The organism is Streptomyces sp. NPDC055189, assembly GCF_053606765.1.
The window spans coordinates 1-57,342 of the sequence record NZ_JBSGSG010000053.1 but is presented as its reverse complement, the minus strand read 5'-3'; the positions used below and the strand labels follow the sequence as shown (position 1 = coordinate 57,342).

Genomic DNA, 57,342 nt, shown 5'->3' with positions numbered 1-57,342 from the left:
CGCGAGCGGCGGGGACGACCGCGCGGACCAGAACGGCTGAGTCGGCGTGAGCTCTGCCGGTGCCCCCGCATACGATGGCCCGGAAGTCTTTGTCCCGCCCACCTCCGGATAGGTCCTGCCGACGATGAGCCTCCACAGCACCGCCTCCCAGCTGGTCACTCTCGCCTCCGAGGGCGGCGAGCACGGTGGCAACCACGAAAGCCTCAGTCCTCTCCTCACCGGTGGTGGCGCGTTCGTCGTGCTCATGCTGCTTCTGTGGCTCACCACGCGCTTCAACCGGGACCGCTGAGTCCGTCCACCGAACGGACGCTGAAACAGAGCCCGTCCACCGGGCCGGTAGGGTCTGCACGCATGGGAGAGCAGGACATGCCTACCGGTCCCGGTACCGGCCCGGCCAGCAAGGGCAAACGCCGCCTGGGCGTCATGGGCGGAACGTTTGACCCGATCCACCACGGACACCTGGTGGCGGCCCAGGAGGTCGCCGCGCAGTTCCACCTCGACGAGGTGGTGTTCGTGCCGACCGGGCAGCCGTGGCAGAAGAGCGACAAGACGGTGTCCCCGGCCGAGGACCGCTATCTGATGACGGTCATCGCGACGGCCGAGAACCCGCAGTTCTCGGTGAGCCGCATCGACATCGACCGCGGCGGCCCGACCTACACGACGGACACGCTGCGCGATCTGCGCACGCTCAACCCCGACACGGACCTCTTCTTCATCACGGGCGCCGACGCCCTCGGCCAGATCCTCACCTGGCGCTACACCGATGAACTGTTCTCCCTTGCGCACTTCATCGGGGTCACCCGGCCCGGCCACACGCTGACCGACCCGGGGCTTCCCGAAGGCGGCGTCTCCCTCGTGGAGGTCCCCGCCCTCGCCATCTCGTCCACGGACTGCCGTGCGCGGGTCGCCAAGGGGGATCCCGTCTGGTACCTGGTGCCGGACGGTGTGGTGCGTTATATCGACAAGCGCGAGCTGTACCGCGGCGATTGAGCCGAGAGGGGCACCGGTGAACGACCGACAGTACGACCCGTATGCGGGCGGCGACCCGTACGCGGGCGAGTACGCGGCTGATCAGTACCAGGTCGTCGGGTACGACGAGTACGGCCAGCCGGTGTACCAGCAGGTGCAGCCCTCGGCTTCGTACGACCAGTACGGGGCGCAGGCCCAGCAGCAGCAACCGCAGTCGCCACAGCACCAGCAGCAACAGCCGCAGGGTTACGGATACGACCCGTACGCGACCGGGCAGCAGCCTCCTGTCCCGCCGTACGACTCCTCGTACGACTCGGCCTCTTACGGCTCGACTCCGTACGACTCCGGTTCGTACGGGACGTACGACCAGCAGCAGGGCCAGCACCAGCAGGGTCAGCACCAGGGCCAGCAGCAGGCCGCCGCCCAGCAGACGCAGACCGGCTGGATCCCGCAGCAGTCGCGGCAGCCGGAACCGGAACCCGAGCGCGAGCCGGAGCCCGGGCCCCGGAACCAGCAGGAGCGCGAGCGCGATCCCGCCTACGAGACCCAGCAGTTCTCCTTCATCGAGGAGCCGGACGAAGAGTCCGAAGACGTCATCGACTGGCTGAAGTTCACCGAGAGCCGCACCGAGCGGCGCGAGGAGGCCAAGCGGCGCGGGCGTTCCAGGGTGGTCGCCCTCGTCGTCGTGCTCGCGCTCGTGATCGCGGGCGGCGTCGGCTACCTCTGGTACGCGGGCAAGCTGCCCGGCCTCTCGGACGACGCGTCCGGCGACGGAGCCGCGGCGGCGGGCCCGCAGAACCGCGACGTGATCGTCGTCCACCTGCACAACACCAAGGGCGGCGGCACCTCCACGGCGCTCCTGGTGAACAACACCACGGCCAAGCGCGGCACCACCGTCCTGCTGCCCAACTCCCTCTCCGTGACGAACGACGAGGGCGCGGGGACCACGCTCGGCAAGTCCGTCGACGACGACGGTTCGACCGGCACCCGCGAATCGATCGACAGCCTGCTCGGCACGCAGGTCGAGGGCACCTGGCGGCTCGACACCCCGTACCTGAACAACCTCGTCGAGCTGGTCGGCAACATCGACGTCGACACGGACGCGAACGTGCCGGACCCCAAGGCCAAGAAGGGGCAGGCGCCGCTCGTGAAGAAGGGCGAGCAGCAGACGCTCAGCGGCCCGATGGCCGTCGCGTACGCCACCTACCGCGCGTCCGGCGAGTCCGAGACGGCGCAGCTGGACCGGTTCGGGCAGGTCATGCAGGGCGTCCTGCGCAAGCTCTCGTCCGACCCGCAGGCCGCGACGACCACCGTCCAGTCCCTCGCCCAGATCCTGGACCCCTCGCTCAAGGAGCAGGACCTCGGCGCCTTCCTCGCCAAGCTCGCCGACCGCGCCAAGGGCGGCGACTACGCCACCCAGCTGCTCCCGGTGCAGCAGGACGGGACGCTCTCGGAGAAGACCGGCGCGAGCGTCGTCAAGAACGTCCTGGGCGGCGCGGTCAAGAACCCGGACAAGGGCGCGGCCGTACGGGTCGGCGTCAAGAACGCCTCGGGGACCAAGGGCGCCGGGCAGGAGGCGCGGATCTCGCTCGTCAACGGCGGCTACACCTTCGTCGACAGCGGCGCGGGTACGTCGGCCCAGGCCGCGTCGCAGGTCACCTACGCCGACGCGGACAAGAAGAAGCAGGCCGTCGAGGTCGCCAAGACCCTCGACCTGCCGGACAGCGCGGTCCGCAAGGGCAAGACCGCACCGAACGCGGACGTCTCGGTCGTCCTCGGGCAGGACTACAAGACGGGATGAGCCGCAGACCCCCGGCCGGGCGCTTCCGCGCGGCCGGGGGCTCTGGGCCGGGGGCTTCCCGGCCGGGGTGACGCAGCAGACAGGGCCATCGGGCGATCGTCGGGAGTGCTGTCGGCGGTCCGTGAGACCCTTGGTGTGTCTTGACCACCTGAAGGAAGCTCAACTGTGACCGCCACGGACCGCTCCATCGAGCTCATCAAGGTCGCCGCTCAGTCGGCCGCCGACAAGCTCGCGCACGACATCATCGCGTACGACGTCAGCGACGTGCTGTCGATCACGGACGCCTTCCTGCTCGCCTCCGCGCCCAACGACCGCCAGGTCAAGTCGATCGTCGACGAGATCGAGGAGCGGCTCAGCAAGGACCTCGGCGTCAAGCCGGTGCGCCGCGAGGGCGACCGCGAAGCCCGCTGGGTCCTCCTGGACTACGTGGACATCGTGGTGCACGTCCAGCACAGCGAGGAGCGTGTTTTCTACGCTCTTGAGCGCCTCTGGAAGGACTGCCCCGAGATCGACCTCCCTGCGGACGCCGTCGCGACCCGCGGCAAGGCCGCCGAGCACGCCGAGCAGCGCGCCGCGGAGGAGGCAGCCGACCTGGACGGTGAGCTTCGGTGACCAGCCGCGGCTGCCGGATCATCCTGTGGCGGCACGGCCAGACGTCCTGGAACCTGGAGCGCCGCTTCCAGGGCTCCACGGACATCGAGCTGACCGACACCGGCGTCTCGCAGGCCAGGCGCGCCGCCCGGCTGCTCGCCTCGCTGAAGCCGGACGCCATCGTCGCGTCCGACCTCAAGCGGGCGGCGGCCACCGCGGGTGAGCTCGCCGCCCTCACCGGCCTGGACGTCACGTACGAACAGGGCCTCCAGGAGACGTACGCCGGTGAGTGGCAGGGCCTGACGCACGACGAGATCATCACGCGCTTCGGCGACCAGTACACCGCGTGGAAGCGCGGCGAATCGGTGCGCCGCGGCGGCGGCGAGCTCGAGACCGAGGTCGCCGACCGGGCGGCGCCGATCGTGCTCCGCCATGCCGAGAAGCTGCCGGAGAACGGCACGCTCGTGGTGGTCAGCCACGGCGGCACGATCCGCACCACCATCGGCCGTCTCCTCGGCCTGGAGTCCCACCACTGGGAGGGCCTCGGCGGGCTCTCCAACTGCTGCTGGTCCGTGCTCGGCCAGGGCGCGCGGGGCTGGCGCCTGCTCGAGCACAACGCCGGCACGCTGCCGGAGCCGGTGCTCGGCGACGACGATTAGCCCTGCACCGGGCGGGTGCGGGAGCGAGTGCCGGACCGGGTGACAGAGCCGCTGGTCGGAGGGCCCGGGAGGGCCCGTCACCCGGATTTCACATTCCGGCCCGGCGCAGGCTAAAGTTCTTCTTGTTCGCCCGCCGAGCGGGACAGAACACGGGGCTATAGCTCAGTTGGTAGAGCGCCTGCATGGCATGCAGGAGGTCAGGAGTTCAATTCTCCTTAGCTCCACATTCAGGATCCCGTCCTCATCAGAGGGCGGGATTCTTCCGTTTCCGGCGGCCTGAGCGCGCGAAGCTCGGCCGCCCGCCCGCGGCTCTCCTCGTCGTCCGGTGTGTACGCGACGATCCGGCACTCCGGCATGCCGTTGATGGACAGCGAGACCGAGGTCATCCGCAGCTCACCGACCGCCTCGTGCCGGAACGTCTTCACACGCGGTCCGGGCGGCGCCACGTCCCCGCTCTCCCACAGCTCGGCGAAGTGCGCGCTCGAGGCCGACAGGCGGCGTATGAAGTCCTCCCAGGCGGGCTCGCCCACGTGCCGGCCGTACGAACTGCGCAGCGTCGCCACCATCACCGGCAGCTCCTCGTCGCGGAAGACCAGCGGACAGACGGGGTCGGGCGCTATGAACAGCGTCCACAGCACGTTCGGCGTCCCGAAGGCCTCCAGCTGGGGGACGAAGAAGAGATCGCGATAGGCGGGGTTGGTGGCGAGGATGTCGTACCGCGCGTTGTAGACCACGGCCGGATGCGGGTCGAGGGCGTCGATGATGCCCTGGATCTCCGGTCCGACGGCCGCGGGGGACGCGGTCCTGCGGACGGGCTCGTAGGGAACCTCGGCCAGGTGGTACAGATGCTCGCGCTCGGCCCTGTCGAGGCGCAGCGTGCGTGCCACGGCGTCCAGGACCTGCGCGGAGGCGTTGATCGGGCGGCCCTGCTCCAACCACGTGTACCAGGTGACGCCGACTCCGGAGAGCTGCGCGACCTCCTCGCGGCGCAGGCCGGGTGTGCGGCGGCGCAGGCCGGGCGGCATGCCCACGTCCGCCGGTGTCACCCTGGCCCTGCGGCCCCGCAGGAAGGCGGCGAGCTCCGGCCTCCGCCGCTGAGCCGTCGTCCCCGTCCGCGTCGCATCCGCCGTCCGCGTCGCATCGCTCATCCGCGTCGCATCCCCCATCACCGTCACGTCCCCCATCGTCGGTCCATGGCTCCGGCTTTGCCAGGTGCTGCCAGTACCAGCATCGGCGGGCTCTCGTTACCCGTACCAACTCGCCGTCACGCTCGGCCTCATGACAACGACCACCCCGTCCACCGCTACGGATCCCACTGGTTCAGGTCCCGCATTCAGTAAAGCCCCCGGCACTGACAATCGCCCGGGGCGGCTGCTCGCGGTCGTCGTCGCGGCGCAGTTCATGGCGCTGCTCGACACCTTCATCGTCAACGTCGCCGCGCCCACCATCCGCAGCGAACTGGGCGCTTCGGGCGCCGGGTTGCAGCTGGTGATCGCCGGTTACACCATCACGTACGCCGTGCTCCTGATCACCGGCGCGCGGCTCGGCGACCGGCTCGGCCATCGTCGCCTCTATCTCGTCGGCCTCACGGTCTTCACCGTCGCCTCGCTCGCCTGCGGACTCAGCCGCGGCACCGGCGAGTTGATCGCCTTCCGGCTCCTTCAGGGCACCGGCTCCGCGCTGCTCATCCCACAGGTGCTCAGCCTGATCCAGCGCAACTTCACCGGCGAGGCGCGGACGAGGGCGCTCGGTGCGTACGCGGCCGTGCTCGCCGTCGGGGCCGCCGCGGGGCAGGTGCTCGGCGGAATCCTGGTCAGCGCGGACCTGTTCGGCACGGGATGGCGGCCGGTGTTCCTGGTGAACGTGCCGGTCGGCGTGGTCCTGCTGATCATGGCAGGGCGGGTGCTGCCGCGTGACGCCTCCCGGAAGCCGGGGGAGTCCGGGAAACCGGGGCGGCGGGCGCGTGGGCTCGATCTGCCGGGGCTCGTGCTGCTGGGTGCGGCCGTCGCGCTGCTCACCGTGCCGCTGGTGCTCGGCCAGCAGGAGGGCTGGCCGCTGTGGTCCTGGCTCTCGCTGGGCTCGGCAGCGGTGCTCTTCGCGCTCTTCTGCCGCTACGAGTCCCGGCTCGCCCGCAGGGGCGGCGCGCCGCTGATCGCACCGCGGGTCCTGCGCATCCCCGGCATGGGCCTGGCGGTCTTCCGGATCACCGCGGTGATGGCGGTCAACGCGGGCTTCATGTTCGTGCTCACGCTGCACGTCCAGGGCGGCCTCGGCTACAGCGCGCTGCGTGCCGGTCTGACCTTCGGGCCGACCGCCGTGGTCTTCGGCGCGGTCGGGCTCACCTGGCGGCGCTGGCCGGCGGCGGCCCAACGGGCACTGATCCCCGGCGGGTTCGCGCTCACCGCGGTGTCGGCGGTCGCGGTGGGTCTCGTGCTGCGGGACGGCGGGGAGGGCGGACTGTGGCTGTACGCGGCCTTCGTGGGCATCGGTGCGGGGCTCTCCCTCGGGTTCAGCCCGACGCTCACCCGGGCGCTCTCCACGGTGCGGTCCGAGGACGCCGCGGACGCCAGCGGCCTCCTTTCGACGGTCGCTCAGCTCGGCCAGTTGATCGGCGTCGCGTGTTTTGGCGCACTTTTCCTCAACCGGCTTGAGTCACAGGGGGCTCCGGGGGCGTATTCATCCGCGGACGCGCTTCTGGTGTGTGCATATGCCCTGGCCGGGGCCGCCGCGCTGGGTGCCGTGTCCGGACTGGTACGACTGCGTCGCTGACCGGGTCGCTCGGGCCATGGCAGAATCGGACAGCCGGAAGGGGACCGCACCAGACCACCGAATGTGACCCGACGGGAGGGAGAGCGATGCCTGCGAGCATCCTCGATGAGGCCGCCGGCCCCATCGAAGTGGCCGCGCCACGTCGCGCTGCCGCTCCCTCCGCGGCGATCGCACCCCATCTCACCTGTCCGTCCTGCGGTTCGTCCCATGTCGCCCAAGTGCTCGGCGACAACGGCGGTGTCTCGTACGTGTGCACGGCCTGCGGCCGCAGCTGGAGCTGATCGATGGGTGCACACAGGCGGAAGTGCGACTGGTGCGGCAGTGGTACGCCCATCGTCCGCGACATGGAACCGGTCAACCCGGACTACCAGTACTGGTGCGAGGAGTGCGCGCGGGCGCTGATCATAAAGGGCGACCCCATCGAGACGTACCGCGAGCTCGAGGGGGAGCCGATCTATGGCCGGCTGCTCGACGAGCACTGCACGCTCAAGCGCTTCTACTCCTTCGCCACGGCTTGATCCCCGGGTGGGTCCGGCGTCCGATCTCCTGCAGCAGGAACGCGAAAGCGGTCCCTACGTAGAGGGCGGACAGTGTCATCTCGCCAAAGTTCTGGTCGAGTTCAAGCCGCCCCTCGCCATGGGGAACCCACCACAGGGCGTATGAACAGAAGACGAGCACCACGGCGCCGGTGGCCGTCCACCGTGCCCGGCCATCCCGGCGCAATGCCGCCGTCCACAGGAGCAGCGCCATCGGCACGCACCACACCCAGTGGTGCGACCACGACACCGGGCTGACCAGGAGAGCGGTCGCCGCGCAGGCCACCGCGGCCCGTGCATGCTCCCCGCGCAGCGCCGCGCGCACCGCCGCCGTGAGCCCGAGCACGCCGGCCGCCGCGGCGGCCGCCACCCACAGGGCGCCGGGGTCGTCGGTGTGCAGGAGCCGCGCGAGGACCCCGCGCAGCGACTGGTTTGCGGTGTCCTCGGCGAGCCCGACCCGGCCCGCCTCGAAGACCATCCGGGTCCAGAAGCGCCGGGAGTCGTAGGGGAGGACCGCGGCAGCGAGCAGCGTCACACCGGCGAACGAGGCGGCAGCCACGCACGCGCGGCGGACGGGCGGGCGCCACTGCCCGCGCCGCACGGCCTCGGCGGCACCGGTGAGCAGCAGGAAAACCGCGAAGAGGGCAGGCGTGAGCTTGATCGCCGCCGCGATGCCGATGCCCAGGCCCGCCCAGCGGTGGTCCGGTCGCCGTGACAGGTCCCACAGGACCAGGACGGCGAGCAGCAGATTGATCTGGCCGTACCGCAGGGTCGTCCACACCGGCTCCGCCCAGACGGCGAGCGCGGACACCCACAGAGCGGCCTCCACGCGCGCGTGCCCGGTGCTCGTGGCGGGTCCGGTGCCGCCGGCCGGCCCGATGAGCCGGAAGGCGAGGTGGACGAACGCCACCAGGAGGAGCAGATTCCCGAGCGTCGCCAGCGTGCGCATGTCCGCCGTCTCCAGGAGCGTCAGCGGGGTGAACAGCAGGGCCGCGAACGGTGGGTAGGTGGTGGGCAGATGGGCCTCGGTGGTGCGCAGTGCGTAAAGGTCGCCGCCCGCGCGCACGGTCTCGCCCTCGGCCCGGTAGACCATCAGATCGATCATGGAGACGTCCGCGGCGCGCTGCGCGAGCCAGAAGGCCGTGAAGGAGAGCAGGCATGCCCCGGCGGCGAAGGGCACACGGTGGCGGGCGCCGACAAGCGCGATCACGGTCACGAAGGCTGACAGTACCGGCCGTATCCGTACAGACCGGAAACGATTTGGTAGAGCACGGGGAGGACCGTGTAATGTTTACGAAGTCGCCGGGGGAACCGGGCGGACAAGCAAGGGGCTATAGCTCAGTTGGTAGAGCGCCTGCATGGCATGCAGGAGGTCAGGAGTTCAATTCTCCTTAGCTCCACAGGAAATGAGAGCGGGCCACCCGGATCGGGTGGCCCGCTTTCGTGTGTCTTCCGGCGCTTCGAGCGTCTTCTAACGGGTGACCCGGTGGGTCACTGCCGTCCGCTGCCGAGCGCCCTGCGGCCACGGCCACCACGGCCCGGCGGGAGCGCGAGCGGCAGCGCCGTGCGCGGCGCGGGCCGGGACGGGTCCTCCTCGATGCGCAGCGCGAGCGCGGGGCAGCGCCGTACGGCACGTGTGGCGCGGGCTTCGGAGTACCGCGGCACGGACGCTTCCGCCACCGAGGGGAAGCCGTCGGGGCCCAGCTGGATCAGCTCGGGGACGATGTCCGCGCAGAGCCCGTGGCCCTGGCAGAGCGTCCAGTCGACGGCGAGCCTGCGGCCGCTGGGCGCCTCGGCCTGCGGGACCTCCTCCTGGAGCGGCAGGACGCCCTCCACGGGACGGCCGCAGCCGCCGCCCAGGACGTGTGCGGCGAGGTCGTCCGTGAAGGCCGAGATGCTCGACTCGATGAAGGCCGCGGTGCCGTCCGGGTGCTTGCAGGCGCCGCGTCGCTTCACGGCCCGCGTCACCTCGCGCAGCGCCTCCAGGGCGGTGGGGCCGCCGCCGTCCAGGACGTCCGCCAGGCCGCGGGCCGCCGCTGGAAGGCCCAGGTAGCAGGGTCCGCACTGGCCCGCGCTCTCGGAGGCCAGCCAGTTCGCCACGTGCAGCGACTCCCCGAGCGGGCAGGTCGCCGGACCGATCGGCAGGATCGCGCCCGCGCCGAGCGCGCCGCCGCAGGCCTCCAGGGAGGCGCGCGAGACGACCGCGTCATGAGCGGTGACCGCGTCGAGCCACTTGCCGTGATAGCCGCCCGTCAGGACGCCCTGGGGGAGCGGCGGGGCGCCGGCCAGCTGCAGGACGTACCGCAGGGGCACTCCCGTGGGGACCTCGACCACCATGGGCCGGGCGACGGCTCCGGAGACGGTGAGCAGCACCGTGCCGGGCTCCTCCCGCAGGCCGGTGCGGCAGTAGCGGTCGGGGCCGATCCGGGCGGCAACCGCGAGCTGGGCGAAGGTCTCCGCGTTGGACAGCAGGGTGGGCGCGCCGCCCACTCCGGAGTCGGAGGTACGCACCTTGCGCCCCGGCGGCATCGGGGGGCCGCCGTCCGCGGAGCGCACCAGGGCCGAGGACTCGCCGGTCACCATGCGCACCGGATTGCGCTGCACGCGCGCGCGGATGGTCGATCCGCGCCGGTTGGTGAGGCCGCGCTCGGCGAGCGCCGCGAGCATCGAGGACTCGGTGGAGTCCCGGGTCACGCCCACGACCAGCGTGCGGGCGCCCAGGGCCTCGGCGGCAAGGAGAGCGCCGTCGAGGATGAGGTGCGGGGCGCGGTTGATCAGGACGGTGTCCTTGCGGCAGGCGGGTTCGTCCTCGCTGCCGTTGACGACGACCACGGGGCGCACGCCCCGGCGTATCGCCGCGTCGGCGACCGAGCGCAGCTTCTTGGCGAAGGGGAAGCCCGCGCCGCCCCTGCCGCGCAGCGAGATCGCCTCGGAGAGGGTGGCGAGGGACTCGCCCGCCATGGGTTCGAGCGGGCCGTGCACCTTCAGGTGCATCGCCAGATCGAGGCGCTCGACCAGATCGAAGCCCGAGGTCAGGAGCGGAAGCCCGACGACGCGGACTTCGGGGACGTCGGGCAGCGACGCGTTCACTTGGGTCCTCCGGTGGCGGCGTTCCAGGGCTCGCCCGAGCTGGGTGCCTGGAAGGTGTGGGGCAGCGGTTCAGTGGCGGGTCCGCTGTCGTACGGGGCTTGGTACGGGGCCTCGTACGGCGGGTTGTACGGGGGGTTGTGGGCCGCGTCGTACTGCGGGTCGTACGCGGTGTCGTGGGAGCGGTAGGAGGTGGGCTCGGAGTCGTACGCCGTGGCGTGGGTGTCGTACGAGGTGGTGTCGTACGAGGTGGTGTCGTACGGGATGTGCGGAGCCTCGGCCGGGGGAGGCGGGGACGGGGACGGCCAGCGGGGCGGGGGGTCGGTGCTCTGCACGACCTGCGTGGGCTGGTCGGTGGAGGCCAGGACGCGGTAGGCCGCGGCGATGCCGACCACCGGGGGTTCGGTCGTGGCGTCCGGGGAGCGGCCGGGAGCGGCTGCCGTGCCGGGCAGCGGGGACTCGGTGGTGTCCCGGCGGACGGGCTCCCTGCTGCCCGCCCTGCCCTCCGGTTCGAGAAGGGCCAGGATCCGGGCGGCCACCTTCCGTTTGAGCGGAAGCGGCGCCGCGCGCAACGCGACCGCACCCGCGACGGCGACCAGGCAGAGGCAGTACATGACGAGCACCCACGGCTTGGGCGCGCGTCCCGCGTACAGACCGTGGACCAGCGCCGAACACCAGGCGGGGTAGGCCAGCATGTGCAGCGCACGCCAGCGCGAGGCGACCTGGGCCGGCGACGCGAAGGCGCTGCGCAGGGCCCCGGTGACGCCCGTGACCACCATCAGAAGCCCGGCGAGCGAGCCGAGGCCGATGAGGCCGTCGCTGCCCGAGAAGCCGAGCCCGAAGGGGATGAGGGCGCCGACGGGCGACACGTGGTCGAGCGCGAGTTTGACGGTGACGTGCAGCAGCAGGAACCCGATGGAGGCGACGGCGGTGGCCCGGTGCACGGCCTGGGCGAGCAGTCGCTGACGGGAGTGCAGGAAGAGGCGGTCGGTGGCGACCAGGCCCCAGACGACGGCGGCGGTCAGGGAGACCAGGGACAGGACGCCGGTGGTGAAGTCGAGGGCGGCGCGGAAGGCGTCGCTCCCGATGATGACTATCAGCGGTATCAGCAGAAGTGCGGCGGTGGTCAGGACTCCGCGCGTGGTTCTGCTCGGTTCGGGGAAGGCTGCGAACGTACGGCTCTTGCGGTTGGTGCGGTTGGAGCTGTCGGTGCGGCTCTTGCGATGAGGATTCAGAGGGTTCATGGGGGCGACTCCGAAATGGCTCGATCGCCGCATGCTAAGTGGACGCATACCAGTGAGTACGAGGTTTGAGTTATTGCGTTGTTATCTAAACGCGACTCGATCTTGGTGTTGCCCCGATAGGGGTCGGTACGCGGAGTAACCTTTGGCCAAAGGTGGGGTTCCGGGCCTCCTGCGGGCCGGTGAGCGGTGCCGGGCTCCGGGGTGGAACCTCGTCGCGGGCCGCACGAGCGCTGCGGTACCCTGACGCCATGCGTGCCGTACGCCTTCTGCTTAGCGGGCCGCGCTGATCAGTCCCGACCGCCGGAAAATCGCGGTCGGCATCGGCGCGGCGTCCCCTCCTGTGTGAGGGGCTTTTTCATTTGGCCGGGACGGCCATTTCCGCAGGCAGAGACGATCGATGGAGCTTTGAGGATCATGAGCGAGACGAATTCTGCTGCCGCCTCCGAGGTGGCCGCACCGCACCGCTACACGGCCGCCCTGGCCGCCGACATCGAGGCACGCTGGCAGGACTTCTGGGACGCCGACGGCACGTACGAGGCGCCCAACCCGAGCGGCGACCTGGCGCCGGTGGACGAAGCGCAGGCGGCGCTGGTCGCCAAGCCCAAGCAGTTCATCATGGACATGTTCCCCTACCCCTCCGGCGCCGGCCTGCACGTCGGCCACCCGCTGGGGTACATCGCCACCGACGTCTACGCCCGCTTCCAGCGCATGACGGGCCACAACGTCCTGCACACCCTGGGCTTCGACGCCTTCGGCCTGCCCGCCGAGCAGTACGCCGTCCAGACGGGCACCCACCCGCGGGCCTCCACCGAGGCCAACATGGAGAACATGAAGTCGCAGCTGCGGGCCCTGGGCCTGGGCCACGACAAGCGCCGCTCCTTCGCGACGATCGACCCGGACTACTACAAGTGGACCCAGTGGATCTTCGTACAGATCTTCAACTCCTGGTACGACGCCAACGCGCAGAAGGCCCGCCCGATCGCCGACCTGGTCGCGCAGTTCGACAGCGGTGAGCGTGCCGTACCGGGCACCACGCGCGCGTGGAGCGAGCTGGACGCGTCGGAGCGCGCGGAGGTCCTGGGCGAGTACCGCCTGGCGTACGCCTCAGACGCGCCCGTCAACTGGTGTCCCGGCCTGGGCACCGTCCTGGCGAACGAGGAGGTCACCGCCGACGGCCGGTCCGAGCGCGGCAACTTCCCCGTCTTCAAGGCCAAGCTGCGCCAGTGGAACATGCGCATCACCGCGTACGCCGACCGCCTGCTGGACGACCTGGACGGCCTGGACTGGCCCGAGGCCATCAAGCTGCAGCAGCGCAACTGGATCGGCCGCTCCGAAGGCGCCCGCGTCGACTTCCCCGCCGGTTCCGAGGGCGACGCGATCACCGTCTTCACCACCCGCCAGGACACCCTGTTCGGCGCCACCTACATGGTCCTGGCGCCCGAGCACGAGCTGGTCGAGAAGCTGATCCCGGACGCCTGGCCCGAGGGCACCCACGAGGTGTGGACCGGCGGGCACGCCACCCCGGCCGAGGCGGTCGCCAAGTACCGCGCGTTCGCCGCCTCCAAGTCCGACGTGGAGCGCCAGGCCGACGCCAAGGAGAAGACCGGCGTCTTCACCGGCGTCTACGCCACCAACCCGGTCAGCGGCGAGCAGGTCCCCGTCTTCATCGCCGACTACGTCCTGATGGGCTACGGCACCGGCGCGATCATGGCCGTCCCCGCCCACGACAGCCGCGACTTCGCTTTCGCGCGGGCCTTCAACCTGCCGATGCGGTGTGTGGTCGAGCCGTCCGACGGCCGCGGCACCGACACCTCGACGTGGGACGACGCCTTCTCCTCCTACGAGGCGAAGCTGGTCAATTCCGCGAACCCGGAGATCTCGCTGGACGGCCTGGACGTCGCCGGCGCCAAGGCGCGCATCACCGGCTGGCTGGCCACCCGCGGCATCGGCGAGGGCACCGTCAACTTCCGCCTGCGCGACTGGCTGTTCAGCCGCCAGCGCTACTGGGGCGAGCCCTTCCCGATCGTCTACGACGAGGACGGCATCGCGCACTCGCTGCCCGAGTCGATGCTGCCCCTGGAGCTGCCGGAGGTCGACGACTACTCCCCGCGCACCTTCGACCCGAACGACGCGCAGACCTCTCCGGAGACGCCGCTGTCCCGCAACGAGGACTGGGTCAACGTCACCCTGGACCTGGGCGACGGACCGAAGAAGTACCGCCGCGAGACCAACACGATGCCCAACTGGGCCGGTTCCTGCTGGTACGAGCTGCGCTACGTGGACCCGCACAACGACCAGAAGCTGGTCGACCCGGCCATCGAGCAGTACTGGATGGGCCCGCGCGAGGGCCAGCCGACCGGCGGCGTCGACCTGTACGTGGGCGGCGCCGAGCACGCCGTGCTGCACCTGCTGTACGCGCGCTTCTGGTCGAAGATGCTGTTCGACCTGGGGCACATCTCGTCCAGCGAGCCGTTCCACAAGCTGTTCAACCAGGGCATGATCCAGGCCTACGTCTACCGCGACAGCCGTGGCTTCCCGGTCCAGGCCACCGAGGTCGAGGAGCGTGACGGCCAGTACTTCTTCGAGGGCGAGCCGGTCAAGCGCGAGCTGGGCAAGATGGGCAAGTCCCTGAAGAACGCGGTCACTCCGGACGAGATCTGCGACGAGTACGGCGCGGACACCCTGCGTCTGTACGAGATGGCGATGGGCCCGCTGGACGTCTCGCGCCCGTGGGACACGCGCGCGGTGGTCGGCCAGTACCGACTGCTGCAGCGCATGTGGCGTCTGATCGTCGACGAGTCGACCGGTGAGGTCACGGTCGCGGACGTCGCCGAGTCCGACATCGCCGAGGGCACGCTGCGCGCCCTGCACAAGGCGATCGACGGCGTGCGCCAGGACCTGGACGGCATGCGGTTCAACACCGCCATCGCCAAGATCACCGAGCTGAACAACTACCTGACCAAGGAGGGCGGCACGCTGCCGCGCTCGGTCGCCGAGCGCCTGGTGCTGCTGATCGCCCCGCTGGCCCCGCACGTCGGCGAGGAGCTGTGGCGCAAGCTGGGCCACACCGACTCGGTCGTCCACCAGGACTTCCCCGTGGCCGACCCGGCGTACGTCGTGGACGAGACCGTGACCTGTGTCGTGCAGATCAAGGGCAAGGTCAGGGCGCGCCTGGAGGTCTCCCCGTCGATCTCGGACGAGGAGCTGGAGAAGGTGGCTCTGGGGGACGAGAGGGTGTTGGCGGCGCTGGACGGTGCCGGGATCCGCAAGGTCATCGTGCGGGCGCCGAAGCTGGTGAACATCGTCCCGGCCTAGCGGCGCGGGAGTGGCATGGGGGTAGTCCCCTACGGGCAGGTTGGGGGTTCCGTCGGAACCCTCGGCCTGCCCTTTGCGTTTACCGTTGAAGAGTCGGTGCGGAACCCGCCGCAGGACCTGGGAGGAGCGTCATGGAAGCCGTGGGCGTGATCGTGGCGCTGCTTGTCGTGCTGTTTCTGGTCTTTGGTGTGTACATGACGGTGAAGGCGGTCGGTGCCGCCAAGCGCAGCGTGGACCGCACGATCTCGCAGGCCCGCCGGTCCGTGGAGGACACGACGCTGCGCGCGAAGAGTTTCGCGCAGGTGGGCCCGGCCGCCGAACTGGCCCAGCTGCGGCTCTCGTTGCGTACGTCCATGCGGGCCACGCAGGACGCCCTGCAGGCCGGCGTGGTCGAAGACACCTCGCTGAAGGAGTCCCTGGGACTCTTCGAGCGGCTGAGCGCACACGGGCACGAGCTGGACGAAGAGCTCCGGCGCCTTGAGCGGGACCCCGACAAGGCGACCATGGCCCAGCGGCTTCCCGCGCTGCGGGAGCGCACGGCGCAGATCACGAAGTCGGCGGACTCGCTGCGATGGGTGGTGCGGGACCGGGCCCACCGTTTCGCGGACGACGACCTGGAGTCGCTGAGCTCGCAGATCGACCTGGAGACGGGCGCACTGCGGCACTGGACGAAGGAGCCGGCGCCCACGCAGACCCCCGCCGCATGGCCCGAGCCCGAGCAGGCGGCGGACGCGGGCAAGGCGGAGCAGACGTGGACGGAGCCGTCGGAGCAGCCGGGACGGCCGGAGCAGGCGAAGCCGTCCGGCTCGGCGGAGGAGTCGCGGCCCGCCATCACGCCGCCGGCGTCGCGGCCCTCGTACCCCTGGGAGAAGCAGGCCAGGCCCGAGAGCACGACGTGATCGCGCGGGTGATCCGGCGGGCGACCTGGCGGGCGACCTGGCACGGTCGGGAGTACGGCTGGCAGACTGGCCCGCGAGGGGCCGGGCTGCCGCGGTCCGCTCCAGGCAGGTAATCTCCACCGCATGTCCCGTCATGTCGCGATCGTCACGGATTCAACGGCCTATCTGCCGCAGCGGACGATGGAGCGGCACGGCATCACGTCGGTACCCCTGACCGTGGTCCTCGGTGACCAGGCGCTCGAAGAGGGTACGGAGATCTCGGCCCGTTCCCTGGCCCTCGCGCTGCAGAAGCGGCGTTCCGTGACCACCTCGCGGCCGAGCCCTGAAGTCTTCGCGCAGACCTACCGCAAGGTCGCCGAGTCGGGCGCGACGGCCATCGTCTCGCTGCATCTGTCCGCCGAGTTCTCGGGCACGTACGACGCGGCGGTCCTCGCCGCGAAGGACGCTCCGGTGCCGGTACGAGTGGTGGACACCGGCATGGTCGCGATGGCCCTGGGCTTCTGCGCGCTCGCGGCGGCGGAGGCGGCCGAGGCCGGCGGCTCGGTGGACGAGGCGGTGACCGCGGCGGAGAAGCGGGCCGCGAACACGTCCGCGTACTTCTACGTCGACACGCTCGACTATCTCCGCCGGGGCGGCCGGATCGGCGCCGCACAGGCTCTGCTGGGCTCGGCCCTTGCCGTGAAGCCGCTGCTCGAACTGGACGGCGGGCGCATCGAGATGCTGGAGAAGGTGCGGACGGCGTCCAAGGCGATCGCCCGCCTGGAGGAGATCGTGGTCGAGCGGGCCGGGGCCGACCGCGTCGACATCGCGGTGCATCATCTGGCGGCTCCCGAACGGGCATCGACCCTCGCGGACCGGCTCAGGGACCGGGTGCCCGGACTTGCGGAGCTGCACGTGAGCGAGGTCGGGGCGGTGATCGGGGCGCATACGGGGCCCGGGTTGTTGGGGGCCGTGGTTTCGCCCTGGTGAGGTTTGTCCTTTCCGTGGGCCGGCCCGGGGGCTGGCCTTTTTCCGGGTGGTGGGGATGTCCACCTCCTGGGTGACGGGGTTATCCACAACTGTCGGGTAATCCACGGGAATTGACCAAGATCAACAAGTTTTCGCCGCGGTGTCTAGCGTCGTCGGCATGACACTTCGATCTCTTTCACGGACACCTGCCGCGACGAGTGGGCCGGGGCGGGGCGCCGCTTCCGATGGCCGTTCCTCTGACGGTCGTTCCCCTGACGGTCGCTCCTCGGATGGCCGTGAGCGGTACCGCCGCGCGCGCAGGCGGGCAGCCAGGCGCAGGCACGTTTCGGGGGAGGCGCGGGCGCAGGCGCTTGCGTTGCGGCAGCGGGCGGAGTTGCTATTTGCCGAGCCTGAACGGGTGCACGACGCAGGGGGATTGAGATCGGGGGCGCCACCGCCGCAGGATCCGCCGCAACCGCAGCTGGAGTTGCCGCAACCGCGGCTGGACTCGCAGCCCCGAACCGAAGGCCCGGCTCAGCGGCCGGTGGCGTCCGCAGACGGTGGTGAGCAGGAGCCGCCGTTGCGGGGGCGCGTGGGGCTTGCTGTGCGGGAGCGGTTGCCGGTGTGGCTGCAGCTGCGGTGCGGACTTGAGAGGCGGAGCCTCGTCGCCCTCGTGGTGGTCATCGCCGTTGCCGGGGTCTTCGCCGCCCAGCATTTCTGGGCCGGGCGGACACAGTCGGTGCGGGCGCCGGACGTGGTCGGCGCGGCGCCCGATCGGGGCGCGGAGCCGTCTGCGTCCCCCGGAGCCCCGCCTTCTCCGGAGGGCGGTGGCCGGGCAGCGGCCGGAGCGGGCGCTGTGGCCGGTGCGGGCGGCGGTGAGGTCGTCGTGGACGTCAGCGGGAAAGTCCGGAGCCCGGGGATGCTGCGGCTGCCCGCGGGCTCCCGGGTCGCCGACGCGCTGAAGGCCGCGGGCGGGGTGCGCCCCGGTGCGGACACGGCCGGCCTCAACCGTGCCCGCCTGCTCGTCGACGGTGAACAGGTGGCCGTTGGCGCCCCGGCGGCGGCTGGGGCAGCTCCGGCAGCTCCGGCCGTGCCCGGCGGCGCGGGACCGGCCGCAGGGTCGGCGGGAGCGAGTCCCGCCGCGCCGATCGGCCTCAACACGGCCACCGCCGAGCAGCTCGACGAACTGCCGGGCGTGGGGCCCGTGCTGGCCCAGCACATCATCGACTACCGCACGGAGCACGGCGGTTTCCGCTCGGTGGACGAGCTGCGCGAGGTCAACGGAATCGGCGACAAGCGCTACGCCGACCTGCAGAACCTTGTGCGCCCATGAGGCCGGGGAGCCGGGCGACCGAGGGGTCGGCCGGAGACCCGATGTCGCCGGGCGACCTGACCGCTGACGCCTCGTCCGGGCGCCGGCTCGGAGACGCCCATCCGCGGCAGGAGGGCCCGCTGGACCTGCGCCTCGTGCCGCCTGCCCTCGCGGCCTGGGGAACGGCGGCGCTGGCCCTGGACGCTCCGCCCCGGTGGGTGATCGCGGGGGTGGTGGTCTGTGTGGTGGTGGCAGGCGCGCTGTTGGTGACGTGGACGGTGCGGGGGCGGTTGGTGGGCGAGGGCGAGGGCGAGGGCGAGGGCGAGGGCGAGGGTGGGGGTGGGGCCGAGGGGGTGCGGGTCGCGCCGGAGTCGGCGGGGTTCTCGGCGCCGGCGGGGCTCTCGGACCGGCGGCTCGCAGCTCGGCGGATCCCGGATCGGCGGCAGCCCTGGCGGCGGGTTTCGGTGGCGGCCGCTCTGCTCTGTGCCGCGGCGGGCGGTGCCTCGGCTGTGCTGCATGGGGCCGACCTGCATAGGGGGCCAGTCCCCGGCCTGGCTCGTCAGTATGCGGCGGTGGAGGTCGAGGTAGAGGTCACCTCCGATCCCCGGCTCACCCGGCCCCGCGTCACGGGAGCTCATGCCGTGCCGCCCTCCGTAATGCTGGACGCGGAGATCGTCCGGGTCACGACGGGAGACGGCAAGACCTCCGTGACCCGCACTCCGGCCCTGCTTTTCGCCGGGGAGGGAGACCGGCGCGGGGGCGGGGGAGGGAGCGGCGACGGGGATTCCGGCGACGGAGTTTCCGAAGACGGCGGCTCAGCCGACCGAGCCGCCGCCCGCGGAGCCTCCGCCGGTCCCTGGTCCAAGAAGCGCTGGCTCGCGCTCCTGCCCTCGACCAGGCTCCGGGTCAGGGCGGACCTCGCGCCTCCCTTGCCGCAGAGTGACCGCATCGCGGCGGTGCTCCGGGTGGCCGGAGGGCAGGCGCCGCAGGTGATCGAGGAACCGTCGGGGCCGCAGCGCCTGGCGGGGCGGTTGCGCGGCGGGTTGCGGGAGGCCACGGACGGGTTGCCGTCCGATGCCCGGGCACTGTTGCCCGGCCTTGTGGTCGGGGACACCTCACGCGTGCCGCCCGAGCTGGAGGAGGCATTCAGGGCAACCGATTTGACGCACCTCCTCGCGGTGAGCGGCGCCAATCTCACGATCGTCCTCGCCCTGCTCATCGGGCCGCCCGGGCTCGCGCAACGCGCCGAGCGGCGGGGTATCGCACCGCGCCTCGGGATTCCGCTCCGGGCGACCGCGCTGCTCGGCGGGGCCCTCACCCTGGGCTTCGTCATCGTCTGCCGACCGGATCCGAGCGTGCTGCGGGCCGCGGCCTGTGGTCTCATCGCGCTGCTCGCCCTCGGCACGGGGCGACGCCGGTCGCTGATCCCGGCCCTGGCCGCAGCCGTGCTGCTGCTCGTCCTGTATGACCCATGGCTGGCCCGCAGCCCCGGCTTTCTGCTCTCCGTCCTTGCCACCGGCGCCCTGCTCACCCTCGCTCCCAGGTGGAGCGCCGCTCTTCAAAGACGCGGGGTTCCTCCGCGCCTGGCAGAGGCGTTGGCCGCCGCGGGTGCCGCGCAGGCGGTGTGTGCGCCCGTCGTCGCCGTCATCGCGGCACGGGTGAGCCTGGTCGCGGTGCCCTGCAACCTCCTCGCGGAGGTGGCCGTCGCGCCCGCCACGGTCTTCGGCTTCGCCGCGCTTGCGACGGCTCCGTTGGCGATGCCGGTGGCCAAGGTCTTCGCTTGGTGCGCGAGTTGGCCGGTGGCGTGGATCGCGGACATCGCCCGTACGGGTGCGGCTCTGCCAGGGAGCGGAGTCGACTGGCCCGGCGGCTGGCAGGGCGGGCTGCTGCTGGCCCTCGCCACGGTCGGCGTCGTGCTGGTCGGCCGCAGACTCTTCAGGCACCCCTGGCTCAGCGCGGCCTGCGCCCTGCTCCTCCTCCTTGCGATCGTGCAGCCTGCGCCCCTCACCCGGGTGATCGCGGGCTGGCCGCCGCCGGGCTGGCGGTTCGCGATGTGTGACGTGGGCCAGGGGGATGCCACCGTGCTCGCCGCCGGTGACGGGGCGGGCGTGGTCGTCGACGCGGGTCCCGACCCGGTGCTGGTGGACCGCTGTCTGCGTTCGCTCGGGGTCACGCGTGTACCGCTCGTCCTGCTGACCCACTTCCACGCGGACCATGTGGCGGGTCTGCCGGGGGTGCTGCGGGGGCGTTCGGTCGGGGCGATCCAGACGACGGGATATCAAGAGCCACCCGAGCAGGCGCGGTTCGTGCGCGAGCAGGCTGCCGCCCACCGGATTCCGGTGAGCAGTGCCGTGGCGGGGGAGCGGCGCAGCGCGGGCGGTGGTGTCCTCGACTGGCAGGTGCTCTGGCCCGCGGCTCAGGGCTCGGGCCCGGTATCCGCTCCCGACGGCCCGAACGACGCCAGCGTCACCCTGCTCGTCCGCGCCGAGGGGGTGACCCTGCTCCTGCTCGGCGATCTCGAACCGCCAGCCCAGCGAGCCCTCTCGCGCACACCGGCCGTGGCGGCGCTGCCGCCCGTGGACGTGCTGAAGGTCGCCCATCACGGCTCGGCCTACCAGGACCCCGGTCTCCTGCGGCGGACCGCGCCACGCCTCGCCCTCATCTCCTGCGGCAGGGACAACTCATACGGACACCCGGCACCCCGCACGGTCGCGGCGTTGCGGGCCGGGGGAGTGGAGGTAGTGCGGACGGACACCAGCGGTTCGATCGCGGTCATCGGGCCGCCCGGCGGATCAGGGGCAGGGGCCGCGACAGCGGCGGACGGGACTGCTCCGGCCCTGCGGGTGGCGACTCGACCGCCCTAGGGATCAGTGGGAGCCGGGCGGCCGGGCGGGCCGATGAGTTGCCAAAACGCCCTTCGAGGTCATGAATTCGGCTACTCGCGACACTTCAAGCTCTAGGGCAGCATTCCAGCAAAGTGGGTTCGTGTTGCATCGAATGCCGCAACGGTGATCGAATGCACCTTCGGGACAGGAGTTGTCAAGGTGCGCGGGGGTGTGTCGCATATGTTCGGCCGTTGGCTGAAGGACCGTACGGACCGTGCCGGTCGGACGAACCGAGCCGGTGGAGCAGGACAAGCCGCTCGGCCGGTCCGGGCAGGGCGGGCCGGAGGGCCCTTGTCCGCCGTGGCGGTTCCGCCCAGTGCGGGAGTGCTCAGCTGCCGGGTGCTCGACCCCGTCAATGAGCCCGTGCGGCACGCGGAGTTCGCGGTCAGCGATGCCATGGGGCGCAAGGTCGTCGGTGGGGGTCTTGATCCGTTCGGCTCGTTCGTCGCGACCGTTCCGGCCGGGGACTATCGCCTGGCGGTCTCGGCCGAAGGGTTCACTCCCTACCGGGCGAACGCCACGGTCGGGGAGAGCGCGCACGCCTCGCTCGGCGACGTCATGCTGCAGATAGCGCCGGCCCTGCCGCTGCCCGAGTCCGGTGATTGGGAGATCGATCCGCTGCACTCGTCCGTGGCCTTCACCGCGCGGCACATCGGGCTTGCGCGTATTCACGGCCGGTTCAACAGCTTCGCGGGTGCCGTGCGGCTGGGGGAGCGCATGGAGGACTCGGCGATGCACGTCGTCATCGACGCCGCCTCCATCGACACCGCGGTGAAGATGCGCGACGACCACCTGCGGTCCGGTGACTTCCTCGACGTGGAGCGCTTCCCGACAATGGAGTTCTACAGCGACCGTTTCGTGCACAAGGGCGGCAGCCGCTGGGCGATCTCGGGCGGCCTGACGCTGCACGGTGTGACGCGCACGGTCACGCTGGAGACGGAGTACCTCGGGGTGGGCCAGGGCCTCGAGGGCGAGACCCGCGTCGCCTGCCGTGCCTCCACCGAGCTGCACCGCGACGACTTCACGATCAACTGGCAGACGATGCTGGCCCGCGGTATCGCGGCGGTCGGCCCCAGCATCACCATCGACCTGGACATACAGGTCCTGCCCAAGGGCTGACGCCGCGCCTGTCCGCGGGGCGGGTCAGGGAGCCTCCAGCCAGCCCTCGTGCTCGGCCGCGAGTTCGTCGAGCGCCGTGCGGTCCAGACGCCGCTCGGGGTCCTCGACCACGACCAGCCACTGGGCGTCCTCGGCGTCGTCCTCCCCGGCCAGGGCGTCACGGACGAGCTGCGGCTGCTCGCGCACGCCGAAACGGTCGGGGAGTTCTTCCGCCACTTCCTCCGCGGCATCGCGGTCGGGCAGCACCAGGACATGTCGTACGTCGGTCACCCGCCCATTCTCCGATACGGGGCGAGCCGCCCGGAGACCGGCTGTACGGGACGGGCTGTCAGTGCCGCGTGGGATGCTTTACCGCGATGGCCAGGAAGACAGATACCGCCGACCCGCTCGCTCCTCTCACGCTCGCCGTGGGCCAGGAGGACCTCCTTCTCGACCGCGCCGTGCAGCAGGTGGTCGCGGCCGCCCGTGCCGCCGACGCCGACACGGACGTGCGCGACCTCACCTCCGACAAGCTGCAGCCCGGCACACTCGCCGAGCTGACGAGCCCCTCGCTCTTCGCCGAGCGCAAGGTCGTGGTCGTACGCAACGCGCAGGATCTGTCGGCCGACACGATCAAGGACGTGAAGGCGTATCTCGCGGCGCCGGTCGAGGAGATCACCCTCGTCCTGCTGCACGCGGGCGGGGCCAAGGGCAAGGGCCTGCTCGACGCCGCCCGCAAGGCGGGGGCCCGTGAGGTCGCCTGCCCCAAGATGACCAAGCCCGCGGACCGGCTCTCGTTCGTGCGGAGTGAGTTCCGTGCCCTGGGCCGTTCGGCGACGCCCGAGGCGTGTCAGGCCCTGGTCGACTCGATCGGCAGCGATCTGCGGGAGCTCGCGGCGGCGGTGTCCCAGCTGGTCGCGGACATCGAGGGCACGATCGACGAGGCGATCGTCGGCCGCTATTACACGGGCCGCGCGGAAGCCTCCAGCTTCACCGTGGCCGACCGTGCCGTGGAGGGCCGGGCCGCCGAAGCGCTCGAAGCGTTGCGCTGGTCCCTGTCGACCGGTGTCGCCCCCGTCCTGATCACCAGCGCGCTCGCACAGGCCGTGCGGGCCATCGGGAAGCTCTCCTCCGCGCGGGGCGGGCGCCCTGCCGACCTCGCCCGCGAGCTCGGCATGCCTCCCTGGAAGATCGACCGGGTCCGGCAGCAGATGCGGGGGTGGTCTCCCGACGGGGTTGCGGTGGCTTTGCGGGCCTGTGCGGAGGCTGACGCCGGGGTCAAGGGCGGGGGCGATGATCCTGAGTACGCGCTGGAGAAGGCCGTCGTCACCATTGCCCGTGCGGCCAGGTCCCGTCGCTGAGGCTTGCCCCCGCTGGACCGCCGGTTCGGAGTCTGCGGGCCGTCGTGGCTGGTCGCGCAGTTCCCCGCGCCCCTTAAGGGCGCTCAGGCCCCGGACACAGCAATGCCCCCGGAGTGGGCCGGGGGCATCGTCGCAGCGTGGCGTACTGCGTGGTCTGTCCGCGATTCGAGGTAGAGGGCTCGAATTACCCTCGCGGGAGGATTGATCAGCGCCCCGGCGAGCCGGGGCAAGGGTTTCAGCCCTGGAGGGTCGCGACCTTCGAAGCAAGCGCCGACTTCTTGTTGGCGGCCTGGTTCTTGTGGATGACGCCCTTGGAGACGGCCTTGTCGAGCTCGCGCGAAGCCGCACGCGTCGCCTCGACGGCCTTCTGGGTGTCACCAGCGGCAACGGCCTCGCGGGCCTTGCGGATCGCGGTCTTCAGGGAAGACTTGACCGCCTTGTTGCGCTGACGCGCCTTCTCGTTGGTCTTGATCCGCTTGATCTGGGACTTGATGTTCGCCACGAAAGAGCCTTTTCAGGTTCAGGTACTGCAGAGGTACTGCAGATGGGTTTTTTTGACATGTGCCCCATAACCGAGAGGGTCAGGAGACACAGCTGCCCAGATTACCAGCCGCCCCACGAGGGACCCAATCCGGTCCCGGCTCCCCGCCCCGACCGGCTCAAACCGGACTCGGACCGGGGTCGATCCCGGCTCGGACCGGCCCAAACCGGGCCCAGTGCCCCACGCGTGGGACCATGGAATCTACGTATAGATCCGACCCGAGGCGACAGGCGCCTCAAGAGACAGGACCCTGCGTGCCCGCGACCCCTAAAAATGTGCCCGAGCCGAGCCGTACCGACCCGGCTCTGATCCGTAATTTCTGCATCATCGCGCACATCGACCACGGCAAGTCCACGCTCGCCGACCGCATGCTCCAGCTGACCGGTGTGGTCGACCAGCGGCAGATGCGCGCCCAGTACCTCGACCGCATGGACATCGAGCGTGAGCGCGGCATCACGATCAAGTCCCAGGCGGTGCGTCTGCCCTGGGCCCCCACAGAGGGGCCCGAGCAGAGCAACACCCACATTCTCAACATGATCGACACCCCGGGGCACGTGGACTTCACGTACGAGGTGTCGCGTTCGCTCGCGGCCTGTGAGGGCACGATCCTCCTCGTCGACGCGGCGCAGGGCATCGAGGCGCAGACTCTCGCCAACCTCTACCTGGCGATGGAGAACGACCTCAAGATCGTTCCGGTGCTCAACAAGATCGACCTGCCGGCCGCCCAGCCGGAGAAGTTCTCGGAGGAGCTCGCCAACCTCATCGGCTGCGACCCCGAAGACGTGCTGAAGGTCTCCGCGAAGACCGGCATGGGCGTCGAGGCGCTGCTCGACAAGGTCGTCGCCGAGGTCCCGCCGCCGGTCGGCGTCGCGGACGCTCCCGCACGCGCGATGATCTTCGACTCGGTGTACGACTCCTACCGGGGCGTCGTGACGTACGTACGTGTCGTCGACGGCCAGCTCAACAAGCGTGAGCGGATCCGGATGATGTCCACCGGGGCCACGCACGAGCTCCTGGAGATCGGCGTCTCGTCCCCCGAGATGACCCCGGCCGACGGCATCGGCGTCGGCGAGGTGGGCTACATCATCACCGGCGTGAAGGACGTCCGTCAGTCCAAGGTCGGTGACACGATCACCTCCCTGAACAAGGGTGCGACGGAGGCCCTCGGCGGCTACAAGGACCCGAAGCCGATGGTCTTCTCGGGTCTCTATCCGCTGGACGGCTCGGAGTACCCCGACCTGCGCGAGGCCCTCGACAAGCTGCAGCTCAACGACGCCGCGCTCGTGTACGAGCCGGAGACCTCGGCCGCGCTCGGCTTCGGCTTCCGCGTGGGCTTCCTGGGGCTTCTGCACCTCGACGTGATCCGCGAGCGCCTGGAGCGCGAGTTCGGGCTCGACCTGATCGCCACCGCCCCCAACGTGGTCTACCGCGTGGACATGGAGGACGGCACCGAGCACACGGTCACCAACCCGAGCGAGTTCCCCGAGGGCAAGATCGACAAGGTTTACGAGCCTGTCGTACGCGCCACTCTCCTCGCGCCGAGCGAGTTCATCGGCTCGATCATGGAGCTCTGCCAGACCCGCCGCGGCACCCTCCTCGGCATGGACTACCTCTCCGAGGACCGGGTGGAGATCCGCTACACCCTCCCCCTCGCCGAGATCGTCTTCGACTTCTTCGACCAGCTGAAGTCCAAGACGCGTGGCTACGCATCGCTGGACTACGAGCCCACCGGCGAGCAGTCCGCCGACCTGGTGAAGGTCGACATCCTGCTGCACGGCGACCGCGTCGACGCGTTCTCCGCCGTCACGCACAAGGACGCCGCGTACGCGTACGGTGTGCGCCTGGTGGCCAAGCTGCGCGAGCTCATCCCGCGGCAGGCCTTCGAGATCCCCGTCCAGGCCGCCATCGGATCCCGGGTCATCTCCCGCGAGACCATCCGCGCCATCCGCAAGGACGTGCTCGCCAAGTGCTACGGCGGTGACATCTCCCGTAAGCGCAAGCTGCTCGAGAAGCAGAAGGAGGGCAAGAAGCGCATGAAGATGGTCGGCTCCGTCGAGGTGCCGCAGGAAGCCTTCATCGCGGTGCTCTCCAGTGACGACAGCGGTCCGGGCAAGGGGAAGAAGTAGCCCCCGTCTCCCACTGCGGCCCCGTCCGGCACGGGGGTCGCACAGGCATCTCAGCGGGTCCGTCGCGCTCTTGCGCGGCGGACCCGTTCTTGTATGAAGTGACAGGCAGAAGCCCCTTACGTGGCGGGCTTCAGCGCTCTACTCTGATCACTGCTCGTAGGTTACTCGCAAGTTAAACAAGACCAGCAGCCGCCAGCCAGTCGCCGCATTGTCGCGGGTCCGGAGGATGTCGTGAGCGACACACAGACCTTGATCGAGAACCGTCCGCCTTCCGTGGCCCATCTCTTGCTTGAGCGCGTGGCGGCCACGCCCGACGCCGAGGCCTACCGCTATCCGGTGCCCGCAGCCTCGGGCGAGGGTCCCGACGAATGGAAGTCGCTGAGCTGGGCGCAGGCCGCCGAGCGGGTCTACGCCATCGCGGCGGGCCTGATCGAGCTCGGCCTCGCCCCCGAGGACCGGGTCGCGCTCGCCTCGTCCACGCGGGTCGAGTGGATCCTCGCCGACCTCGGCATCCTCTGCGCGGGCGCCGCCACCACCACGGTGTATCCGCAGACCAATGCCGAGGAATCCACCTACATCCTGTCCGACTCCGGCAGCCGGGTCCTGATCGCCGAGAACGCCGAGCAGCTCGCCAAGGCGCGCGAGAAGCGGGCCGAGCTGCCCGATCTCCGGCATGTCGTGGTGATCGACGCCGAGGGCGCCGGGCCCGCGGAGGGCGACCCCGAGGGCTGGGTGCTCTCGCTCGCCGATCTGGAGGCGCGCGGCGCCGCCCATCTGGAGAAGAACCCCGAGGCCGTCAAGGAGCGGATCGCGGCGATCACCAAGGATCAGCTCGCCACGATCATCTACACCTCCGGCACCACGGGGAAGCCCAAGGGCGTGCGCCTGCCACAGGACAACTGGTCGTACATGGCCAAGGCCATCGCGGCGACCGGCCTGCTCGGCCAGGACGACGTGCAGTACCTGTGGCTGCCGCTCGCACATGTCTTCGGCAAGGTGCTTACCTCGGGCCAGATCGAGCTGGGGCACGTCACCGCGGTCGACGGCCGCGTGGACAAGATCATCGAGAATCTTCCGGTGGTGCAGCCGACGTACATGGCCGCCGTGCCGCGCATCTTCGAGAAGGTCTACAACGGGGTCGCGGCCAAGGCACGGGCCGGTGGCGGCGCCAAGTACAAGATCTTCCTGTGGGCAGCCGAGGTCTCCCGCGAGTACGCCAAGGTCAGCCAGGACAACTTCCGCAGGACCGGCAACGCGTCCGTGCCCTTCGGGCTCGGCGCCAAGCACAAGGCCGCCGACGCGCTCGTCTACTCCAAGCTCCGCGAGGCCTTCGGAGGCCGACTGCGCGCCGCAGTCTCCGGTTCGGCGGCGCTCGCGCCCGACATCGGCTACTTCTTCGCCGGCGCGGGCATCCACATCCTGGAGGGCTACGGCCTCACCGAATCCTCCGCCGCGTCCTTCGTCAACCCCGGCGAGGCCTACCGCACCGGCACCGTCGGCAAGCCGCTGCCCGGCACCGAGGTCCGGATCGCCGACGACGGCGAGATCCTGCTGCGCGGCCCCGGCATCATGGAGGGCTACCACGGCCTCGCCGACAAGACGGCCGAGGTCCTGGAGTCCGACGGGTGGTTCCACACCGGGGACATCGGCGAGCTGTCCGAGGACGGCTATCTGCGGATCACCGACCGCAAGAAGGACCTGATCAAGACGTCGGGCGGAAAGTACATCGCGCCCGCCGAGGTCGAGGGCCAGTTCAAGGCCGTCTGCCCGTACGTCTCGAACATCCTGGTGCACGGCGCCGACCGGAACTTCTGCACCGCCCTGATCGCGCTCGACGAGCCGGCGATTCTGGCCTGGGCCAAGGACAACGGCCTGGACGGCAAGAGCTACGCCGACGTGGTCGCGGCCCCGGCGACGGTCGAGCTCATCGAGGGCTACGTCAAGCAGCTCAACGAAGGTCTGCAGCGCTGGCAGACCGTCAAGAAGTTCAAGCTGCTGCCCCGTGACCTGGACATCGAGCACGGCGAGCTGACGCCCAGCCTGAAGCTGAAGCGACCGGTCGTCGAGCGCGAGTACCAGCACCTGATCGACGAGATGTACGCGGGCTCGCGAGAGGCCTGAGCCTCTCGGACGTCCGTACGCGGGCGGGGTGTGGGGCCGGATCCGGTCAGACGCCCCGCCCGCGCCGCATCTCCTTCACCAGCTCCTCCATGTGCGTCACGTGGTGGCGCAGTTCGAGCACGTCCTTGAGGCTGCTGGCCGCCATGTGCGCCTCGATCGCCGAGAGCCGGGCCGCCAGTTCGTCGAACTGCTGCTGCTCGCGCGCCAGGATCTTCTCCAACTGCTGGTTCTTGCGGTGCAGTTCGAGGAAGACGGTGACCTTGGCGCGCAGTACCCAGGGGTCGAACGGCTTGGTCATGTAGTCCGCGGCCCCCGTCGCATAGCCCCGGAAGGCGTAGCCCGCGTCGTTGTCGGTGCCCGTCAGGAAGATGATGGGCACGTCCTTGGTCTGGTCGAGCCGCTTGATGTTCGACGCGGTCTCGAAGCCGTCCATGCCTGGCATGCGCACGTCCAGGAGGATCACGGCGAATCGTTGCCGCAGCAGGGCCTTCATCGCCTCTTCGCCCGAACGGGCGCGTACCAGTGGTTCGTTGAGTGACCCCAGGACAGCTTCGAGCGCCATCAGATTGTCCTCCATGTCATCGACAAGGAGGATGCTTGCGCGGTTGTCGGTCATGACCTCTGTGCTCATGGTGACAGTGCCTCACTCGGACGTCGGCGGAACAGCGGCCTCCCCGTGAGTACCTGCCGGTTCCGCTGCAACGGGTTTCTCTTGGGTCGTGGGTGTGTCGGGCTCGTCCGTGTCGCCGCCCTCGGGGGCAAGGAGAGCGCAGGCAACGGTGAGCAGTTGGTCGACGTCCACGGGTTTGGGTACGTAGTCGGTGGCACCCTGTTCGATGGCCTTCTCGCGGTCGCCGGGCATCGCCTTGGCGGTCAGCGCGATGATGGGTAGTCCGCTCCAGCGCGGTGTGCGGCGGATCGCGGTGATCGTTTCGTAGCCGTCCATCTCCGGCATCATGATGTCCATCAGGATGAGGTCGGTGTCGGGGTTGCGCTCCAGGGTCTCGATTCCTTCACGGCCGTTCTCCGCGTAGAGGACGGGCATGCCGACGCGGCTCAGTACGTGGGTGAGTGCGAAGACGTTGCGGATGTCGTCGTCCACGATCAGGACGCGGCGCCCGCGCAATATCTGTCCGGCCGCCCCCTCCCTGTACTCCTCCAGTTTGGTGGGGGTGGGCCAGCTGTCGTTCTGTTCGTGGAAGACGTGCGGGGACATCGTGACCCGCTCGTCGTGCGGTTCGGGCGTGGTCAGCGCCCTGGTCGCCGCGTACGCCGCCGCGGCGGGCCCGTGTCCGGGGTGCACCACGGGGACGTACAGCGTGAAGGTGGAGCCCTGGCCGGGGCTGCTCTCCGCGGTGATGCGGCCGCCGAGGAGCCCGGCGATCTCGCGGCTGATGGAGAGGCCGAGGCCGGTACCGCCGTACTTGCGGTTGGTGGTGCCGTCGGCCTGCTGGAACGCCTCGAAGATGGCGGGCAGCTGGTCGGCCGGGATGCCGATGCCGGTGTCCTTGACGGCGAAACAGAGCCGGTCGCCGCCGTCGTGCAGCCGCAGGTCGCCGGTGTTCTTGACCCGGCTGACACGGAGCTCGACGCGGCCGCTCGCGGTGAACTTGACCGCGTTCGAAAGGAGGTTGCGCAGGATCTGCTGGAGCCGCTGCTCGTCCGAGAACATCTCGCGCGGCACGTCCTCGCCGACCGACACCTCGAAGGCGAGCCCGCGGTCGAGGGTGAGCGGGCGGAACGTCGCGTGGACGTAGTCGAGGACCTTGATGAGGGGGAGCTTCTTGGGTCGTACGTCCATCCGGCCCGCCTCGATCTTCGACAGGTCCAGGATGTCGTTGATGAGCTGCAGGAGGTCGGAGCCGGAGCGGTGGATCGTCGTCGCGAACTGCACCTCCTGGTCGGAGAGATGGCTGTCGGGGTTGTCCGAGAGCAGCCGGGCCAGGATGAGCAGGGAGTTCAGCGGGGTGCGCAGCTCGTGCGACATGTTCGCCAGGAACTCCGACTTGTACTGCGACGACGTGGCGAGGAGGGCCGCCTTCTCCTCCAGTTCCGCGTTCGAGCGCTGCAGCTCGGCCTGCTGGAGCTGTAGTTCGTCCGAGCGGTCCTGGAGCTGCGTGGCCAGCCGCTGGGACTCGCTGAGCAGTGATTCCGTACGGGAGTTGGCGATGATGGTGTTGATCGCGACGCCGATGGTGCTGACGAACTGGTCGAAGAACGCCAGGTGCACGTCCGAGAAGCGCGAGAACGTGGCCAGCTCGATGACGCCGAGCAGCTTGTCCTCGAACAGGATGGGGATGATCACCAGGCTGGCCGGGGCGGCGTCCCCGAGCCCCGAAGTGATCTTGATGTAGTCGGGCGGCACCTCGTCGACGAGGATCCGCTTCTTCTCCAGGGCCGCCTGGCGCACCAGGCCGTGCGCGGGCATCGCGCCCGTGTCGACGACCGAGCCCTGCGCGGAGCCGTACCCCGCGATGAAAGCGAGCCCCTTGACCGGGGGAGTCTGCAGCGTCGCGGTCTCCCCGGCCTCCGGGTCGGCCAGGAAGAAGGCGCCGTACTGGGCGTTCACCAGCGGGGTCAGCTCGCGCAGGATCAGGTCCGCGACCTCCATCAGGTCACGGTGGCCCTGCATGAGCCCCGCGAGACGGGCGAGGTTCGACTCCAGCCAGTCCTTGGCGCGGGTGGTCTCGCGGAGGTTGGAGACCATGACGTTGATGTTGTTCTTGAGCTCGGAGACCTCGCCCCGCGTCTCGACGGTGATGGAGCGGGTCATGTCGCCCTGGGCCACCGCCGAGGCGACCTCGGCGATCGCGCGGACCTGTGTGGTGAGGTTCAGGGCGAGTTCGTTCACGTTCGTCGTCAGGCGCTTCCATGTGCCGTAGACGCCCTCGACCCGCGCCTGGCCGCCCAGTTGGCCCTCGGAGCCGACCTCGCGGGCCACCCGGGTGACCTCGGAGGAGAAGGAGGACAGCGTGTCCACCATGGTGTTGATGGTGGTCTTCAGCTCCAGGATCTCGCCGCGCGCGTCCACGTCGATCTTCTTGGAGAGGTCGCCCTGGGCCACCGCCGTCGCGACCTGGGCGATGTTGCGGACCTGTCCCGTGAGGTTGTCCGCCATGTAGTTGACGTTGTCGGTGAGGTCCTTCCACACGCCCGAGACACCGAGCACCTGGGCACGGCCGCCGAGCCGGCCGTCCGTACCGACCTCGCGGGCCACGCGGGTCACCTCGTCCGCGAAGGCCCGCAGCTGCTCCACCATCGTGTTGACGGTGTCCTTCAGCTCCAGGATCTCGCCGCGCGCCGTCACCGTGATCATCTTGGACAGGTCGCCGTTGGCGACGGCCGTGGTGACCTGGGCGATGTTGCGCACCTGGGAGGTGAGGTTCAGCGCCATGAAGTTGACGTTGTCCGTGAGGTCCTTCCATACGCCGGAGACGCCGCGCACCTGGGCCTGGCCGCCGAGGTTGCCCTCCGTGCCGACCTCGCGGGCGACGCGGGTGACCTCGTCGGCGAACGCGGAGAGCTGGTCCACCATCGTGTTGATGGTCGACTTCAGTTCGAGGATCTCGCCCTTCGCCTCCACCGTGATCTTCTTGCCGAGGTCGCCCTGGGCGACGGCCGTCGACACGAGGGCGATGTTGCGCACCTGGGAGGTGAGGTTGTCGGCCATGAAGTTGACGTTGTCGGTGAGGTCCTTCCACACACCGGAGACGCCGCGCACCTGAGCGCGACCGCCGAGGTTGCCCTCCGTGCCGACCTCGCGGGCGACGCGGGTGACCTCGTCGGCGAACGCCGAGAGCTGGTCGACCATCGTGTTCACCGTCGACTTCAGCTCCAGGATCTCTCCCCGGGCGTCGACGGTGATCTTCTGGCTCAGGTCGCCGTTGGCGACGGCCGTGGTGACCTGGGCGATGTTGCGCACCTGGGAGGTGAGATTCGACGCCATGAAGTTGACGTTGTCGGTGAGGTCCTTCCAGACCCCGGACACGCCACGCGCCTGCGCCCGGCCGCCCAACTGGCCCTCGGTGCCCACCTCGCGGGCCACACGCGTCACCTCGGCCGCGAACGCGGAGAGCTGATCGACCATCGTGTTGACGGTCAGCTTCAGTTCGAGCAGTTCGCCTGTCGCCTCGACGGTCACTGTCCGTGTCAGGTCACCCTGCGCGACGGCCGTCGTCACCAGGGCGATGTCGCGCACCTGGGCGGTGAGCCGGGCGGCCATCGTGTTCACGGCCTCCGTCACGTCACGCCAACTGCCCGACAGACCGCGCACCTTGGCGCGCCCGCCGAGCCGCCCCTCCGTGCCGACCTCGCGGGCGACACGGGTGACCTCGCCCGTGAAGAGCGACAGCTGGTCGACCATCGTGTTCACCGCGCGGCCGAGGCGCCGCAGGTCGCCCCGCAGTTCACGGGAGCCGTCGTGCAGGTCCACGCGCTGGGTGAGGTCACCGCCCGCGACCGCGTTCAGGACGCGGGTGGCGTTGGCCGCCGGGGCGACCAGCGAGTCGAGCAGGGAGTTGACGTCCTGGATGCGCGTGGCCCAGCTGCCCTGCCCCGGACTCGCGGAGAACCGCTCGTCGAGGTGACCGTGCCGGATGATCTCCCTGCGCACGCGGGAGAGTTCGCCGTCGAAGTGCAGGGAACGGTCCAGCATTTCGTTGAACACGGTGTGCAGCTCGGCCGTCAGGCCGTGGCCGGTCACCGCGACCTTGGTGAAGTCCCCGTCCCGCGCCGCCCGCATGGCGGCAAGCAGCGGGCGCAGGTCGGAAATCGCTTCCGGAGCTGACTCCCGGTGGGTCACTGAGGCCGTGTCCGGATCAGGTCCGGAAGGGGGCTGAGGTATCGGAGCTGGTTTCGGTGCCGGAATCCGACCGTAACCGAGCGCGGGCATAGCACTGTTCTCACTCATAGCGGCCCACTTCAGTAACTCGGTGCTTATGGGCGTGGCCAGTCTGTCACTCTGTCGGTGTCGCCTGAGGCGTATTCGACCGAACTGCTCAGGAGCCGAAACGTGGGGTCCATTCCGATGCAACGGGAGACCACTTTCCGTGCGTCCGCCCAGCCGGGGCACCAGCCCGGACCGCCGGCGGTGGTGTGCACATCGCTGCCCGGCAACCCGTTGGCGCCCGCCGCTGCACGAAGGTTTGTGCGAGCTGCGCTCGTCGACTGGAGCGAACTCTCCGTGCCCGCCGCCGCGGGCGTCACCGACCGTGTCACCGATGATGCCGTGCTGCTGGTCAGCGAGCTCGTCACGAACGCCGTCGTCCACGCGGGCACCACGGTCGAGCTGGTGTGCCGGCTCGACGAGGCGGGTCTGGGCGAGAGCACCGACTCCCTGGTCATCGAGGTGTCCGACCACCATCCCGCCCGCGCCGTCCGCAGCGATCCCTCGTCCCAGGCGCCGGGCACGCCCGAGTACGGCCGGGGCCTGCAGCTCGTCGCCGCCCTCTCCGAGTCCTGGGGCATCACCTACCGCACCGGCACCAAGTCCGTCTGGGCCCGCCTGCCCGTCGAGGGCGTGCAGGCGCCCCAGGAGATCGAGTCGTACGCGAGCGAGCAGGCGATGCAGCGCGGCCTTCGCGGCATCGACATCCTCGCGCCGCTGCCGAGACGGGTCACGCACGACACCGAGTGGGTCAACCGCGGGGCGCTCACCTTCCTCGCCGAGGCGTCGGATCTGCTCGCAGGGCAGTTCGACGAGGAACTGGTGGCCGCCCTCGCCGGGCAGCTGCTCGTGCCGCGGCTCGCGGACTGGTGCGCGGTATGGCTCGACGACGAGGCGGAATCCGCGCCACGCGGAGACGGGAACAGCGTCCCCGCGAGCCGGCTCGCCCGCGTCTGGCACGCCAGCGAGCAGCGCATGGAGGAACTGCGCCGCAGCCTGGAGAAGGCTCCGCCCCGGCTGCCCGAATCGGCGGGCTCCGGCGCCGTCCCCGTGCCGTGGCCCGGCGAGGCGATGACCGGCGAGGAGACCGGCACGGCCCTGGCGTACCGCCTCACGGCCGGCGGCGGTGCGCTGGGCACACTCGTCATCGGACGGGCCGGGATGATCCGCTTCGCCGACGAAGTCACCGGCCTCATCGAGGACTTCAGCCGCCGGGTCGCGCTCGCCATCAGTGCGGCGCGGCGCTATCAGCGGCAGGCCACCATCAGTCAGGTCCTGCAGCGCGGACTGCTGCCGAGCTCCGTCGCGGACATCCCCGGTATGCACAGCGGCCTGGTGTACGAGCCGCGGGACAAGGGCGGTCCCGGCGGCGACTTCTACGACGTGTTCCAGGCGGGCAAGAACCGCTGGTGCTTCGCGCTCGGCGACGTCCAGGGCAAGGGCGTCGAGGCGGCTGTCGTGATCGGCCTCGCCCGGCCGTGGCTGCGGCTGCTCGCCCGCGAGGGGTACGAGGTCGCGGAGGTCCTCGACCGCCTCAACCAGCTCCTCCTGGACGACGCCACGGAGGCCGCCGACGCGGCCGCCGCGGTGGTCGCGGTCGCGGGCGGCCAGGGATTGCCGGCCGACGGCGCCACCTCCCGCTTCCTCTCCCTGCTCTACGGCGAGCTGGTGCCCATGGACGGCGGCGGCGTCCGCTGCACGGTGGCGAGCGCCGGACATCCGCTGCCGCTGCTGCTCTCCCCCGACGGGACCGTCCGGGACGCGGCCACGCCCCAGCTGCTGCTCGGGGTCGACGACGCGACGTACACCAGCGAGACCTTCGAGCTGTGGGCGGGCGACACGTTGCTCTGCGTCACGGACGGGGTGACGGAGCGCCGCTCGGGACGCCGGATGTTCGACGACGCCGACGGCCTCGCGACGGCACTCGCGAGCTGCGCCGGCCTCGACGCGGGCCTGGTGGCGGAACGGATCAAGAGGTTGGTGCACGAGTTCTCGGAGAGGCCGCCGGACGACGATCTGGCGGTGCTGGTGCTGCAGGCGCAGTAGGGGCGCCCGGCGCGCGGCGTCCGCTTGTCCGGCGGTGCGGGACAATCGAAGGTATGCCTTCCGCACTTCCCGATGGTGAGCCCATGCCCGAGGACGGCGCGCTGCCCGCGTCCGCCCTGCAGGGAGCGGGGGCCCGTCCGCTCGGCTTCTACCTCCACGTCCCGTACTGCGCCACGCGCTGCGGCTACTGCGACTTCAACACCTACACGGCGACCGAGCTGCGCGGCTCCGGCGGCGTGCTCGCCTCCCGCGACAACTACGCGGACACCCTGATCGACGAGGTGCGGCTCGCACGGAAGGTGCTCGGGGACGACCCGCGCCCCGTCCGGACCGTCTTCGTCGGGGGCGGTACGCCGACGCTCCTCGCCGCATCCGACCTCGTACGCATGCTGGGCGCGGTCCGGGACGAGTTCGGGCTCGCGGACGACGCGGAGATCACCACCGAGGCGAACCCGGAGTCCGTCGACCCGGCCTACCTGAGCGAGCTGCGGGCCGGCGGCTTCAACCGCGTCTCCTTCGGGATGCAGAGCGCGAAGCAGCACGTACTGAAGGTGCTCGACCGTACGCACACGCCCGGGCGCCCCGAGGCGTGCGTGGCCGAGGCGCGGGCGGCGGGCTTCGAGCACGTCAACCTGGACCTCATCTACGGCACGCCGGGCGAGACGGACGAGGACTGGCGGGCCACCCTCGACGCGGCGATCGGCGCCGGGCCCGACCACGTCAGCGCCTACGCCCTGATCGTCGAGGAGGGCACGCAGCTGGCCCGGCGGATTCGGCGCGGGGAAGTGCCGATGACGGACGACGACGTGCACGCGGACCGGTATCTGATCGCCGACGAGGTCCTCGGGGTTGCGGGCTTCTCCTGGTACGAGGTGTCCAACTGGGCCACTTCCGAGGCCGGGCGGTGCCTGCACAACGAGTTGTACTGGCGGGGGGCCGACTGGTGGGGGGCCGGGCCGGGGGCCCACAGCCATGTGGGGGGTGTGCGGTGGTGGAACGTGAAGCATCCGGGGGCTTATGCGGGGGCGCTTGCCGCGGGGCGCTCGCCGGGGGCGGGGCGGGAGATTCTCGCCGATGAGGACCGGCGGGTGGAGCGGATTCTGCTGGAGCTGCGGCTGCTTGAGGGGTGTCCGTTGTCCTTGCTGCGGCCTGCGGGGCTTGCGGCGGCGGGGCGGGCGCTGGCCGAGGGGCTGCTTGAGGCGGGGCCCTTTGAGGAGGGGCGGGCGGTTCTTACGTTGCGGGGGCGGTTGCTGGCGGATGGGGTTGTGCGGGATCTGGTGGATTGAGGTTCGGACGGGCCCTGCGGGGCTTTCCCCAACCCCGCCCCTTCCCGAAAACCCGCTCGGCGCGGGGGCCCTGTGCCTTGTGGTTGCTGTCATCACCGGCTCCGCCGAGTTCGTCCTCAAACGCCGGACGGGCTGAATGATCTCAGCCGGGCCGGGTGGGCAAGCGCGGGGTAATCGGGTGGGTGGGCGGGAAAAATCCGCCGCGGAGCGGCGGTGTAGTACGCGCCGTGCAGCGGCCGTGCAACGCGCCGTACGCAGGGAACGTGGCCCGCGACGGGCTACTCCTCCGGGCCCGTGACGAAGTCGATCAGTTCCTCCACGCGGCCCAGCAGCGCCGGTTCCAGATCCCGGTAACTGCGCACCGAGCCCAGGATCCGTTGCCACGCGGCGCCCGTGTTCGGGGGCCAGCCGAGCGCCTCGCAGACGCCCGTCTTCCAGTCCTGGCCGCGCGGGACGCGGGGCCACGCCGAGATACCCACGGACGACGGCTTCACCGCCTCCCACACGTCGATGTAGGGGTGCCCCACCACCAGCGCGGAGGAAGAACTCACCTCCGCCGCGATCCGGGACTCCTTGGAGCCGGGCACCAAGTGGTCCACCAGGACGCCGAGGCGTGCGTCGGGGCCGGGGGAGAACTCCGCGACGATCGCCGGGAGGTCGTCGATGCCCTCCAGGTACTCGACGACCACGCCCTCGATGCGCAGGTCGTCACCCCACACCCGCTCGACGAGCTCCGCGTCGTGCCGCCCCTCGACGTAGATCCGACCGGCACGGGCGACCCGGGCCCGCGCTCCCGGTACGGCCACCGAACCGGACGCGGTACGTGTGGGACGTACGGGAGAAGCAGCCGCTGACGGGCGGACGAGGGTGACCGTCCGGCCCTCCAGGTCGAAGCCCGCGGGAGTCATCGGGAAGACCCGCTGCTTGCCGAAGCGGTCCTCCAGGGTCACCGTCGGACCCTCCGCCGTCTTCTCGCAGCGGATCACCGCCCCGCAGAAGCCGGTGCTCAGCTCCTCCACCACGAGGTCCGCCTCCGCGGCGACCTCGGGCACGGGCTTCGGCTTCTTCCAGGGGGGAGTCAGGTCCGCGGAGTACTGGCGCATTCGCATGACGATAAGAGAAGCGGCGTACGACCGGCTACGACACGCCGAAACGGGCCGCCAGTGTGGCGCGTTGCGCATGGACAAAAGCCGCATCGACCACCGCGCCGTGCCCCGGCACGTACAGCGCGTCCTGCCCGCCCAGTTCGAGGAGCCGGTCCAGCGCCGCCGGCCACCGCTCCGGTACCGCGTCGTCGCCCGCCTGCGGTTCGCCCGACTCCTCGACCAGGTCGCCGCAGAAGACGATCTCCGGGGAGCCGTCCGTGCCGGGGACCAGGACCGCCAGGTCGTGGCCCGTGTGGCCGGGGCCGACGTTCGCGAGCAGGACCTGCACCCCGCCGCCCAGGTCGAGCGTCCACTCCCCGCACACCGCGTGGTGCGGCCGGACGAGCAGGTCGGCGGCCTCCGCCGCGGCGTCCGGGGCGACCCCGTGCCGGACGGCCGAGTCGCGCAGTTCCTCGCGGCCCCGCGCGAGGAGCTTGTCGACGCCGACCGCGCCGTACACCTCCACGCCCGCGAACGCCGCCGCACCGAGCACATGGTCGAAGTGCGGGTGCGTCAGGGCGAGGTGAGTGACCCGCCGCCCGCCGCCGAGAATGCCGCGCGCCTGAGTGCGCAGCTCCGCCCCCTCGCGCAGCGTCGCCCCCGCCTCGATCATCAGGGCCGATTCGCCGCCGACGACAAGACCCGCCGTACAGTCCCAGACAGGAAGGCGCCGCCGCCCCACATGCGGCGCGAGCCGCTCCCAGCCCGCCTCGTCCCAAGCCAGTGCCACGTCCATACGCCGACGCTAGCCCGCCGGCGGTCGCTCGGCAGCCGCTGCCCTTGCCGGGCCCGTACCTCACGGCCGTACACTGGGCGCGGCGCAGGCTGGCACTCACCCGAGGGGAGTGCCAGGCAGGGCCGCAGGACGGGCAGGACAGACAGGTTTCAGGGCAAAAGGTGGAGGTGTGCGCGGATGCTCAATGAACGCAGGCTCGAGGTGCTGCGCGCCATCGTCCACGACTATGTCGGCACCGAGGAGCCCGTCGGCTCCAAGGCGCTCACCGAGCGGCACAGCCTCGGGGTCTCCCCGGCCACCGTCCGCAACGACATGGCGGCACTGGAGGAGGAAGGGTTCATCGCCCAGCCTCATACGAGTGCGGGGCGCATCCCCACGGACAAGGGGTACCGCCTCTTCGTCGACCGGCTCGCGGGCGTCAAGCCGATGGCTGCGCCGGAGCGCAGGGCCATCCAGAACTTCCTCGACGGCGCCGTCGACCTCGACGACGTCGTGGCGCGCACGGTGCGGCTGCTGGCGCAGCTGACCCGGCAGGTCGCGGTCGTGCAGTATCCGTCGCTCACACGGTCGACGGTGCGGCACGTGGAGCTGCTCTCGCTGGCTCCGGCCCGGCTGATGCTCGTCCTGATCACGGACACGGGCCGGGTCGAGCAGCGCATGATCGACTGCCCCGCCCCGTTCGGCGAGACCTCGCTCGCGGATCTGCGGGCGCGGCTCAACAGCAGGGTCGCGGGCCGTCGCTTCGCGGACGTGCCGCAGTTGGTGCAGGACATGACGGAGTCCTTCGACGCGGAGGACAGGGGCACGGTGGCGACCGTGCTCTCCACGCTCCTCGAAACCCTCGTCGAAGAGACCGAAGAGCGGCTGATGATCGGCGGAACGGCCAATCTCACCCGCTTCGGACATGACTTTCCCCTCACCATCAGGCCCGTCCTCGAGGCCCTTGAGGAGCAGGTCGTCCTGCTCAAGTTGCTTGGCGAGGCCACAGATTCGGGCATGACCGTACGGATCGGTCACGAGAACGCCCATGAGGGACTCAGCTCTACGTCCGTGGTCTCCGTCGGCTACGGTTCGGGCAGCGAGGCAGTAGCCAAACTCGGCGTGGTCGGCCCGACCCGCATGGACTATCCGGGAACGATGGGAGCAGTACGCGCAGTGGCACGTTACGTCGGACAGATCCTGGCGGAGTCGTAAGTGGCCACGGACTACTACGCCGTACTAGGCGTGCGCCGCGACGCTTCCCAGGACGAAATCAAGAAGGCCTTCCGGAGGCTTGCGCGAGAGCTTCACCCGGACGTGAATCCGGACCCGAAGACTCAGGAGCGCTTCAAGGAGATCAACGCCGCGTACGAGGTGTTGTCGGACCCGCAGAAGAAGCAGGTCTACGACCTCGGCGGCGACCCGCTGTCCCAGGCGGGCGGCGGCGGTGGCGCGGGCGGTTTCGGAGCCGGTGGCTTCGGCAACTTCTCGGACATCATGGACGCGTTCTTCGGGACGGCGTCGCAGCGCGGCCCCCGGTCGCGCACGCGCCGCGGCCAGGACGCCATGATCCGGCTCGAGATCGACCTGGACGAGGCGGCCTTCGGGACCACCAAGGACATACAGGTCGACACGGCGGTCGTCTGTACGACCTGCAGCGGTGAAGGCGCCGCGCCGGGAACGTCCGCCCAGACGTGTGACATGTGCCGCGGTCGCGGTGAGGTGTCGCAGGTCACGCGGTCCTTCCTCGGCCAGGTCATGACGTCGCGGCCGTGCCCGCAGTGTCAGGGCTTCGGCACGGTCGTGCCCACCCCGTGCCCGGAGTGCGCCGGCGACGGCCGCATCCGGTCGCGGCGGACGCTCACCGTGAAGATCCCCGCCGGTGTCGACAACGGCACGCGGATCCAGCTCGCGGGCGAGGGCGAGGTCGGCCCCGGCGGCGGCCCCGCCGGCGACCTGTACGTGGAGATCCACGAGCTGCCGCACGCCGTGTTCCAGCGGCGCGGGGACGACCTGCACTGCACGGTCACCATTCCGATGACGGCCGCGGCTCTGGGCACCAAGGTGCCCCTGGAGACGCTGGACGGCCTGGAAGAGGTCGACATCCGGCCGGGCACGCAGTCCGGTCAGTCGGTGCCGCTGCACGGCAGGGGCATCACGCACCTGCGGGGCGGCGGACGAGGCGACCTCATCGTGCACGTCGAGGTCCTCACGCCGACCAAGCTGGACGCGGAGCAGGAGCGGGTCCTGCGGGAGCTCGCGCAGCTGCGCGGCGAGGAGCGGCCCACGGGGCAGTTCCAGCCGGGGCAGCAGGGGTTGTTCTCGCGTCTCAAGGATGCGTTCAACGGGCGGTAGCGCCTTGAGCAGTACCTTTTGGACGCCCCCGGTGTCGGGTCAGCCCGTGCCGGGGGCGCTTCGTTGTCCGCGGGCCGTCGTGGTTGCTCGCGCAGTTCCCCGCGCCCCCTACGGGGCGCTCTCGCCCCTTGCGGGACGCGATTCGGCCCCCCGGCCAGGTCATGGCACGATGCGTTCATGCCCACCGCACTGACCGATCTCTGCCGCCTTCCGATCGTGCAGGCCCCCATGGCCGGCGGCGCTTCCTGCCCCCAGCTCGCCGCTGCCGTCTGCGAGGCCGGAGGGCTCGGATTCCTCGCCGCCGGGTACAAAACCGCCGACGGGATGTACCAGGAGATCAAACAGTTGCGCGGGCTCACCAGCAGGCCGTTCGGCGTGAATCTCTTCATGCCGCAGCCCGAGTACGCCGACGCCGCCGCCATCGACGTCTACCGCAACCAGCTCGCCGGTGAAGCCGCCTGGTACGAGACGCAGCTCGGTGACCCGGACAGCGGCCGCGACGACGGCTACGACGCCAAGCTCGCGATCCTCGTCGAAGACCCGGTGCCGCTGGTGTCGTTCACCTTCGGCTGCCCCACCCGCGACGTCTTCGACGCCTTCGCCCGTGTGGGCACGATCACGGTCGTCACCGTCACCACGCCCGAAGAGGCGCAGACCGCCCAGTGGTCCGGCGCCGACGCCGTGTGCGTCCAGGGCATCGAGGCGGGCGGCCACCAGGGCACGCACCGCGACAACCCCGAGACGGACGGCGCCGGGCTCGGCCTTCTCTCGCTCATCGCGCAGGTGCGCGAGACCGTGCAGATCCCGATCGTCGCGGCCGGCGGTCTGATGCGCGGCTCGCAGATCGCCGCGGTGCTCGCGGCGGGCGCCGACGTCGCGCAGCTCGGCACGGCCTTCCTGGTCTGCCCCGAGTCGGGCGCGAACGCCCTGCACAAGCAGGCCATGACGAACCCGCTGTTCACCCGCACCGAACTGACCCGCGCCTTCTCCGGGCGCCCCGCCCGGGGCCTGGTCAACCGCTTCATGCGCGAGCACGGGCCGTACGCCCCCGCCGCCTACCCCCAGATCCACCACCTGACCAGCGGTCTGCGCAAGGCCGCTGCCAAGGCCGGTGACGCGCAGGGCATGGCGCTGTGGGCGGGACAGGGACACCGCATGTCGCGGGATCTCGCGGCCGGGCAGCTGGTGGAGGTGCTCGCGGCCGAACTGGCCGAGGCGCAGGCCGCGTCGGCGGCCGGCGGACAGGGAACCCAGCCCGGCGGCCAGGCATGACCGCGCCCGTCTTCGTCGTCGAGACCTTCGAGACCTTGGCGAAAGCCGGCGCGGGCGGCGACGGACGCTACGTACTGGACGGTGCCGAAGGGCGCCACGCCGTCTCCGTGAAGCGGCTGCACGCCGGTGAGGACGTCGTCCTGACCGACGGCGCCGGCCGCTGGGCGAACTGCGTGGTCACGGACACCGAGGGCAAGGACCGGCTGATCGTGCGGATGGACTCCGTACGGGAAGAGGCGCCGCAGGAGCCCCGGATCACCGTCGTACAGGCGCTGCCCAAGGGCGACCGCGGTGAGGTCGCCGTCGAGACCATGACGGAGACCGGCGTCGACGCGATCGTGCCCTGGTCGGCGTCGCGCTGCATCACGCAGTGGAAGGGCGAGCGCGGGCTCAAGGCGCTCGGCAAGTGGCGCGCCACGGCTCGCGAGGCGGGCAAGCAGTCCCGCCGGGTGCGCTTCCCCGAGGTCGCCGATGCCGCGTCGACCAAGCAGGTCGCGGCGCTGCTCGCCACGGCCGACCTCGCGGCGGTCCTGCACGAGGAGGGCAGCGAGCCGCTGGCCGCGGCGGAGCTTCCGGCGGCCGGGCACATCGTCCTGGTGGTCGGCCCCGAGGGCGGCGTATCGCCGGACGAGCTCGCGGCGTTCGCCGACGCGGGCGCGAAGCCGTACCGCCTGGGGCGTAGCGTGTTGCGTACGTCGACCGCGGGGACGGCGGCGGCAGCCCTGCTGCTCGGGCGCACGGGCCGCTGGTCCTGAACTCCCGTGCCATGTAAGGGGGATGCCGTGGAACTCGCCCAAGTGCGCCTGCTCGTATCGGACTTCAGCGCCTGCTATCACTTCTACGCCGAAATCCTGGGCCTCAAGCCCCAGTCGGGGGCGACGGAGGGGCCGTACGAGAAGTTCAGTGCGGCGACCGGCTCCGCCGGGATCGCGCTCCAGGACCGCTCGATGATGGCCCGGCTCCTCGACGAGCTGGAGGAACCCGCGACGGGGCACCGCTCACTGGTGGTGCTGCGGGTCGACGACCTCGACGCGTACTGCGCCCGGATCACCGGGCGCGGCGGAGTCGTCGTCCACGGACCCGCGCCGCTGACGGAGCGCATGCGGGTCGCCCATCTCAAGGACCCGGAAGGGAACTTGGTGGAGTTGCAGGAGTGGCTGCTGCTGCGCGGCTGAGGGCGCCGTTCAGGAGTGGCCGGCCGTCCACCTCGCGCGACGGCCCCGGGTTCGTAGAGGTTGAGCCACTTCCGGTCGTCGTCGTCGCGGTCGTTTCCCATGCGCGGAGGCTACGGGCGGGGCAGGTGCCCGGCACGTTCTCTTCCCGGAGCCCTCGCGTCCGCCGGTGTCCGAAGGCGGCCGGAGTGGACGCAAAGGGGACTATCGTCAGGCGGCTCGCAGTGGCACTCTGCCGCCTATGGGGGCATTGAGGCGCATACGTGATCATTCTGTGGGCGCGGGCGGACGGCGCCGGCGGGTGCTGTACGCCGTCGGGTTCGCGGGGGCGGCGGTGATCGGCGTCGCCGCGTGCGATCCGGTCGACGGGTCCATGAACACCGCGGCCGTGGCCATCACCACCGACGAGATGGCCACGAAGGAGCTGGAGCGGCAGCACCTCGACGTGCTGTGGATCAGCTGCACGGCCCGGTTCAAGGACCGGGTCACACCGTCCAGCGGCGATCCGGAGGAGAAGGCCGACGTCGACGTCGACTGCCAGGGGCAGGCCAGAAACGGGAAAGGGTCCGACGACACCAGCAACATCACCGTCAAGGGTGTGGTGTGGTCCGTCGTCGACGGGCACTGCGTGCGCGGCAGCCTGACCGCCAAGGTCGACGGCAAGCAGTGGTTCCACGTGGAGGTGCTCGGCAACTGCGAGGGCGGCGACGACGGGACCGACGACGGCAACTGGGACGACGGCAACGACAACGGCGACGACCAGGGCGGCGACAAGCCCGACGAACCGGACCAGCCGCCCGCCGCGACCGTCACGGTGACCGTCCCCGGGACACCGGACCCGACCTGCTCGTGCTTCAAGGGCAAGTGAGCCCGGCGACCTGACCGCCCGTACAGGCCGGACGTGACGTGTGTGCAGGCAAGTGATCCAAAGCGCTGTCCGGCTCCGCCGTGGCTGCTTAGGCTGGCTGTGTGACACTGACTGGGCACTCTGCGTATCTCCGGTATCCGCATCTGCGCGGCGAGTTGGTCGCCTTCACCGCTGAGGACGACGTCTGGGTCGCGCCCCTCGACGGCGGCCGGGCATGGCGCGTCAGCGCCGACAACATGCCCGTGAACCACCCCCGCATCTCCCCGGACGGGACGACCGTCGCCTGGACGTCCACGCGTGACGGCGCCCCCGAGGTGCATGTCGCGCCGGTCGACGGCGGCTCCTCCAAGCGGCTTACGCACTGGGGGAGTTCGCGTACGGCGGTGCGCGGCTGGACCCCGGACGGACAGGTCCTCGCCGTCAGTACGGAAGGCCAGGCGTCGCTGCGCCGCAGCTGGGCGCGGGCCGTCCCGCTGGACGGCGGACCCGCGGCCACCCTGCCCTACGGCGTCGTGGGCGACGTCGCGCACGGCCCCGAGGAGGGCCAGGCCCTGCTGCTCTCCGCTCCGATGGGGCGCGAGGCCGCCTGGTGGAAGCGGTACCGGGGCGGCACGGCGGGCAAGCTCTGGATCCGGCGTGGCGATGCGGGCGACGAGGCCCGCTTCGTACGCGTCCACGAAGAGCTCGACGGGAACATCGAGTACCCGCTGTGGGTGGGGGACCGCATCGCGTTCCTCTCCGACCACGAAGGCGTCGGCGCCGTCTACTCCTCGCTGCCCGACGGCTCCGACCTGCGCAGGCACACCGGAATCGACGGCTTCTACGCCCGGCACGCCGCCACCGACGGCACCCGCGTCGTGTACGTGTCGGCGGGTGAACTCTGGCTTCTGGACGACCTGCTGGACGCCGCGCCGCGCCGCCTCGACGTACGCCTCGGCGGCCAGCGCACCGACCTCCAGCCGTTCCCCGTGAGCGCGGCCCGCTGGTTCGGTGCCGCCTCTCCCGACCACACGGGGCGGGGCAGCGCCGTCTCCGTGCGCGGCGGCGTGCACTGGGTGACCCACCGCGAAGGGCCCGCCCGTGCGCTCGCCGTCGAGCACGGAGTGCGCGCCCGGCTGCCGCGGACCTTCCGTGTCGACGGCGAGGAACACGTCGTCTGGGTGACGGACGCGGAGGGCGACGACGCGCTCCAGTTCGCGCCCGCCACCGGCCTCGCGCCGGGCGCGACGCCGCGCAGGATCGCCGCCGGGCAGCTGGGCCGGGTGCTCGGGCTCGCCATGGCGCCCGACGGCAGCAGGGCCGCCGTCGCCTCGCACGACGGCCGTGTGCTGCTCGTGGAGCGGGAGAGCGGGGAGGTGCGCGAGGTCGACCGCGGGGAGCACGGGGACGCCGGCGGGCTCGTCTTCTCACCGGACTCGGCCTGGCTAGCCTGGTCGCACCCTGGGCCCCGGCCGCTGCGGCAGCTGAAGCTGGCCAACACCGCCGACCTTTCGGTGTCCGAGGCGACTCCGCTGCGCTTTCGCGACTACGCGCCCGCGTTCACCCTGGACGGCAAACACCTGGCGTTCCTGTCGGCGCGGGCCTTCGACCCCGTCTACGACGAGCACGTCTTCGACCTCGCCTTCGTCGGCGGATCGCGGCCCTATCTCATCACGCTGGCCGCCACCACGCCCTCGCCCTTCGGGCCGCAGCGGCACGGGCGGCCCTTCGAGACGCCCGACAAGGACGAGACCCCGGACAGCGAGGGCTCGCCCGTCACCCGCATCGACCTCGACGGGCTCGCCGACCGCATCGTGCCGTTCCCCGTCGAGGCCGCCCGGTACTCCACCCTGCGGGCGGCCAAGGACGGCGTCCTGTGGCTGCGGCATCCCGTGCGCGGCGTCCTCGGCGCGTCCAGGGCCACCCCCTCGGACCCCGATCCGCGCACCGAGCTCGAACGGTACGACCTGGTGCAGCAGCACATCGACGAACTGGCCTCCGACGCCGACCACTTCTCCGTCAGCGGGGACGGCAAGCGGGTGCTGCTGTGGGCCGACGGAAAGCTGAAGGTCGTGCCGAGCGACCGGCGGGCCTCCGGCGAGGAGGGTTCCGACTCGAACATCAGCGTCGATCTGACGCGGGTCAGGCAGACGGTCGATCCGGCTGCCGAGTGGCGGCAGATGTACGACGAGGCCGGGCGGTTGATGCGGGACAACTTCTGGCGGCCCGACCTGGGCGGGGTCGACTGGGACGGCGTCCTGGACCGCTACCGCCCCGTCCTCGACCGGCTGGCCACGCACGACGACCTCGTGGACCTGCTGTGGGAGGTCGCAGGCGAGCTCGGTACTTCGCACGCGTACGTCGTGGGGGGCGGGAACTGGGGGAGCCCGTCGGCGCGGCAGGGGCTGCTCGGCGCGGACGTCTCGCGGGGCGATGACGGGGCGTGGCGGATCGACCGGATCCTCCCCTCCGAGACGTCGGACCCGTCCGCCCGCTCGCCGCTTGCCGCACCCGGGGTCGCCGTCCGCGCGGGAGACGCGCTGCTGGCGGTCGCGGGGCGCCCGGTGGACCCGGTGACGGGACCCGGTCCCTTGCTGGTGGGCACGGCGGGGAAGCCGGTGGAGCTCACGGTGTCGCCCGCGGGCGGGGGCGATCCCCGGCACGCGGTGGTGATCCCCGTCGACGACGAGGAGCCGCTGCGCTACCACGCCTGGGTCGCGGACCGGCGTGCCTACGTCCATGAGAAGTCCGGGGGACGGCTCGGATATCTCCACGTGCCGGACATGCAGGCGCCCGGCTGGGCGCAGATCCACCGGGACCTGCGGGTGGAGGTGGCGCGGGACGGGCTCGTGGTGGACGTCCGCGAGAACCGCGGCGGACACACGTCCCAGCTGGTGGTGGAGAAACTCGCCCGGAAGATCGTGGGCTGGGACCTGCCGCGCGGCGCGCAGCCGTACAGCTACCCCTCGGACGCGCCGCGCGGCCCTGTCGTCGCCGTCGCCAACGAATTCTCCGGTTCCGACGGCGACATCGTGAACGCGGCGATCAAGGCGCTTGGGATCGGGCCCGTGGTCGGTACGCGGACGTGGGGCGGTGTGATCGGCATCGACAGCCGGTACCGCCTGGTGGACGGGACGCTCGTGACCCAGCCGAAGTACGCGTTCTGGCTGGAGGGATACGGCTGGGACGTCGAGAACTACGGCGTTGACCCGGACGTGGAGGTCTGGACGACCCCGGAGGACTACGCGGAGGGCCGCGACCCCCAACTGGACGAGGCGGTGCGCTTGGCGCTGACCGCGCTGGAATCCACGCCCCCCAAGACGGCTCCGGAACTGCCGGGGGCCTGAGGGCACGGGGGGCAGTCGGGCGGGTGGGTGGGAAAGCGTGTTCGTTCAAGGATGGACGCGGGGTGATCGGGCGGGTGGGTGGGAGAGGGTGTTCGGGGGAAGGGACGCCGGGGGCCGAGGGGAGGGGCGTGGCGGGGGCGCAGCCCGGATAGCATGCGGGGGCAGTGACCACCAGCCAGGACCGGAGGCGCCCGATGCCGGGAGAACCGAACGCAGACTGCCTGTTCTGCAAGATCGTCGCGGGTGACGTACCCGCCACCGTCGTCAGGGAGACGGAGACGACCGTGGCCTTCCGGGACATCAACCCGCAGGCCCCCACCCACGTCCTGGTCATCCCCAAGGTGCACCACCCGGACGCGGCCAGCCTCGCCGCCGCCGAACCCGCCATCGCCGCCGACGTCCTGCGTGAGGCCGGTGAGGTCGCCGCCGAGGAGAAGGCGGAGAGCTACCGCATCGTCTTCAACACCGGCGCCGGCGCGGGACAGACCGTCTTCCACGCGCACGCCCACGTCCTCGGCGGACGCGGCCTGCAGTGGCCTCCGGGCTAACGGGACAACGGGATATCGGGATAGCGGGATAACTGACCTTGTCCGTACGTGAACTGGTCGTCCTCGGCACCGCGAGCCAGGTGCCGACCCGGCACCGCAACCACAACGGGTACGTCCTGCTCTGGGACGGGCAGGGCATCCTCTTCGACCCCGGCGAGGGCACGCAGCGGCAGATGCTGCGTGCCGGGGTCGCCGCGCACGACCTGCACCGGATCTGCGTCACGCACTTCCACGGCGATCATTCCCTCGGCCTGCCCGGCGTCATCCAGCGGATCAATCTGGATCGCGTCCCGCACGACGTGACCGTGCACTTCCCGCACTCCGGGCAGCACTTCTTCGACCGGCTGCGGTACGCCACCGCCTACCGCGAGACCGTGCAGCTCGTCGTGGAACCCGTCGCCGAGGACGGCCGGTTGGCCGTCGCCCCCTCCTTCGCGCTCGATGCCGTCAAGCTGTCCCACCCCGTCGAGTCCTTCGGCTACCGCATCACCGAACCCGACGGCCGCCGCATCCTCCCCGAACTGCTCGCCGAGCGCGGCATCGCCGGGCCGGACGTCGGGCGCCTGCAGCGCGAAGGGGTGCTGCGGGGCATCACGCTCGACGAGGTCAGCGCGGTGCGGCGCGGGCAACGGTTCGCCTTCGTGATGGACACCCGGCTGTGCGACGGCGTCCACGCCCTCGCCGACGGCTGCGACATGCTCGTCATCGAGTCGACCTTCCTCGACGAGGACGAGCAACTGGCGCTCGATCACGGGCACTTGACCGTGGGCCAAGCCGCCCGGGTCGCAGTCGACGCCGGCGTCCGGCATCTCGTACTGACCCACTTCAGCCAGCGCTACCCCGACCCCGGCGTATTCGAGCAACAGGCCAGGGACGCCGGATTCGACGGTGAACTCACCGTCGCACAAGACCTGTTGCGTGTACCTCTGCCCAAACGAACCACCTGAGTGAGCCGCCGCCATGCCCCTTCCCAAAGCCGAACTGCACCTCCACATCGAGGGCACGCTCGAACCCGAGCTGGCCTTCGCCCTCGCCGCCCGCAACGGCGTCACCCTGCCGTACGCGGACACCGAAGAGCTGCGCAAGGCCTATCTCTTCGACGACCTCCAGTCCTTCCTCGACCTGTACTACGGGCTGATGGCCGTCCTGCTCACCGAGGACGACTTCGAGGAGCTGGCCGACGCCTATCTGGCGCGGGCCGCCGAGCAGGGAGTGCGGCACGCGGAGATCTTCTTCGACCCGCAGGCCCACATGGCGCGCGGCGTGGGCATCGGCACCGTGATCGAGGGGCTCGGGCGCGCCCTGGAGCGCAGCGAGGAGCGGCACGGGATCTCGACCCGGCTCATCATGTGCTTCCTGCGGGACCAGTCCGCCGAGTCGGCCCTTCAGACGCTGGAGGCCGCCAAGCCCCACCTCCACCGGATCATCGGCGTCGGGCTCGACTCCGCCGAGGTCGGCCACCCGCCCGCCAAGTTCCGCGAGGTGTACGAGGCCGCCGCCGCGCTCGGCCTGCGCCGCGTCGCGCACGCGGGCGAGGAGGGGCCGCCCGCGTACATCACGGAGGCCCTCGACGTCCTGGGCGCCGAGCGCATCGACCACGGGCTGCGCTGCATGGAGGACCCGCAGCTGGTGGAGCGGCTCGTGCGCGAGCGCGTGCCGCTCACGCTCTGCCCGCTGTCCAACGTCCGGCTGCGCGCCATCGACGTACTCGAAGAGCACCCCCTCGCGCGGATGATGGACGCCGGGCTGCTGTGCACGGTCAACTCCGACGACCCGGCGTACTTCGGCGGCTATGTCGACGACACCTTCCACGCCGTACGGGAAGCCCTCGGCATCGACCAGGAGCGGCTGCGGGAGCTCGCGCGGAACTCGTTCGAGGCGTCGTTCCTCGACGGGAGCGCGCAGGACGAGGAGCTGCGGGCGCGCTATCTCGCCGAGGTCGCGGAGTATTCGTTCGACTGATCGCGAAGGCGGCTGCGGCGGGCTGACAACCCGTCGTTCGAGCCCCGATGGGCTTCTTCCGTTACGTTGCCTGCATGGTCGTACCTCTCAGAACCAGCATCGACCCGCTCAAGGCAGCCCGCAGAGCAGGCGATCCGCCCTGTGATGTCTTCCTCACCGGCACGGTGTTCCTCGACATCATCTTCACCGGGCTCGATTCCGCGCCCGTGCGCGGGACCGAGTCCTGGGCGCGCGGGATGGGGTCGAGTCCCGGTGGCGTGGCCAACATGGCGACGGCGCTCGCCCGGCTCGGGCTGCACACCTCGCTCGCGGCGGCCTTCGGGGACGACCACTACGGGGAGTACTGCTGGGACGCGCTCGAACAGGGCGAGGGCATCGATCTCGCGACGTCACGCACCGTGCCCGGCTGGCACTCCCCGGTGACCGTGTCCATGGCGTACGAGGGCGAGCGGACCATGGTCAGCCATGGGCACGAGCCGCCGCCGGACGCCGATTCCCCGGACGGCGGCGCCCCGGAATGCCCGCCACGCGCGCGTGCCGCCGTCGCCTCCCTGACGCCCGGCACACGCGCGCCCTGGATCGCACAGGCCGCGCGCACGGGCACCCGGATCTTCGCCGACGTCGGCTGGGACGACACCGGGCGCTGGGACCTGGCGGGGCTCGCGGACCTGGAGCACTGCGAGGCGTTCCTGCCGAACGCGGAGGAGGCCATGCGGTACACACGGACCCAGTGCCCCAGGGCCGCCGCCCGTGCGCTGACGGAGCACGTGCCGCTCGCGGTGGTGACGCTGGGTGCGGACGGGGCGTACGCGGTCGACGGGCGGACCGGCGAGACCGCCGAGGTTCCGGCCATCGCGGTCGAGGCGCTCGACCCCACGGGCGCCGGTGACGTCTTCGTGGCGGGCTTCGTGACCGGCACCCTCGCCGACTGGCCCCTCGCGGACCGGCTCGCCTTCGCGGGGCTCACGGCGGCGCTCTCGGTGCAGGAGTTCGGGGGTTCCCTGTCGGCGCCGGGCTGGGCGGAGATCGCCGCGTGGTGGCGGACCGTGCGGGAGGTCGACGACCAGGACCCGGTGGCGCTGCGGCGCTACGGATTCCTGGAGGGCCTGCTTCCGGAGGCCACCCGTCCGTGGCCGCTGCGCCGTGCCGTGCCGACGATCGGGTTCAGATCGGCGTAACAGGTCGTACAGCTGTGCGTCACCGGAGTGAAAAAGCCCTACGGCGGTGTCAGTGGGGCGTCGTACTCTTGGCAGTGCAAGGCTGTCGAGCGGCCACCAAGCCCCGCATGAGGAGGATGAGCAGGCCTAAGTGCCGGCCCATGACTCAGACACCCACAGCTCGTACCCCTGCCAAGGGCCAGTCGCGAGCACACTTCACCGTCCCGGCGAACCACCCGATGGTGACGGTGCTCGGCTCCGGAGACGCCCTGTTGCGCGTGATCGAGAAGGCCTTCCCGGCGGCCGACATCCATGTCCGGGGCAATGAGATCAGCGCTGTCGGAGACGCCCGTGAAGTGGCTCTCATCCAGCGTCTGTTCGACGAGATGATGCTGGTGCTCCGCACCGGTCAGCCGATGACGGAGGACGCAGTGGAACGCTCGATCGCCATGCTCAGGGCGGACGAGGCAGGCGAGGGCGAGGGCCAGGAGACCCCGGCCGAGGTGCTCACGCAGAACATCCTCTCGTCCCGCGGCCGCACGATCCGCCCCAAGACGCTCAACCAGAAGCGCTACGTCGACGCCATCGACAAGAACACCGTCGTCTTCGGCATCGGCCCCGCGGGCACCGGCAAGACGTACCTCGCCATGGCCAAGGCCGTGCAGGCGCTCCAGGCCAAGCAGGTCAACCGCATCATCCTGACCCGCCCCGCCGTCGAGGCCGGCGAGCGGCTCGGCTTCCTGCCGGGCACGCTCTACGAAAAGATCGACCCGTACCTGCGTCCGTTGTACGACGCGCTGCACGACATGCTCGACCCCGACTCGATCCCGCGCCTGATGGCGGCGGGCACGATCGAGGTCGCCCCGCTGGCGTACATGCGCGGCCGCACGCTGAACGACGCGTTCATCATCCTGGACGAGGCGCAGAACACCAGCGTCGAGCAGATGAAGATGTTCCTCACCCGCCTCGGCTTCGAGTCGAAGATCGTGATCACGGGCGACGTCACCCAGGTCGACCTGCCGAACGGCACCAAGTCGGGGCTGCGGCAGGTCCAGGACATCCTGGAGGGCATCGACGAGGTGCACTTCTCGCGGCTCACGTCCCACGATGTCGTACGGCACAAGCTGGTCGGCCGTATCGTCGACGCTTACGAGAAGTACGACGACAGTCAGCAGAACAAGAAAAACGGGAAGTAGCGGAAGCCGCACCATGTCGATCGACGTCAACAACGAATCCGGAACCGAGGTCGACGAGCAGGCGATCCTCGACATCGCCCGCTACGCCCTCACGCGGATGCGCATCCACCCGCTCTCCGAGCTCTCGGTGATCGTCGTGGACACCGACGCCATGGAGCAGCTCCACATCCAGTGGATGGACCTGCCGGGACCGACGGACGTCATGTCGTTCCCGATGGACGAGCTGCGTCCGCCCGCCAAGGACGAGGAGGAGGCCCCGCAGGGCCTCCTCGGCGACATCGTGCTCTGCCCCGAGGTCGCCCTCAGGCAGGGCAAGGAAGCGCCCACCGAGCACTCCATGGACGAGGAGCTCCAGTTGCTCACCGTCCACGGAGTGCTCCACCTCCTCGGGTACGACCACGAGGAGCCGGACGAGAAGGCCGAGATGTTCGGTCTCCAGGCGGCCATCGTCGACGGCTGGCGCGGCGAGAACGGCCTGACCGGGCCGTCTCCGGCGCCGACCGTCTCGTAACCCCATGAGCTTCCAGTTGATCGCGGGCGCCGTCGCCCTGGTCGTCGTCGCCTGGCTCGCGGCCTGCGCCGAGGCGGGCATCGCCCGTACCTCCAGCTTCCGGGCGGAAGAATCGGTCCGCTCCGGGCGGCGCGGCAGCGCGAAGCTCGCGCAGGTCGCCGCCGACCCCACCCGTTATCTGAACGTGGCGCTGCTCGTGCGCGTCGCCTGCGAGATGGCCGCGGCGTCCCTGGTGACGTACGCCTGCCTGAACGAGTTCGACGAGACCTGGCAGGCGCTCGCCGTCGCCATCGCGGTGATGGTCCTCGTGTCGTACGTGGCCGTGGGCGTCTCGCCCCGCACCATCGGGCGCCAGCACCCGCTCAACACGGCCACCGCCGCGGCGTACGTCCTGCTGCCCCTTGCCCGCATCATGGGCCCGATCCCGCCGCTCCTGATCCTCATCGGCAACGCGCTCACGCCCGGCAAGGGCTTCAGGCGCGGCCCGTTCGCCTCCGAGGCTGAGCTCCGGGCAATGGTCGACCTCGCCGAGAAGGAATCCCTCATCGAGGACGAGGAGCGCCGCATGGTGCACTCCGTCTTCGAGCTCGGCGACACCCTCGTCCGCGAAGTCATGGTGCCGCGCACGGACTTGGTCGCCATCGAGCGCTTCAAGACCATCCGCCAGGCGCTCACCCTCGCCCTGCGCTCCGGCTTCTCGCGCATCCCCGTGACCGGGGAGAGCGAGGACGACGTCGTCGGCATGGTCTATCTCAAGGACCTGGCCCGCAAGACGCACATCAACCGCGACAGCGAGTCGGACCTGGTGTCGACGGCGATGCGCCCGGCGACGTTCGTGCCCGACACGAAGAACGCGGGCGACCTCCTTCGCGAGATGCAGCAGGAGCGCAACCACGTCGCCGTCGTCATCGACGAGTACGGCGGCACGGCCGGCATCGTCACCATCGAGGACATCCTCGAAGAGATCGTCGGCGAGATCACCGACGAGTACGACCGTGAACTGCCGCCCGTCGAGGAGCTCGACGACGGCTGCTACCGCGTCACCGCGCGCCTGGACATCGGTGACCTCGGCGACCTCTTCGGGCTCGACGAGTTCGACGACGAGGACGTGGAGACGGTCGGCGGTCTGCTCGCCAAGGCGCTCGGCCGGGTGCCGATCGCCGACGCGTCGGCGCTCGTGCCGCTGCCGGACGGCCGGGAGCTGCGGCTCACCGCGGAGTCCGCGGCCGGACGGCGGAACAAGATCGTGACGGTGCTCGTGGAGCCGGTCGAGCCGAAGGGCGCGGAGAAGGAGACGCCAGGGTGACCCCGCAGGAACTGCGCGCCTTCTGCCTGTCCTTCAACGACGTGGTGGAGGAGTTCCCGTTCGGCCCCGAGGCCTCCGTGTTCAAGGTCGCGGGGAAGATGTTCGCGCTGAGTTCCCTGGACGCGGAGCCGCTGAAGGTGAACCTGAAGTGCGATCCCGATATCGCGGTCCAGCTGCGGGCCGCGCACCCGGAGATCGCGCCGGGATGGCACATGAACAAGCGGCACTGGAACACCGTGACCGCCGACGCGAAGCTCCCGGACCAGCAGGTCCGGGAGCTCGTCGAGGACTCGTACGACCTGGTGGTCGCGGGTCTCCCGAAGGCGGTACGACTGCGGCTCGACCGGCCGTAGACACCGGCTCCTAGGCGTCACGCCGGGTGCGCAGGCCCGCCGCGATCAGGGCCGCCGCCACGAGCACCACCGCCGCGTCGATCAGGAGCACCGTCCGCGTGCCCGCCAGGAGATCCGTGCCGGTCGTCGCGAGGACTCCCAGGAGCGGGATGCCGATCGTGATGCCCACCTGCTGCGTGGACGTCACCAGGCCGGTGGCCAGGCCCTGCTCCTCGTCCGGGACACCCGAGGTGACCGTCACGCCGTACGAGATGATCGCGCCCAGGTGGAACATGCTCGCCACCGATACGCCGGCCGTCGCGAGCCAGACCGACCCCGTGCCCTCGTCGATGCCGAGCAGCGCCGCGATGAACAGGCCCTGGCCCAGGAGCGAGACGACCAGGGTGCGGCGCGCCCCGAAGCGGCTGATGACCTTGGGCGCGTAGATCCCGGCGACCACCGAGAGCACACCCTGCACGCCGAAGACCAGACCCGTCTGGAAGGCGGAGAGCCTCAGGACTTCCTGGAGGTAGAGCGTGAGGACGAAGACGACCGCCGACATCATCGAGAAGGTGACGAGACCGCCCAGGTTGCCCCACGCGACCGTCCGGCGCCGCAGCATCGGCAGCGAGACCAGCGGCGACTCGGCGCGCGACTCGATGTATCCGAAGGCCGAGAGCAGCAGCACACCCGCGACGAGCGTGACGATGACGTCCGTGCCGCCGAAGCCGCGTTCGGCGGCCGTGGAGAGCGCGTAGATCAGGGCGAGCAGACCGCCGGTGACCGTGACCGCGCCGGGGATGTCCAGGCGGGGGCGCTCCGGGGTGCGGGACTCGGGCAGGAGGCCCGGCGCGAGCGGCAGCACGATCAGGACGAAGAGGGTCAGCAGGCCCATCGTGGAGCGCCAGCCGAGCGTGTCGGTGAGTACGCCGCCCAGGACCATGCCGACGGTGAAGCCGAGCGAGAGCAGCGTGCCGGATATCCCGAGCGCGCGGTCACGCTGCGGGCCCTCGGGGAACGTCGTGGTGAGCAGGGACATGCCGGTCGGCACGATGGCCGCCGCACCGACGCCCTGCAGTGCGCGTGCAGTGAGGAACGACGCCGGGTCCCAGGCGAAGGTCGCGAGCACCGAGGCCAGGCCGAACAGGGCGAGGCCGCCGAGGAACAGCTTGCGCCGCCCGAACAGGTCGCCGGTCCGGCCGAAGAGCAGCAGGAAGCCGCCGGAGGGAAGGGCGAACGCGGTCACCGCCCACTGCAGCGCGGACTGGCTCATGCCCAGGTCCGCGCCGAGCACGGGCAGCGCCACGTTCAGCACGGAGAAGTCGAGCGCGACCATGAACTGGGCGGCGCAGAGCACGAAGAGGACGAGCTTGTCGCGGGAGGAGAGCTTGGGGGCCGGGGGCCGAGGAGCGGGGGCCGCCGTTGTCGTGGACGGGGGAGTGGTGGTGTCGATCGCCATGAGTTGAGCTTCGGGCGTCAGGAATAGCCGTGGGGAGCGGGAACTTATGCTGGTGGTCGTAACACCAGGCAGGGGGGAGCTTGCGAATGGCAGGGACGAGTGAGGCGGCGGCTGCGCGGCCCCGGGACGAATCCAAGGCACGGCGACTGGGCGAACTGCGCGAGTTCCTGATGAGCCGCCGGGCCCGGGTCAGCCCCGCGGAGGCGGGACTCCCGGACGGCGGGGCGCGGCGGCGTACGCCGGGTCTGCGCCGCGAGGAGGTCGCCGTGCTCGCCGGGGTCGGTGCTTCCTGGTACCAGTGGCTTGAGCAGGGCCGCGACATCTCCGTGTCGCCGCAGGTCCTGGACTCCGTGGGGCGCGTCCTGAAACTGTCGAGCGCCGAGCGGCGGCATCTGTACGTGCTCGCCGGGCTGAACCCGCCCGCACCCGAGGTCGAGCAGGCCGACCGGGACATGTGCGAGGGGATGCAGCGCCTGATCGACACGTGGATGCCGTACCCCGCGCACATCATGGACCGCTACTACAACTGCGTCATGTACAACGACGCGGCCGGAATGGTCTTCGGGATGCGCCCCGAGATCACCCAGAACTGCCTCGTGGACTTCTTCACCGACCCCATCTACCGCTCCCGGAGCGTTAGTTGGCGGACCAATGCGGAGTCGGTCGTCGCCCAGTTCCGCGCGTCCTGCTCGGAGACCCCGGACGACGAGGGCTTCCAGGCGGTCCTGGCCGAGGTGCGGGAAGCGGCGGGCGAGGAGTTCACCGAGCTGTGGGAGCGGCGGGACGTGCGGCCCGCGGGGCAGGTCCACAAGGAGCTCATCCATCCGCTGGTGGGGGCGTTGCACGTCGAGTCGACGGCGTTGCGGGTGCCGGCGCGGCCCGATCTGACGATCGTGCTGCATACGCCGCTTCCGGAGGCGGAGACCGCGGCGAAACTGGAGTGGCTCGCCTCGCCCGAGGGGCGGCGGGGGTCGATGTACCCGGTGGCCCCGATAGCCATGTAACGCCCTGACCTCCGTATGCTCGGCTCATGACCGAGAGTGCTGCGCTTGGCGCGCTTGATGCTGAGGACCGGAAGATCGTTACGCTGGCTCGTTCGGCGCGGGCGCGGAATGGGGTGGCCGAGGGGGCCGCTGTGCGGGACGAGACGGGGCGTACGTATGTCGCCGGTACGGTTTCGCTGGACTCCCTGAAGCTTTCTGCCCTGCGGACTGCTGTCGCCATGGCTGTCGCGTCCGGTGCGGAGTCCCTTGAGGCGGCGGCCGTTGTCTCCTCCGAGGAGGCGCTGTCCTCCGAGGACCTTTCCGCGGTGCGGGACCTTGGCGGGGCCGGGACGCCGGTGTTTCTGGCGGGGCCGGACGGGGAGGTCCGGGTGCGGGCTCAGGCGAACTGACTCTCTCCCCAACCCCGCCCCTTCCCGTAAACCCGCTCTGGCGCGTGGGCCTACCTGGGGCTCCGCCCCAGACCCCCCCCACGAATTCCGAACACGCCCGGCGGGGCGAAAAATGTAGCCCCCGCCGCCGGTGTGGTAGCACCACG

48 protein-coding genes and 2 tRNA genes (1 of these 50 only partly in view) are annotated in these 57,342 nt (G+C 70.7%); 39 read left to right on the top strand and 11 right to left on the bottom strand.

Annotation, left to right across the window (positions count from 1 at the left end; genetic code table 11):
- From ACWFR3_RS30120 to ACWFR3_RS30090, 7 genes are all read left to right on the top strand, one after another.
- Window positions 1-40 carry the 3' end of a hypothetical protein gene (locus ACWFR3_RS30120; protein ID WP_453737812.1) on the top strand. The gene continues 221 nt to the left of window position 1, outside the view, so the window shows 40 of its 261 coding nt (coding positions 222-261); its start codon lies off the left edge, out of view; its stop codon occupies window positions 38-40.
- An 84-nt stretch (window positions 41-124) separates the two neighbouring features.
- The gene (locus tag ACWFR3_RS30115) at window positions 125-289 is read left to right on the top strand and encodes a hypothetical protein (protein ID WP_190080466.1); all 165 of its coding nucleotides are present in this window, start codon (window positions 125-127) and stop codon (window positions 287-289) included.
- Window positions 290-351: 62 nt separating this feature from the next.
- Window positions 352-990 (top strand): nicotinate-nucleotide adenylyltransferase, encoded by a 639-nt coding sequence (nadD, locus tag ACWFR3_RS30110; protein ID WP_361189070.1) that lies wholly within the window; start codon window positions 352-354, stop codon window positions 988-990.
- Window positions 991-1,006: 16 nt separating this feature from the next.
- Window positions 1,007-2,770 carry an LCP family protein gene (locus ACWFR3_RS30105; RefSeq protein ID WP_453737800.1) on the top strand — a complete coding sequence of 588 codons (1,764 nt, stop codon included), beginning with the start codon at window positions 1,007-1,009 and terminating at the stop codon, window positions 2,768-2,770.
- Between the two features lie 165 nt (window positions 2,771-2,935).
- Window positions 2,936-3,382 carry a ribosome silencing factor gene (gene rsfS, locus ACWFR3_RS30100; RefSeq protein WP_453737799.1) on the top strand — a complete coding sequence of 149 codons (447 nt, stop codon included), beginning with the start codon at window positions 2,936-2,938 and terminating at the stop codon, window positions 3,380-3,382.
- Window positions 3,379-4,020 (top strand): histidine phosphatase family protein, encoded by a 642-nt coding sequence (locus ACWFR3_RS30095; RefSeq protein ID WP_453737798.1) that lies wholly within the window; start codon window positions 3,379-3,381, stop codon window positions 4,018-4,020. Before rsfS ends, ACWFR3_RS30095 begins: the two co-directional genes overlap by 4 nt.
- 151 nt (window positions 4,021-4,171) lie before the next feature.
- Window positions 4,172-4,244: transfer RNA gene (locus ACWFR3_RS30090), tRNA-Ala, on the top strand.
- Between the two features lie 3 nt (window positions 4,245-4,247).
- Here ACWFR3_RS30090 and ACWFR3_RS30085 read toward each other — a convergent pair.
- Window positions 4,248-5,168, bottom strand: coding sequence for a helix-turn-helix transcriptional regulator (locus ACWFR3_RS30085; protein WP_453737797.1), 921 nt, complete (start codon window positions 5,166-5,168; stop codon window positions 4,248-4,250).
- Between the two features lie 130 nt (window positions 5,169-5,298).
- On the opposite strand from ACWFR3_RS30085, the gene ACWFR3_RS30080 reads away from it, so the two are divergent.
- The 3 genes from ACWFR3_RS30080 (at window position 5,299) to ACWFR3_RS30070 (ending at window position 7,307) form a co-directional block, all read left to right on the top strand.
- Window positions 5,299-6,789, top strand: coding sequence for an MFS transporter (locus tag ACWFR3_RS30080; RefSeq protein WP_453737796.1), 1,491 nt, complete (start codon window positions 5,299-5,301; stop codon window positions 6,787-6,789).
- Between the two features lie 86 nt (window positions 6,790-6,875).
- Window positions 6,876-7,070, top strand: coding sequence for a hypothetical protein (locus ACWFR3_RS30075; RefSeq protein ID WP_453737795.1), 195 nt, complete (start codon window positions 6,876-6,878; stop codon window positions 7,068-7,070).
- Between the two features lie 3 nt (window positions 7,071-7,073).
- The gene (locus tag ACWFR3_RS30070) at window positions 7,074-7,307 is read left to right on the top strand and encodes a hypothetical protein (protein WP_016643127.1); all 234 of its coding nucleotides are present in this window, start codon (window positions 7,074-7,076) and stop codon (window positions 7,305-7,307) included.
- On the opposite strand, the gene ACWFR3_RS30065 is transcribed toward ACWFR3_RS30070, so the two are convergent.
- A complete protein-coding gene (locus ACWFR3_RS30065; protein WP_453737794.1) occupies window positions 7,276-8,541 on the bottom strand; it encodes a glycosyltransferase 87 family protein in 1,266 nt (421 codons plus the stop codon). The two genes, ACWFR3_RS30070 and ACWFR3_RS30065, sit on opposite strands and share 32 nt — an antisense overlap.
- Before the next feature lie 111 nt (window positions 8,542-8,652).
- On the opposite strand from ACWFR3_RS30065, the gene ACWFR3_RS30060 reads away from it, so the two are divergent.
- Window positions 8,653-8,725: transfer RNA gene (locus ACWFR3_RS30060), tRNA-Ala, on the top strand.
- A gap of 91 nt (window positions 8,726-8,816) precedes the next feature.
- On the opposite strand, the gene ACWFR3_RS30055 is transcribed toward ACWFR3_RS30060, so the two are convergent.
- Together ACWFR3_RS30055 and ACWFR3_RS30050 are read right to left on the bottom strand one after the other, a co-directional pair.
- Window positions 8,817-10,415, bottom strand: a complete 1,599-nt coding sequence (locus ACWFR3_RS30055) for an NADH-ubiquinone oxidoreductase-F iron-sulfur binding region domain-containing protein (protein ID WP_453737793.1) — start codon at window positions 10,413-10,415, stop codon at window positions 8,817-8,819.
- On the bottom strand, window positions 10,412-11,656 hold the full coding sequence (locus tag ACWFR3_RS30050) for a cytochrome b/b6 domain-containing protein (protein WP_453737792.1): 1,245 nt from the start codon (window positions 11,654-11,656) through the stop codon (window positions 10,412-10,414). The genes ACWFR3_RS30055 and ACWFR3_RS30050 overlap by 4 nt, the downstream gene beginning before the upstream one ends.
- A 414-nt stretch (window positions 11,657-12,070) precedes the next feature.
- Here ACWFR3_RS30050 and leuS point away from each other — a divergent pair, with 414 nt between their 5' ends.
- The 6 genes from leuS to ACWFR3_RS30020 all read left to right on the top strand — a co-directional run bounded on the left by leuS (window position 12,071) and on the right by ACWFR3_RS30020 (window position 22,134).
- Complete coding sequence (leuS, locus tag ACWFR3_RS30045) at window positions 12,071-14,971, top strand: leucine--tRNA ligase (protein ID WP_453737791.1); 2,901 nt, start codon at window positions 12,071-12,073, stop codon at window positions 14,969-14,971.
- 131 nt (window positions 14,972-15,102) lie between these two features.
- Window positions 15,103-15,870, top strand: a complete 768-nt coding sequence (locus tag ACWFR3_RS30040; RefSeq protein ID WP_453737790.1) for a hypothetical protein — start codon at window positions 15,103-15,105, stop codon at window positions 15,868-15,870.
- 123 nt (window positions 15,871-15,993) lie between these two features.
- Window positions 15,994-16,839 (top strand): DegV family protein, encoded by an 846-nt coding sequence (locus ACWFR3_RS30035; RefSeq protein ID WP_453737789.1) that lies wholly within the window; start codon window positions 15,994-15,996, stop codon window positions 16,837-16,839.
- Window positions 16,840-17,410: 571 nt separating this feature from the next.
- Window positions 17,411-18,151: a helix-hairpin-helix domain-containing protein gene (locus tag ACWFR3_RS30030; RefSeq protein WP_453737788.1), complete on the top strand. Its 741-nt coding sequence runs from the start codon at window positions 17,411-17,413 to the stop codon at window positions 18,149-18,151.
- Window positions 18,148-20,994, top strand: coding sequence for a ComEC/Rec2 family competence protein (locus ACWFR3_RS30025; RefSeq protein WP_453737787.1), 2,847 nt, complete (start codon window positions 18,148-18,150; stop codon window positions 20,992-20,994). The genes ACWFR3_RS30030 and ACWFR3_RS30025 overlap by 4 nt, the downstream gene beginning before the upstream one ends.
- Before the next feature lie 201 nt (window positions 20,995-21,195).
- On the top strand, window positions 21,196-22,134 hold the full coding sequence (locus ACWFR3_RS30020) for a YceI family protein (RefSeq protein ID WP_453737811.1): 939 nt from the start codon (window positions 21,196-21,198) through the stop codon (window positions 22,132-22,134).
- A 24-nt stretch (window positions 22,135-22,158) separates the two neighbouring features.
- Here ACWFR3_RS30020 and ACWFR3_RS30015 read toward each other — a convergent pair whose 3' ends face one another.
- A complete protein-coding gene (locus ACWFR3_RS30015; RefSeq protein WP_160504983.1) occupies window positions 22,159-22,404 on the bottom strand; it encodes a hypothetical protein in 246 nt (81 codons plus the stop codon).
- 86 nt (window positions 22,405-22,490) lie between these two features.
- Here ACWFR3_RS30015 and holA point away from each other — a divergent pair, with 86 nt between their 5' ends.
- Window positions 22,491-23,474, top strand: a complete 984-nt coding sequence (holA, locus tag ACWFR3_RS30010; RefSeq protein ID WP_453737786.1) for a DNA polymerase III subunit delta — start codon at window positions 22,491-22,493, stop codon at window positions 23,472-23,474.
- Between the two features lie 235 nt (window positions 23,475-23,709).
- Here the strand turns inward: holA and rpsT are convergent, their stop codons facing one another.
- Entirely contained in the window at window positions 23,710-23,976 is a 267-nt protein-coding gene (gene rpsT, locus ACWFR3_RS30005; protein WP_361189105.1) for a 30S ribosomal protein S20, read from the bottom strand.
- Window positions 23,977-24,269: 293 nt separating this feature from the next.
- Here rpsT and lepA point away from each other — a divergent pair, with 293 nt between their 5' ends.
- Both lepA and ACWFR3_RS29995 read left to right on the top strand, forming a co-directional pair.
- Window positions 24,270-26,141 (top strand): translation elongation factor 4, encoded by a 1,872-nt coding sequence (gene lepA / locus ACWFR3_RS30000; protein WP_453737785.1) that lies wholly within the window; start codon window positions 24,270-24,272, stop codon window positions 26,139-26,141.
- Window positions 26,142-26,372: 231 nt separating this feature from the next.
- Window positions 26,373-28,262 carry an AMP-dependent synthetase/ligase gene (locus ACWFR3_RS29995; protein WP_453737784.1) on the top strand — a complete coding sequence of 630 codons (1,890 nt, stop codon included), beginning with the start codon at window positions 26,373-26,375 and terminating at the stop codon, window positions 28,260-28,262.
- 46 nt (window positions 28,263-28,308) lie between these two features.
- Here ACWFR3_RS29995 and ACWFR3_RS29990 read toward each other — a convergent pair whose 3' ends face one another.
- Window positions 28,309-28,893: a response regulator gene (locus ACWFR3_RS29990; RefSeq protein WP_453737783.1), complete on the bottom strand. Its 585-nt coding sequence runs from the start codon at window positions 28,891-28,893 to the stop codon at window positions 28,309-28,311.
- 12 nt (window positions 28,894-28,905) lie between these two features.
- The gene (locus ACWFR3_RS29985) at window positions 28,906-33,003 is read right to left on the bottom strand and encodes a HAMP domain-containing protein (protein WP_453737810.1); all 4,098 of its coding nucleotides are present in this window, start codon (window positions 33,001-33,003) and stop codon (window positions 28,906-28,908) included.
- Window positions 33,004-33,288: 285 nt separating this feature from the next.
- Here ACWFR3_RS29985 and ACWFR3_RS29980 point away from each other — a divergent pair, with 285 nt between their 5' ends.
- Window positions 33,289-35,193: a SpoIIE family protein phosphatase gene (locus tag ACWFR3_RS29980; protein ID WP_453737809.1), complete on the top strand. Its 1,905-nt coding sequence runs from the start codon at window positions 33,289-33,291 to the stop codon at window positions 35,191-35,193.
- A 53-nt stretch (window positions 35,194-35,246) separates the two neighbouring features.
- A complete protein-coding gene (gene hemW, locus ACWFR3_RS29975) occupies window positions 35,247-36,479 on the top strand; it encodes a radical SAM family heme chaperone HemW (RefSeq protein ID WP_453737782.1) in 1,233 nt (410 codons plus the stop codon).
- 278 nt (window positions 36,480-36,757) lie between these two features.
- On the opposite strand, the gene ACWFR3_RS29970 is transcribed toward hemW, so the two are convergent.
- The gene (locus ACWFR3_RS29970) at window positions 36,758-37,582 is read right to left on the bottom strand and encodes a DUF3097 domain-containing protein (protein ID WP_453737781.1); all 825 of its coding nucleotides are present in this window, start codon (window positions 37,580-37,582) and stop codon (window positions 36,758-36,760) included.
- 34 nt (window positions 37,583-37,616) lie between these two features.
- Window positions 37,617-38,360, bottom strand: a complete 744-nt coding sequence (locus ACWFR3_RS29965) for an MBL fold metallo-hydrolase (protein ID WP_453737780.1) — start codon at window positions 38,358-38,360, stop codon at window positions 37,617-37,619.
- A gap of 177 nt (window positions 38,361-38,537) precedes the next feature.
- Between ACWFR3_RS29965 and hrcA the strand changes: the two genes are divergently transcribed.
- The 15 genes from hrcA to ACWFR3_RS29890 all read left to right on the top strand — a co-directional run bounded on the left by hrcA (window position 38,538) and on the right by ACWFR3_RS29890 (window position 54,365).
- Window positions 38,538-39,554 carry a heat-inducible transcriptional repressor HrcA gene (hrcA, locus tag ACWFR3_RS29960; protein ID WP_249589973.1) on the top strand — a complete coding sequence of 339 codons (1,017 nt, stop codon included), beginning with the start codon at window positions 38,538-38,540 and terminating at the stop codon, window positions 39,552-39,554.
- A complete protein-coding gene (dnaJ, locus tag ACWFR3_RS29955; RefSeq protein ID WP_190080490.1) occupies window positions 39,555-40,694 on the top strand; it encodes a molecular chaperone DnaJ in 1,140 nt (379 codons plus the stop codon).
- A 177-nt stretch (window positions 40,695-40,871) separates the two neighbouring features.
- The gene (locus tag ACWFR3_RS29950) at window positions 40,872-41,966 is read left to right on the top strand and encodes a nitronate monooxygenase (protein WP_453737779.1); all 1,095 of its coding nucleotides are present in this window, start codon (window positions 40,872-40,874) and stop codon (window positions 41,964-41,966) included.
- Window positions 41,963-42,721 carry a 16S rRNA (uracil(1498)-N(3))-methyltransferase gene (locus ACWFR3_RS29945; RefSeq protein WP_453737778.1) on the top strand — a complete coding sequence of 253 codons (759 nt, stop codon included), beginning with the start codon at window positions 41,963-41,965 and terminating at the stop codon, window positions 42,719-42,721. The genes ACWFR3_RS29950 and ACWFR3_RS29945 overlap by 4 nt, the downstream gene beginning before the upstream one ends.
- Window positions 42,722-42,748: 27 nt before the next feature.
- Complete coding sequence (locus ACWFR3_RS29940) at window positions 42,749-43,141, top strand: VOC family protein (protein ID WP_453737777.1); 393 nt, start codon at window positions 42,749-42,751, stop codon at window positions 43,139-43,141.
- A 238-nt stretch (window positions 43,142-43,379) separates the two neighbouring features.
- Window positions 43,380-44,006, top strand: a complete 627-nt coding sequence (locus ACWFR3_RS29935; protein ID WP_453737776.1) for a hypothetical protein — start codon at window positions 43,380-43,382, stop codon at window positions 44,004-44,006.
- 107 nt (window positions 44,007-44,113) lie between these two features.
- Window positions 44,114-47,332, top strand: coding sequence for a S41 family peptidase (locus ACWFR3_RS29930; protein ID WP_453737808.1), 3,219 nt, complete (start codon window positions 44,114-44,116; stop codon window positions 47,330-47,332).
- Window positions 47,333-47,526: 194 nt separating this feature from the next.
- Window positions 47,527-47,880: a histidine triad nucleotide-binding protein gene (locus ACWFR3_RS29925; protein ID WP_453737775.1), complete on the top strand. Its 354-nt coding sequence runs from the start codon at window positions 47,527-47,529 to the stop codon at window positions 47,878-47,880.
- A 38-nt stretch (window positions 47,881-47,918) separates the two neighbouring features.
- On the top strand, window positions 47,919-48,827 hold the full coding sequence (locus ACWFR3_RS29920; protein WP_453737774.1) for a ribonuclease Z: 909 nt from the start codon (window positions 47,919-47,921) through the stop codon (window positions 48,825-48,827).
- A 13-nt stretch (window positions 48,828-48,840) separates the two neighbouring features.
- Window positions 48,841-49,842 carry an adenosine deaminase gene (locus ACWFR3_RS29915; protein ID WP_453737773.1) on the top strand — a complete coding sequence of 334 codons (1,002 nt, stop codon included), beginning with the start codon at window positions 48,841-48,843 and terminating at the stop codon, window positions 49,840-49,842.
- Between the two features lie 74 nt (window positions 49,843-49,916).
- Window positions 49,917-51,020, top strand: a complete 1,104-nt coding sequence (locus tag ACWFR3_RS29910) for a carbohydrate kinase family protein (RefSeq protein WP_453737772.1) — start codon at window positions 49,917-49,919, stop codon at window positions 51,018-51,020.
- A gap of 140 nt (window positions 51,021-51,160) precedes the next feature.
- Window positions 51,161-52,195, top strand: coding sequence for a PhoH family protein (locus ACWFR3_RS29905; RefSeq protein ID WP_453737771.1), 1,035 nt, complete (start codon window positions 51,161-51,163; stop codon window positions 52,193-52,195).
- A gap of 13 nt (window positions 52,196-52,208) precedes the next feature.
- Window positions 52,209-52,706, top strand: a complete 498-nt coding sequence (gene ybeY / locus ACWFR3_RS29900; RefSeq protein ID WP_453737770.1) for an rRNA maturation RNase YbeY — start codon at window positions 52,209-52,211, stop codon at window positions 52,704-52,706.
- 4 nt (window positions 52,707-52,710) lie between these two features.
- Window positions 52,711-54,012, top strand: coding sequence for a hemolysin family protein (locus ACWFR3_RS29895; RefSeq protein ID WP_453737769.1), 1,302 nt, complete (start codon window positions 52,711-52,713; stop codon window positions 54,010-54,012).
- Window positions 54,009-54,365 (top strand): MmcQ/YjbR family DNA-binding protein, encoded by a 357-nt coding sequence (locus ACWFR3_RS29890; protein ID WP_453737768.1) that lies wholly within the window; start codon window positions 54,009-54,011, stop codon window positions 54,363-54,365. Before ACWFR3_RS29895 ends, ACWFR3_RS29890 begins: the two co-directional genes overlap by 4 nt.
- Window positions 54,366-54,375: 10 nt before the next feature.
- Here the strand turns inward: ACWFR3_RS29890 and ACWFR3_RS29885 are convergent, their stop codons facing one another.
- Window positions 54,376-55,803: an MFS transporter gene (locus tag ACWFR3_RS29885; RefSeq protein ID WP_453737767.1), complete on the bottom strand. Its 1,428-nt coding sequence runs from the start codon at window positions 55,801-55,803 to the stop codon at window positions 54,376-54,378.
- A gap of 86 nt (window positions 55,804-55,889) precedes the next feature.
- Here ACWFR3_RS29885 and ACWFR3_RS29880 point away from each other — a divergent pair, with 86 nt between their 5' ends.
- Window positions 55,890-56,807 carry a helix-turn-helix transcriptional regulator gene (locus ACWFR3_RS29880; protein WP_453737766.1) on the top strand — a complete coding sequence of 306 codons (918 nt, stop codon included), beginning with the start codon at window positions 55,890-55,892 and terminating at the stop codon, window positions 56,805-56,807.
- A gap of 26 nt (window positions 56,808-56,833) precedes the next feature.
- Window positions 56,834-57,196, top strand: coding sequence for a cytidine deaminase (locus tag ACWFR3_RS29875; protein WP_453737765.1), 363 nt, complete (start codon window positions 56,834-56,836; stop codon window positions 57,194-57,196).
- The last annotated feature ends 146 nt before the right edge of the window (window positions 57,197-57,342 follow it).

What these genes read in the sequence shown, in the direction of transcription:
- ACWFR3_RS29970 (WP_453737781.1), bottom strand. Translation starts at nt 37,582, where the DNA reads ATGCGCCAGTACTCCGCGGACCTGACTCCCCCCTGGAAGAAGCCGAAG.
- ACWFR3_RS29945 (WP_453737778.1), top strand. Translation starts at nt 41,963, where the DNA reads ATGACCGCGCCCGTCTTCGTCGTCGAGACCTTCGAGACCTTGGCGAAA.
- hrcA (WP_249589973.1), top strand. Translation starts at nt 38,538, where the DNA reads ATGCTCAATGAACGCAGGCTCGAGGTGCTGCGCGCCATCGTCCACGAC.
- ACWFR3_RS29990 (WP_453737783.1), bottom strand. Translation starts at nt 28,893, where the DNA reads ATGAGCACAGAGGTCATGACCGACAACCGCGCAAGCATCCTCCTTGTC.
- ybeY (WP_453737770.1), top strand. Translation starts at nt 52,209, where the DNA reads ATGTCGATCGACGTCAACAACGAATCCGGAACCGAGGTCGACGAGCAG.
- leuS (WP_453737791.1), top strand. Translation starts at nt 12,071, where the DNA reads ATGAGCGAGACGAATTCTGCTGCCGCCTCCGAGGTGGCCGCACCGCAC.
- hemW (WP_453737782.1), top strand. Translation starts at nt 35,247, where the DNA reads ATGCCTTCCGCACTTCCCGATGGTGAGCCCATGCCCGAGGACGGCGCG.
- ACWFR3_RS30080 (WP_453737796.1), top strand. Translation starts at nt 5,299, where the DNA reads ATGACAACGACCACCCCGTCCACCGCTACGGATCCCACTGGTTCAGGT.
- ACWFR3_RS29905 (WP_453737771.1), top strand. Translation starts at nt 51,161, where the DNA reads ATGACTCAGACACCCACAGCTCGTACCCCTGCCAAGGGCCAGTCGCGA.
- ACWFR3_RS29895 (WP_453737769.1), top strand. Translation starts at nt 52,711, where the DNA reads ATGAGCTTCCAGTTGATCGCGGGCGCCGTCGCCCTGGTCGTCGTCGCC.
- holA (WP_453737786.1), top strand. Translation starts at nt 22,491, where the DNA reads ATGGCCAGGAAGACAGATACCGCCGACCCGCTCGCTCCTCTCACGCTC.
- ACWFR3_RS30085 (WP_453737797.1), bottom strand. Translation starts at nt 5,168, where the DNA reads ATGAGCGATGCGACGCGGACGGCGGATGCGACGCGGACGGGGACGACG.
- ACWFR3_RS30070 (WP_016643127.1), top strand. Translation starts at nt 7,074, where the DNA reads ATGGGTGCACACAGGCGGAAGTGCGACTGGTGCGGCAGTGGTACGCCC.
- ACWFR3_RS29980 (WP_453737809.1), top strand. Translation starts at nt 33,289, where the DNA reads ATGCAACGGGAGACCACTTTCCGTGCGTCCGCCCAGCCGGGGCACCAG.
- ACWFR3_RS29910 (WP_453737772.1), top strand. Translation starts at nt 49,917, where the DNA reads ATGGTCGTACCTCTCAGAACCAGCATCGACCCGCTCAAGGCAGCCCGC.
- ACWFR3_RS29965 (WP_453737780.1), bottom strand. Translation starts at nt 38,360, where the DNA reads ATGGACGTGGCACTGGCTTGGGACGAGGCGGGCTGGGAGCGGCTCGCG.
- ACWFR3_RS30075 (WP_453737795.1), top strand. Translation starts at nt 6,876, where the DNA reads ATGCCTGCGAGCATCCTCGATGAGGCCGCCGGCCCCATCGAAGTGGCC.
- ACWFR3_RS30050 (WP_453737792.1), bottom strand. Translation starts at nt 11,656, where the DNA reads ATGAACCCTCTGAATCCTCATCGCAAGAGCCGCACCGACAGCTCCAAC.
- ACWFR3_RS29915 (WP_453737773.1), top strand. Translation starts at nt 48,841, where the DNA reads ATGCCCCTTCCCAAAGCCGAACTGCACCTCCACATCGAGGGCACGCTC.
- ACWFR3_RS30025 (WP_453737787.1), top strand. Translation starts at nt 18,148, where the DNA reads ATGAGGCCGGGGAGCCGGGCGACCGAGGGGTCGGCCGGAGACCCGATG.
- ACWFR3_RS29935 (WP_453737776.1), top strand. Translation starts at nt 43,380, where the DNA reads ATGGGGGCATTGAGGCGCATACGTGATCATTCTGTGGGCGCGGGCGGA.
- ACWFR3_RS30035 (WP_453737789.1), top strand. Translation starts at nt 15,994, where the DNA reads ATGTCCCGTCATGTCGCGATCGTCACGGATTCAACGGCCTATCTGCCG.
- ACWFR3_RS29875 (WP_453737765.1), top strand. Translation starts at nt 56,834, where the DNA reads ATGACCGAGAGTGCTGCGCTTGGCGCGCTTGATGCTGAGGACCGGAAG.
- ACWFR3_RS29925 (WP_453737775.1), top strand. Translation starts at nt 47,527, where the DNA reads ATGCCGGGAGAACCGAACGCAGACTGCCTGTTCTGCAAGATCGTCGCG.
- ACWFR3_RS29985 (WP_453737810.1), bottom strand. Translation starts at nt 33,003, where the DNA reads ATGCGGGCGGCGCGGGACGGGGACTTCACCAAGGTCGCGGTGACCGGC.
- ACWFR3_RS30115 (WP_190080466.1), top strand. Translation starts at nt 125, where the DNA reads ATGAGCCTCCACAGCACCGCCTCCCAGCTGGTCACTCTCGCCTCCGAG.
- ACWFR3_RS29885 (WP_453737767.1), bottom strand. Translation starts at nt 55,803, where the DNA reads ATGGCGATCGACACCACCACTCCCCCGTCCACGACAACGGCGGCCCCC.
- nadD (WP_361189070.1), top strand. Translation starts at nt 352, where the DNA reads ATGGGAGAGCAGGACATGCCTACCGGTCCCGGTACCGGCCCGGCCAGC.
- ACWFR3_RS30020 (WP_453737811.1), top strand. Translation starts at nt 21,196, where the DNA reads ATGTTCGGCCGTTGGCTGAAGGACCGTACGGACCGTGCCGGTCGGACG.
- ACWFR3_RS29880 (WP_453737766.1), top strand. Translation starts at nt 55,890, where the DNA reads ATGGCAGGGACGAGTGAGGCGGCGGCTGCGCGGCCCCGGGACGAATCC.
- ACWFR3_RS30040 (WP_453737790.1), top strand. Translation starts at nt 15,103, where the DNA reads ATGGAAGCCGTGGGCGTGATCGTGGCGCTGCTTGTCGTGCTGTTTCTG.
- ACWFR3_RS29950 (WP_453737779.1), top strand. Translation starts at nt 40,872, where the DNA reads ATGCCCACCGCACTGACCGATCTCTGCCGCCTTCCGATCGTGCAGGCC.